Source organism: Catenuloplanes japonicus, assembly GCF_000717135.1.
In the GTDB taxonomy this organism is placed as follows: domain Bacteria; phylum Actinomycetota; class Actinomycetes; order Mycobacteriales; family Micromonosporaceae; genus Catenuloplanes; species Catenuloplanes japonicus.
On sequence record NZ_JNXY01000001.1, the window covers coordinates 1 to 56726 of the forward strand.

54 protein-coding genes and 2 pseudogenes (1 of these 56 running past the window's edge) are annotated in these 56726 nt (G+C 72.5%); 35 read left to right on the plus strand and 21 right to left on the minus strand.

Annotated elements, in window-relative coordinates; all coding sequences use genetic code 11:
- The 6 genes and pseudogenes from OP04_RS00005 to OP04_RS48280 all read left to right on the plus strand — a co-directional run.
- Window positions 1-385 (plus strand): annotated as a pseudogene (locus OP04_RS00005) (hypothetical protein); the annotation flags it as partial.
- 348 nt (window positions 386-733) lie between these two features.
- Window positions 734-1231, plus strand: coding sequence for a hypothetical protein (locus OP04_RS00010; RefSeq protein ID WP_033337357.1), 498 nt, complete (start codon window positions 734-736; stop codon window positions 1229-1231).
- Between the two features lie 37 nt (window positions 1232-1268).
- Window positions 1269-3233 carry a sensor histidine kinase gene (locus OP04_RS00015; protein WP_085066102.1) on the plus strand — a complete coding sequence of 655 codons (1965 nt, stop codon included), beginning with the start codon at window positions 1269-1271 and terminating at the stop codon, window positions 3231-3233.
- A 409-nt stretch (window positions 3234-3642) separates the two neighbouring features.
- The gene (locus tag OP04_RS00020; protein WP_232323407.1) at window positions 3643-4284 is read left to right on the plus strand and encodes a response regulator; all 642 of its coding nucleotides are present in this window, start codon (window positions 3643-3645) and stop codon (window positions 4282-4284) included.
- A gap of 24 nt (window positions 4285-4308) precedes the next feature.
- A complete protein-coding gene (locus OP04_RS00025) occupies window positions 4309-5874 on the plus strand; it encodes a Na+/H+ antiporter (RefSeq protein ID WP_033337359.1) in 1566 nt (521 codons plus the stop codon).
- Between the two features lie 77 nt (window positions 5875-5951).
- Window positions 5952-7006 (plus strand): annotated as a pseudogene (locus tag OP04_RS48280) (lytic polysaccharide monooxygenase).
- Between the two features lie 98 nt (window positions 7007-7104).
- Here OP04_RS48280 and OP04_RS00035 read toward each other — a convergent pair.
- The 5 genes from OP04_RS00035 to OP04_RS00055 all read right to left on the minus strand — a co-directional run bounded on the left by OP04_RS00035 (window position 7105) and on the right by OP04_RS00055 (window position 11514).
- Window positions 7105-7290 carry a hypothetical protein gene (locus OP04_RS00035; RefSeq protein WP_033337360.1) on the minus strand — a complete coding sequence of 62 codons (186 nt, stop codon included), beginning with the start codon at window positions 7288-7290 and terminating at the stop codon, window positions 7105-7107.
- Between the two features lie 97 nt (window positions 7291-7387).
- Window positions 7388-8515, minus strand: a complete 1128-nt coding sequence (locus OP04_RS52830) for a hypothetical protein (protein ID WP_033337361.1) — start codon at window positions 8513-8515, stop codon at window positions 7388-7390.
- Between the two features lie 200 nt (window positions 8516-8715).
- Window positions 8716-9657, minus strand: coding sequence for a hypothetical protein (locus tag OP04_RS00045; RefSeq protein ID WP_033337362.1), 942 nt, complete (start codon window positions 9655-9657; stop codon window positions 8716-8718).
- Between the two features lie 121 nt (window positions 9658-9778).
- Window positions 9779-10858, minus strand: coding sequence for a sensor histidine kinase (locus OP04_RS00050; RefSeq protein ID WP_033337363.1), 1080 nt, complete (start codon window positions 10856-10858; stop codon window positions 9779-9781).
- The gene (locus tag OP04_RS00055) at window positions 10855-11514 is read right to left on the minus strand and encodes a response regulator transcription factor (RefSeq protein WP_033337364.1); all 660 of its coding nucleotides are present in this window, start codon (window positions 11512-11514) and stop codon (window positions 10855-10857) included. The genes OP04_RS00050 and OP04_RS00055 overlap by 4 nt, the downstream gene beginning before the upstream one ends.
- Before the next feature lie 99 nt (window positions 11515-11613).
- On the opposite strand from OP04_RS00055, the gene OP04_RS00060 reads away from it, so the two are divergent.
- Both OP04_RS00060 and OP04_RS00065 read left to right on the plus strand, forming a co-directional pair.
- Entirely contained in the window at window positions 11614-12522 is a 909-nt protein-coding gene (locus OP04_RS00060) for a hypothetical protein (RefSeq protein ID WP_157239052.1), read from the plus strand.
- Between the two features lie 449 nt (window positions 12523-12971).
- The gene (locus OP04_RS00065) at window positions 12972-15647 is read left to right on the plus strand and encodes a terpene synthase family protein (protein ID WP_063746507.1); all 2676 of its coding nucleotides are present in this window, start codon (window positions 12972-12974) and stop codon (window positions 15645-15647) included.
- A gap of 185 nt (window positions 15648-15832) precedes the next feature.
- Here the strand turns inward: OP04_RS00065 and OP04_RS00070 are convergent, their stop codons facing one another.
- The 9 genes from OP04_RS00070 to OP04_RS00110 form a co-directional block, all read right to left on the minus strand.
- A complete protein-coding gene (locus tag OP04_RS00070; protein ID WP_157239054.1) occupies window positions 15833-16519 on the minus strand; it encodes a hypothetical protein in 687 nt (228 codons plus the stop codon).
- Window positions 16520-16614: 95 nt separating this feature from the next.
- Entirely contained in the window at window positions 16615-17253 is a 639-nt protein-coding gene (locus OP04_RS00075) for a maleylpyruvate isomerase family mycothiol-dependent enzyme (RefSeq protein ID WP_033337367.1), read from the minus strand.
- Between the two features lie 51 nt (window positions 17254-17304).
- The gene (locus OP04_RS00080; RefSeq protein WP_033337368.1) at window positions 17305-18348 is read right to left on the minus strand and encodes a family 2 encapsulin nanocompartment cargo protein polyprenyl transferase; all 1044 of its coding nucleotides are present in this window, start codon (window positions 18346-18348) and stop codon (window positions 17305-17307) included.
- On the minus strand, window positions 18345-19760 hold the full coding sequence (locus OP04_RS00085; RefSeq protein WP_033337369.1) for a family 2B encapsulin nanocompartment shell protein: 1416 nt from the start codon (window positions 19758-19760) through the stop codon (window positions 18345-18347). Before OP04_RS00085 ends, OP04_RS00080 begins: the two co-directional genes overlap by 4 nt.
- Window positions 19760-21184, minus strand: coding sequence for a family 2B encapsulin nanocompartment shell protein (locus OP04_RS00090; RefSeq protein WP_332309653.1), 1425 nt, complete (start codon window positions 21182-21184; stop codon window positions 19760-19762). The genes OP04_RS00085 and OP04_RS00090 overlap by 1 nt, the downstream gene beginning before the upstream one ends.
- 535 nt (window positions 21185-21719) lie before the next feature.
- The gene (locus OP04_RS56345; protein ID WP_035085777.1) at window positions 21720-23546 is read right to left on the minus strand and encodes a glycosyltransferase family 39 protein; all 1827 of its coding nucleotides are present in this window, start codon (window positions 23544-23546) and stop codon (window positions 21720-21722) included.
- Between the two features lie 10 nt (window positions 23547-23556).
- Window positions 23557-24510, minus strand: coding sequence for a GNAT family N-acetyltransferase (locus tag OP04_RS56350; RefSeq protein WP_033337370.1), 954 nt, complete (start codon window positions 24508-24510; stop codon window positions 23557-23559).
- 16 nt (window positions 24511-24526) lie between these two features.
- Window positions 24527-24739: a hypothetical protein gene (locus tag OP04_RS00105; RefSeq protein ID WP_033337371.1), complete on the minus strand. Its 213-nt coding sequence runs from the start codon at window positions 24737-24739 to the stop codon at window positions 24527-24529.
- Between the two features lies 1 nt (window position 24740).
- Window positions 24741-25808 carry a LacI family DNA-binding transcriptional regulator gene (locus OP04_RS00110; protein WP_085066104.1) on the minus strand — a complete coding sequence of 356 codons (1068 nt, stop codon included), beginning with the start codon at window positions 25806-25808 and terminating at the stop codon, window positions 24741-24743.
- Between the two features lie 149 nt (window positions 25809-25957).
- On the opposite strand from OP04_RS00110, the gene OP04_RS00115 reads away from it, so the two are divergent.
- From OP04_RS00115 to OP04_RS00125, 3 genes are all read left to right on the plus strand, one after another.
- Window positions 25958-26560, plus strand: a complete 603-nt coding sequence (locus OP04_RS00115) for a hypothetical protein (protein WP_051796866.1) — start codon at window positions 25958-25960, stop codon at window positions 26558-26560.
- 221 nt (window positions 26561-26781) lie between these two features.
- Window positions 26782-27969: a cellulose binding domain-containing protein gene (locus OP04_RS00120; protein ID WP_033337374.1), complete on the plus strand. Its 1188-nt coding sequence runs from the start codon at window positions 26782-26784 to the stop codon at window positions 27967-27969.
- Between the two features lie 9 nt (window positions 27970-27978).
- Window positions 27979-28698 (plus strand): alpha/beta hydrolase, encoded by a 720-nt coding sequence (locus OP04_RS00125; protein ID WP_033337375.1) that lies wholly within the window; start codon window positions 27979-27981, stop codon window positions 28696-28698.
- A gap of 70 nt (window positions 28699-28768) precedes the next feature.
- Here OP04_RS00125 and OP04_RS00130 read toward each other — a convergent pair whose 3' ends face one another.
- Both OP04_RS00130 and OP04_RS00135 read right to left on the minus strand, forming a co-directional pair.
- A complete protein-coding gene (locus OP04_RS00130) occupies window positions 28769-29731 on the minus strand; it encodes a phosphotransferase family protein (RefSeq protein ID WP_033337376.1) in 963 nt (320 codons plus the stop codon).
- 42 nt (window positions 29732-29773) lie between these two features.
- On the minus strand, window positions 29774-30172 hold the full coding sequence (locus OP04_RS00135) for a VOC family protein (protein ID WP_033337377.1): 399 nt from the start codon (window positions 30170-30172) through the stop codon (window positions 29774-29776).
- Window positions 30173-30344: 172 nt separating this feature from the next.
- Between OP04_RS00135 and OP04_RS00140 the strand changes: the two genes are divergently transcribed.
- On the plus strand, window positions 30345-31703 hold the full coding sequence (locus tag OP04_RS00140; RefSeq protein ID WP_232323408.1) for an MFS transporter: 1359 nt from the start codon (window positions 30345-30347) through the stop codon (window positions 31701-31703).
- Window positions 31704-31730: 27 nt separating this feature from the next.
- On the plus strand, window positions 31731-32483 hold the full coding sequence (locus OP04_RS00145) for an SGNH/GDSL hydrolase family protein (RefSeq protein WP_033337378.1): 753 nt from the start codon (window positions 31731-31733) through the stop codon (window positions 32481-32483).
- Between the two features lie 31 nt (window positions 32484-32514).
- On the opposite strand, the gene OP04_RS00150 is transcribed toward OP04_RS00145, so the two are convergent.
- Window positions 32515-33177, minus strand: a complete 663-nt coding sequence (locus OP04_RS00150; RefSeq protein WP_033337379.1) for an FMN-dependent NADH-azoreductase — start codon at window positions 33175-33177, stop codon at window positions 32515-32517.
- Window positions 33178-33314: 137 nt separating this feature from the next.
- Between OP04_RS00150 and OP04_RS00155 the strand changes: the two genes are divergently transcribed.
- Entirely contained in the window at window positions 33315-33887 is a 573-nt protein-coding gene (locus tag OP04_RS00155; RefSeq protein ID WP_232323409.1) for a MarR family winged helix-turn-helix transcriptional regulator, read from the plus strand.
- Between the two features lie 18 nt (window positions 33888-33905).
- On the opposite strand, the gene OP04_RS00160 is transcribed toward OP04_RS00155, so the two are convergent.
- Window positions 33906-34964, minus strand: coding sequence for a CapA family protein (locus OP04_RS00160; protein ID WP_051796869.1), 1059 nt, complete (start codon window positions 34962-34964; stop codon window positions 33906-33908).
- Window positions 34965-35196: 232 nt separating this feature from the next.
- Here OP04_RS00160 and OP04_RS00165 point away from each other — a divergent pair, with 232 nt between their 5' ends.
- The 12 genes from OP04_RS00165 to OP04_RS00230 all read left to right on the plus strand — a co-directional run bounded on the left by OP04_RS00165 (window position 35197) and on the right by OP04_RS00230 (window position 43719).
- Window positions 35197-35826, plus strand: a complete 630-nt coding sequence (locus OP04_RS00165) for a CDP-alcohol phosphatidyltransferase family protein (protein ID WP_033337380.1) — start codon at window positions 35197-35199, stop codon at window positions 35824-35826.
- Window positions 35823-36752 carry a DUF881 domain-containing protein gene (locus tag OP04_RS00170; RefSeq protein WP_033337381.1) on the plus strand — a complete coding sequence of 310 codons (930 nt, stop codon included), beginning with the start codon at window positions 35823-35825 and terminating at the stop codon, window positions 36750-36752. Before OP04_RS00165 ends, OP04_RS00170 begins: the two co-directional genes overlap by 4 nt.
- A complete protein-coding gene (locus OP04_RS00175) occupies window positions 36752-37084 on the plus strand; it encodes a small basic family protein (protein ID WP_033337382.1) in 333 nt (110 codons plus the stop codon). The genes OP04_RS00170 and OP04_RS00175 overlap by 1 nt, the downstream gene beginning before the upstream one ends.
- A gap of 638 nt (window positions 37085-37722) precedes the next feature.
- Window positions 37723-38661 (plus strand): DUF881 domain-containing protein, encoded by a 939-nt coding sequence (locus OP04_RS56740; protein WP_408606696.1) that lies wholly within the window; start codon window positions 37723-37725, stop codon window positions 38659-38661.
- 29 nt (window positions 38662-38690) lie between these two features.
- The gene (gene gcvH / locus OP04_RS00195; protein ID WP_033337386.1) at window positions 38691-39071 is read left to right on the plus strand and encodes a glycine cleavage system protein GcvH; all 381 of its coding nucleotides are present in this window, start codon (window positions 38691-38693) and stop codon (window positions 39069-39071) included.
- Between the two features lie 239 nt (window positions 39072-39310).
- Window positions 39311-39757 (plus strand): oxoglutarate dehydrogenase inhibitor Odhl, encoded by a 447-nt coding sequence (gene odhI, locus OP04_RS00200; protein ID WP_033337387.1) that lies wholly within the window; start codon window positions 39311-39313, stop codon window positions 39755-39757.
- A gap of 121 nt (window positions 39758-39878) precedes the next feature.
- Window positions 39879-40553 carry a transcriptional regulator FtsR gene (gene ftsR, locus OP04_RS00205; protein WP_033337931.1) on the plus strand — a complete coding sequence of 225 codons (675 nt, stop codon included), beginning with the start codon at window positions 39879-39881 and terminating at the stop codon, window positions 40551-40553.
- Window positions 40554-40739: 186 nt separating this feature from the next.
- Window positions 40740-41204 carry a bifunctional nuclease family protein gene (locus tag OP04_RS00210; protein ID WP_033337388.1) on the plus strand — a complete coding sequence of 155 codons (465 nt, stop codon included), beginning with the start codon at window positions 40740-40742 and terminating at the stop codon, window positions 41202-41204.
- 163 nt (window positions 41205-41367) lie between these two features.
- Window positions 41368-41949 carry a MerR family transcriptional regulator gene (locus OP04_RS00215; protein WP_051796870.1) on the plus strand — a complete coding sequence of 194 codons (582 nt, stop codon included), beginning with the start codon at window positions 41368-41370 and terminating at the stop codon, window positions 41947-41949.
- The gene (locus OP04_RS00220; protein ID WP_033337389.1) at window positions 41949-42341 is read left to right on the plus strand and encodes a DUF4259 domain-containing protein; all 393 of its coding nucleotides are present in this window, start codon (window positions 41949-41951) and stop codon (window positions 42339-42341) included. Before OP04_RS00215 ends, OP04_RS00220 begins: the two co-directional genes overlap by 1 nt.
- A 168-nt stretch (window positions 42342-42509) precedes the next feature.
- Window positions 42510-43052 (plus strand): RICIN domain-containing protein, encoded by a 543-nt coding sequence (locus OP04_RS00225; RefSeq protein WP_157239056.1) that lies wholly within the window; start codon window positions 42510-42512, stop codon window positions 43050-43052.
- Window positions 43053-43260: 208 nt separating this feature from the next.
- Window positions 43261-43719, plus strand: a complete 459-nt coding sequence (locus OP04_RS00230) for a ricin-type beta-trefoil lectin domain protein (protein WP_198153639.1) — start codon at window positions 43261-43263, stop codon at window positions 43717-43719.
- 42 nt (window positions 43720-43761) lie between these two features.
- Here the strand turns inward: OP04_RS00230 and OP04_RS00235 are convergent, their stop codons facing one another.
- Window positions 43762-44658: an LLM class flavin-dependent oxidoreductase gene (locus OP04_RS00235; protein ID WP_033337392.1), complete on the minus strand. Its 897-nt coding sequence runs from the start codon at window positions 44656-44658 to the stop codon at window positions 43762-43764.
- Complete coding sequence (locus OP04_RS00240; RefSeq protein WP_033337393.1) at window positions 44655-46907, minus strand: LLM class flavin-dependent oxidoreductase; 2253 nt, start codon at window positions 46905-46907, stop codon at window positions 44655-44657. The genes OP04_RS00235 and OP04_RS00240 overlap by 4 nt, the downstream gene beginning before the upstream one ends.
- Before the next feature lie 159 nt (window positions 46908-47066).
- Here OP04_RS00240 and glnT point away from each other — a divergent pair, with 159 nt between their 5' ends.
- The 7 genes from glnT (at window position 47067) to OP04_RS00275 (ending at window position 54381) form a co-directional block, all read left to right on the plus strand.
- Entirely contained in the window at window positions 47067-48386 is a 1320-nt protein-coding gene (gene glnT / locus OP04_RS00245) for a type III glutamate--ammonia ligase (protein WP_033337394.1), read from the plus strand.
- Window positions 48387-48415: 29 nt separating this feature from the next.
- Window positions 48416-49273 carry a class II glutamine amidotransferase domain-containing protein gene (locus OP04_RS00250; protein WP_033337395.1) on the plus strand — a complete coding sequence of 286 codons (858 nt, stop codon included), beginning with the start codon at window positions 48416-48418 and terminating at the stop codon, window positions 49271-49273.
- Window positions 49261-49938 (plus strand): GltB/FmdC/FwdC-like GXGXG domain-containing protein, encoded by a 678-nt coding sequence (locus tag OP04_RS00255; RefSeq protein WP_033337396.1) that lies wholly within the window; start codon window positions 49261-49263, stop codon window positions 49936-49938. The genes OP04_RS00250 and OP04_RS00255 overlap by 13 nt, the downstream gene beginning before the upstream one ends.
- A gap of 11 nt (window positions 49939-49949) precedes the next feature.
- Window positions 49950-51257, plus strand: a complete 1308-nt coding sequence (locus OP04_RS00260; RefSeq protein ID WP_033337397.1) for an FMN-binding glutamate synthase family protein — start codon at window positions 49950-49952, stop codon at window positions 51255-51257.
- Entirely contained in the window at window positions 51257-52348 is a 1092-nt protein-coding gene (locus OP04_RS00265) for an FAD-dependent oxidoreductase (RefSeq protein ID WP_033337398.1), read from the plus strand. The genes OP04_RS00260 and OP04_RS00265 overlap by 1 nt, the downstream gene beginning before the upstream one ends.
- Before the next feature lie 4 nt (window positions 52349-52352).
- The gene (locus tag OP04_RS00270; RefSeq protein ID WP_033337399.1) at window positions 52353-52955 is read left to right on the plus strand and encodes a helix-turn-helix domain-containing protein; all 603 of its coding nucleotides are present in this window, start codon (window positions 52353-52355) and stop codon (window positions 52953-52955) included.
- Between the two features lie 127 nt (window positions 52956-53082).
- Window positions 53083-54381 carry an ammonium transporter gene (locus tag OP04_RS00275; RefSeq protein WP_033337400.1) on the plus strand — a complete coding sequence of 433 codons (1299 nt, stop codon included), beginning with the start codon at window positions 53083-53085 and terminating at the stop codon, window positions 54379-54381.
- A 194-nt stretch (window positions 54382-54575) separates the two neighbouring features.
- Here the strand turns inward: OP04_RS00275 and OP04_RS00280 are convergent, their stop codons facing one another.
- Window positions 54576-54803 (minus strand): ferredoxin, encoded by a 228-nt coding sequence (locus OP04_RS00280; protein ID WP_033337401.1) that lies wholly within the window; start codon window positions 54801-54803, stop codon window positions 54576-54578.
- 274 nt (window positions 54804-55077) lie between these two features.
- Between OP04_RS00280 and OP04_RS00285 the strand changes: the two genes are divergently transcribed.
- Window positions 55078-55977, plus strand: a complete 900-nt coding sequence (locus OP04_RS00285) for a DUF418 domain-containing protein (protein ID WP_198153640.1) — start codon at window positions 55078-55080, stop codon at window positions 55975-55977.
- Window positions 55974-56726, plus strand: the 5' portion of a protein-coding gene (locus tag OP04_RS56360; protein ID WP_157239058.1) for a sensor histidine kinase. Its footprint extends 630 nt past the window's final position; the window shows 753 of its 1383 coding nt (coding positions 1-753); its start codon is at window positions 55974-55976; its stop codon lies beyond the right edge, outside the window. The genes OP04_RS00285 and OP04_RS56360 overlap by 4 nt, the downstream gene beginning before the upstream one ends.

Consider the following 56726-nt stretch of genomic DNA (forward strand, 5'->3'; position numbering starts at 1 on the left):
GATGAAGCAGAAGGTCAACGACGAGCTGAAGCAGCACTTCCGCCCGGAGTTCCTGAACCGCATCGACGACACCATCGTCTTCCACCAGCTCCAGCAGGAGGAGATCCTCTCGATCGTGGACATCTTCGTGTCCCGGATCGAGGGCCAGCTCAAGAACAAGGACATGGGTCTGGAGCTGACCGACAACGCGAAGAAGTACCTGGCGAAGAAGGGCTTCGACCCGGTGCTGGGTGCGCGGCCGTTGCGCCGGACGATCCAGCGCGACATCGAGCCGCAACACCCCGACGAAGGCCCCCACCCTCCCCCCGAGGGTGGGGGCCTTCGCGCACCCCCCATTAGGAAAGCCAGTTCAGCGGAGGGCCCTGATCAGCCCGGCCCGAGGTAGCGGAGATCTGTCGCATATCCGCCGCGGTCGAGGTACGAGCACGTCGTCCGGTGCAGGCTCGTCGCGTACATCGTCGGCATCCGATCTGTGTGTGGTCCCGGCCGGCGCCCCACCCGCGCCGCTGTCCTGAAGAAGACAATGGCCCCCGCGATGTCCCGCCCGATGCGGGCTCGTGTCCCGGCGTCCCGGGAGCTTCGGTCGTTTTCGCTGCCCGAGCGGCGTGTCCGGCTGACAGAACCTCCTACCCGGTCGGGACATCCGCCCCATGGATCCGGGTCGACAGCGGTGGGCAGGATGGGCGCGAACACAGCGACGCCTTCACATTCGCTATTGGATAGAGGAGATCGGATGTCCACCGAGGCCCAGAACGCGATCTTCGCGGTCGCCGCCGACAACAAGTGGGTCCACGTCTACCGCGACGTGAAGACCCTGCTCGCCGAGACCGACATGGGCGTCGGCCATGAGCAGAACGTCACGAACACCATCGAGTTCTTCAACGTGGCCGGCAAGCGGCTGCTCCCCGCGTTCGGCCGTGACTGGGCGCTGGTCGACCTGACCGAGAGCGGCGACCCGGCCGACCCGGCCGCGGTCCACAACCGCATCTCGCTGGTCATCGACAAGACCAAGGCGATGATCCTGGAGCACGCGGACGAGTTCACCCAGGCCGGCTTCAACCCGCAGACGACCATCTCCCAGCTGCCCGTCACGGCCGGCAAGTCGCTCATCGAGGTCGCGGACGAGCTCGAGCCGAACTTCGGCGCGCTCACCGAGCCGCCCGCGGTCCGGTCCCTGGTCATGATGACCCAGGGCAGCGCGCTGCACATGCTGCTCTGCCACAGCTGGTAAGAACAATCCACCACACACCATCTGCATAGGAGTCACGATGCCCAGGACCCGTGGTTGGCTCGGGACTCCGAGCGGAGCCATAGCCGCGGCCACCTTCGTCATCGCGGTGCTTGCCGTCATCGGCCAGCTGGTCAGCGACAACCCGTACATGCTGGACTTCATCGGCCTGAACGCGGCCATCGCGGTCGCGTTCACCGCCGCCGGCATGCTGGTGCTCACCGGTGCGCCGCGACACCCGGTCGGCCTGCTCATGACGGTCGGCGGGCTCAGCGCCGCGATCTCCGTGCTGGCCGGCTCCTGGAACGGCACCGTGGTCACGGTCTGGCTCAGCAAATGGCTGTGGTGGCCTCCGTTCGGCCTGGTGCTGTTCGCCCTGCTGCTCTTCCCGGACGGGAAACTGCCGTCCCGCCGCTGGCGCCCGGTCGCCTGGGCGCTCGCGGCCTCGGTCCTGATCGCCACCATCGGCCTCGCCGGCGTCGCGATCGACCGGCCGTACGCGTTCCTGATCGAGGTCAGCCCCGAGTACACGCCGCTCGGCCGGGCCGCACTGCTGGTGGCACTGCTCGGCGTCGGCATCACGCTGGCGCTGGGCATCGCGATCGTCGGATCGCTGTGGGCACGGTGGCGTGTGGCCGAGGGGGACACACGCCGCCAGCTCGCCTGTCTCATCCCGGCCTCGGTGCTGATGGTGATCGGCATCGGGCTGGACGCGCGCTTCGGCTTCCCGATCGCGTTCCCGCTGATCGCGGTCGCGGTCCCGATCGCGATGGCCGTCGCCATCCTGCGGTACCGGCTCTACGGCCTCGACCGCACCGTCAACCGCACCACGGTCTGGCTCGTCATGACGCTGCTCGTGCTGGTCACGTTCGTCGTCGTGGTGACCGCGCTGCGCACGGTGCTGGTCGGGGACGACAACTCCACGAACGCGTCGCTGGTCGCCACCGGGCTGATCGCGGTCGGCTTCGAACCGGTGCGCCGGCGCGTGCAGCAGAGCGTCGACCAGCTGCTCTACGGGGACCGCGCCAATCCGTACAAGGTGATCGGTGTGCTTCTGGATCTTCTCCGGCACACCGCGGAGTACGGCGACGTGCTGCCGCGCCTGACCAGCGCGGTCGCGGAATCGCTGCGCCTGCCCTACGTCGCGGTCGCGCTCACCGACGCGGACGGCACGCGGATCGTCGCCGAGCACGGCGAGCGCAGCAGCCACCTCGAGACGTTCGCCATGCAGACGCACGGCAAGGAGGTCGGGCGGCTGCTCGTCGGCCGTCGCAGCCCCGGCAGCCATTTCACCGCCCGCGAACGCCGCCTGCTGGCCGACGTCGCGCTCAACGCGGCGATGGCCGCCGAGGCCACCCGCCTGATCCAGGATCTCCGCCAGTCCCGCGAACGCCTGGTCATGGCGCGCGAGGAGGAACGCCGCCGCCTGCGCCGCGACCTGCACGACGGCGTCGGCCCGGCGCTGACCGGCATCGCCATGCAGATCCGTGCGGCCCGCAAGCTCTCCGGTCCGTCCAAGGTCACCGAGATCCTCGACGGACTCACCGGCGACCTGCAGATCTGCACCGCCGAGGTCCGCGCGCTGGTCACCGCGCTGCGGCCGCCGGTGCTGGACCGGGGTCTGGGCGAGGCGCTGCGCGCGGAGTGCCAGCGCTTCGACGGCGAGGACCTGGAGGTCACGTTCGAGTGCCACGGCGACCTGACCGGGCTGCCCGCCGCGGTCGAGGTCGCGGCGTACCGGATCGTCTCCGAGTCGCTCAACAACGTGGCCCGCCACGCCCGCGCCCGGCACTGCCACGTCGCCGTCACCCGCGGCACCACGCTCGACCTCGAGGTCATCGACGACGGCGTCGGCCTGCCCACCTCGGACACCGGCCGCGCGGGCGTCGGCCTGCAGTCCATGCGCGAGCGTGCCGAAGAGCTCGGCGGCGAATGCGCCATCACCTCCACGGTCCCGCACGGCGCCGCCGTCCGCGTCCACCTCCCCATCGCGGCTTCCGCCTGAAACCCCCGAAAAAGCCCAAAGCTTTAGATCTTCCCGCTTCCAGCGTGGTCACCTTCCGCATGCTCCCGCGGGCACCGGTCGTCGCCGGCGCTCCTCCCTGCCGGATCCGTGGGTGGCAAAGGGCGACCGAAACCCTTGTCTCACAACGGATTCGGGGGCTTGAGGGCTAGTGTGTCCGCAAGATTACAATAAGTAGTGAAAGGCCAGCTGAGGGCTGGTTGCCGCCAGATGTGCGGTTCGGGGGATCAAGCGGGAAAACGATGTTTTGGCCGTAAGAAGGTCGTCAGCCGAGGGGGCGGTGCCGACCGGGCTACGGTGCGCACTATCGTCTTCTGCTTGTCGGAGGCGGTTGGTGGGGGCCCGCCGCACAACGGCCCGGAGTACTGAAGGCGGCGGCACAATGGCCCAGATGAAACGCGTCCTCGTGGTGGATGACCACCCGGTGGTACGCCGCGGCCTGCGCGCGATGCTGGAGAGCGAGTCCTGGGTCTCCGAGGTGCTGGAGGCGGCCACGGTCGCGGACGCGGTCCGTGAGGCGGTGGCCGGCCAGGCCGACGTCATCGCCATGGACTTCGCGCTGCCGGACGGCGACGGCATCGAGGCCACCCGCCGCATCCTCGCCGCCCGGCCCTCCTGCCGGATCGTCATGCTGACCATGAGCGACGACCAGGACGTGGTGATCAACGCGTTGCGGGCCGGCGCCGCGGGCTTCGTGGTCAAGGACGACGACCCCGACGTGGTGATAGACGCGTTGCGTACCGCCGGGAACGGTGGGGTGGTCCTCGGACCGTCGGTCACCGCGAGCGTGCTCGACGGCGTGGGGCGCGCGAAGGAGCTGCCCGCGCCGTTCGACCGGCTCACGCCGCGCGAGCGCGAGATCGTCGGCCACCTGCTCAGCGGCGAGGCGAACGCGGAGATCGCCCGTCACCTGACCGTCAGCGAGAAGACGATTCGCAACCAGCTGACCGCGGTCTTCGCGAAGATCGGGGTGACCGACCGGACGCAGGCGGTGCTACGGGCCCGCGATGTGGGTATGCCTCCGGCGCACTGACTGATCAACACGTAGGGACGTCGGATGGCGCTTGAGATCGTCGTGGTGCTCGGCGCCATGGTGCTGTTCTGCAACGCGGTCGCCGCCCGGGTGTGGGTGGCGCCGCCGGTGCTGCTGCTCGGCGCCGGCGTGCTGCTCGGCCTGGTGCCCGCGTTCCAGGAGGTGCACCTCCCGCCGGACGTGATGCTGCTGCTGTTCCTGCCCGCGCTGCTCTACGTGGAGAGCCTCACCACGTCGCTGCGCGAGATCCGCTACATGCTGCGCGTCGTGCTGCTGATGAGCACGGTGCTGGTCGTCGCCACGGCCGGCGGCGTCGCCTGGATCGCGCACGAGATCGGCCTGGCCTGGGGGCCCGCCTGGGTGCTCGGCGCCGCGCTCGCGCCCACGGACGCGACCGCGGTCGGCGTGCTCGCCCGCGCGCTGCCCCGCCGCACCATGACCGTTCTCAGAGCGGAAAGCCTGATCAACGACGGTACGGCGCTGGTGCTCTACGGCGTCGCGGTCTCGCTCACCATCGGCGAGGAGACGCTGAGCTTCCCGCACATCGGCTTCCTGTTCGCGGTCTCCTACGTCGGCGGCGTCCTGGTCGGCCTGCTCGTCGCCGGCGCCGGCCTGCTTATCCGCGCGCGCCTGGACCGGCCGATGCACGAGAACCTGGTGTCGCTGCTGACGCCGTTCAGCGCGTTCCTGCTGGCCGAAGCCGTGGAGGCGTCCGGCGTCCTCGCGGTCGTGGTCGCCGGGCTGGTGCTGAGCCGGGTCGGGCCGCGGGTGATGCGCGCGGACACCCGGCAGCAGGCGTTCGCGTTCTGGCAGCTGTCCACGTTCGCGCTCAACGGCGCGCTGTTCGTGCTGGTCGGGCTGCAGATCACCGACTCGGTGCGGCAGTTGCCGCCGGGCGGGCTGGGCGAGGCGCTGATCGCGGTCGGCGTGATCAGCGCGGGCGTGGTCGGCGTCCGGTTCCTGTGGAGCTTCACCACGCCGTACCTGATCAGAGCGCTCGACCGCCGCCCCAGCCAGCGTGAACGCCGCGCCACGGCCCGCTCCCGGGTGGTGACGTCCTCGGCCGGGTTCCGCGGCGCGGTCTCGATGGCGGCCGCGCTCGCGGTCCCGGTCACGCTCCGCTCCGGCGAGCCGTTCCCGGACCGCGAACTGATCATCTTCGTGACGTCCGGCGTCATCGCGGTCACGATCGTGGTCGGCGGGCTGCTGCTGCCGCTGATCGTGCGCTGGGCGCGGCTGCCGGAGGACACCGAGGTCGAGGCCGAGACGCACCTGGCCGAGCTGGAGGCCACCCGCGCCGCGATCGAGGCGCTGCCCGAGGTCGCGGAACGGATGCGGATCCCGGCGCTGGTCGCGGAACGGCTGCGCCTCGAGTACGAGCAGCACCTGCGCCACATCGAGTCCACCGACGACGGCGAGTCGGACGCGCTGGACGCGCTGCGACTGGAGATGGTCCAGTACAAACGCATGATCGTGGTCGGCCTGCGCGACGAGCGCCGCATCGACGACATCGTGCTCCGCCGCCTGCAGCTCCGCCTGGACATCGAGGAGCTGCGCCTGGCAAACCGTGGCTCCAACGACGGCGATTGAACCCTGGACGTGCTCCGGCCCGTACCTCAGCCGACAACGCTTGAGGGAAAGGCCGGTCCATGCCTGCTGGACGCCGGATGCCTGCCGGACACCGCACACCGGGCGATCTCCGGACGCCACGCGCGGCGCCGGGTGACCGCCGGACGCCGGATGATCGCCCGGTGCCAGGCGGCGGCCGCCGGATCCTGGGCCAACTCTCGACCTCCGGTGATCGCCGACGTGTGCTGCGGGTCGCCGCCGCTGCGATCGTCGCCGCGGTGAGCGCGCTGGTCGCGGCGCCCGCGCCCGCGTTCGCGCACGGCGCGCCAACGAACCCGATCAGCCGGTCGGCCGCCTGCGGGCCCGAGGGTGGCGGCGCGCGCGACTCCGCGGCCTGCGACGCGGCCCGCGCGGCCGGGTTCGCCCAGTGGGACAACCTGCGCGTCGCGGGCGTGAAGGGCCGCGACCGCCAGGTGGTCCCGGACGGGGAGCTGTGCAGCGGCGGCCTGCCCGCCTACCGGGGCTGGACCTGCCGCGCGCGGACTGGCCGTCGACCACGCTGAAGCCGGGCGCGACGATCACGGCCGCCTACCGCGGGACGATCGCGCACCCGGGCGAGTTCCGGATGTTCGTGACCCGCCCCGGCTACGACCCCGACGCGCCGCTGACCTGGGACGACCTTGAGGCGGAACCGTTCTTCGCGGTGACGGACCCGCCGTTCCGCAACGGTTCCTACGCGATGAAGGTGACGCTGCCGGCCGGCCTGACCGGACACCACCTGATCTACACGATCTGGGAGAACACCGGGCCGGACACGTACTACTCCTGCTCCGACGTGATCTTCACGGCCCCGTCCCCGTCGGCGGCACCGAAGCCGGTCCCCAGCGACCCGGCGCCGAGCGAGACCGCGTCGGCCGAGGCGTCCCCGAGCGCGTCGGGCGCGGCCCCCAGCGAGGCGCCGGCCGTGGCGGAGAGCGAGTCCGCCGCGCCCGCCAACCTGGTCGCGTCGCGGTCCAGCCTCGGCACGCCGCCGATGTTCACGCTGGTCGCGGCCGTGCTGCTGGCCCTGCTCGCCGCCACCGGCATCACGCTGCTCGTCCGCCGTCGCCGCGCCGCCGGCCGGCCCACCGCCGGCGACACCGCGGTGGACTGACCGCTCAGCCGGCGGTGACCTGTCGGCGCCGCCGCGGACCGACCGGTCGGACACGAACGCCACGTGGACTGACCGGTCAGGTACGGCGGACTGACCGGTCAGGCAGGCGGGGGAGTGGCGGGGACGCCGCCGGTGAGCGCCTCGCGGAGGCTGCGGACCTCGTCCGCGATGGCCAGCAGCGCGCGGACCTGCGCCTCGGCGATCAGCCGGTCGCCGGCCGGGTTGGCGGACGCCTCCTCGATGATGCGGAGCGCTTCTTCACGGTTGTTCCGGTGATCGACCATCGAAGCTCCTCAGGAGTCATGGTGCATGCCCTGCCTCCATCCAAGCCCGCGGACCGCCGGAACGCAGCCGGTCGGCCGATCATTTTTTGCGCCCGATCTACCCCGGCAGTCCCGGCCGCCGCAGATACAGCCAGGCGTGCCCACCGGCCGTGATCCGCCGGAACGCGGCCGGGTCCGGCGGCCCGTCCCCGCCCGCCACCGTGTCCCGGAACAACGCATCCGGCACCACCAGCGCAAACGCGGCATCCTGATGCTCCGACAGTGCGGCCCGGACCGCCGCGGCCTCCAGCAACGCGCCCAGCGCCTGCTCCGCGGCACACGCCTGATCAACGGCCGGCTCCCGGTCGTGCCGTTCCCACAGCGTGCGGTGCAGCGCGAACCGCAGCCGCACACCGTCGGAGACGGACCTGCGGGCCGACCGGGCCGCCACCGCGGCCGCGAGCACCGACACCAGCCCCGGCACGTCCGTCTCCGGCGGCAGCGTGGCGAAGCGCCCCGCGCCCAGCGGGCGGCGGTCGCCGACGCCGGCCGCGGCCAGCACCTCCGCGACCGCGACGCCGTCCGGGTCCGAGGCCGGGTCGGCGGGGGCCGCGGCCAGCCAGAGGCGGGTGGCGGGGGACGGGCCGGGGGAGTCGGGGACCGGGACGGAGAACGCCAGCGGCCGGGGTGCGGAGACGCGGCGCAGCGCGGGGCCGGACAGGTCCGCCTCCGCGGTCAGGAAGCCGAGCAGCGTGGACACGCCGGGCGCGATCTCCAGCAGCGCGTGGCCGGACAGGTCGCGCGGCAGGTTCGGCGCGGCCCGCCGGTCCGTGAACCGCCAGCCGAACCGGGACGTCCCGGCGCCGTCCACGGTGGCGGCCGGTGTCCCGGACCGGAGGAACCCGGCCGCGGCCCGCAGCGCCCGCCAGGCCAGCGGCGTCGAGCAGCCGCCGTCCGGGGAGATGCCGAACTCGCCCGCGTCCGCGTGCACCGCGAGCGCGACGACGCGGCACGGGTCCGGGTGGCGCAGGTCGACGCGGAGCGCGGCCGCGGCGTACCGTTCACCGCGCCGCACCGGGGGCAGCCCCAGCGGGAAGACCGCGCCGGCGAACCGTGCGCCGGGCGTGGCGGTGGCGCGCAGCGGGGCCGGCAGGTCGGCCACGGCCACGGGATAGAGCAGCGGACGGCCGCAGGCGAAGCGGACCAGACTCGCCGGAATGTGCCGGGCAGTGGATCTCGCCGCCATCGGTGCGCCTCCGCGTGAGCTTTCGGCTGCCGGAGCCCCCGTCCGGCTCCTCACTCTGGCATCGGCCGCCGGGCCGGGACAACGACCGAACGTCGCACCCATTCCGGCTCATCTGCACGTCACGCACCATCCACGAACACAAGAAGCATGCGGGGGTACGGGACGCGCGTCCCGTACCCCCGCATGCTTCTTGAAGATCGTCAGCGTCGCAGCGTCGGCGCGAGCAGCGGTCCTCGACGGCCCCGGCCGCGCGTCGGCGGGCCGAAACCGTCGTCGTCCTCCTCCGAGGCCGCGGGATCGATCCGGGAGCGGCGCATGACCGTCACCAGCAGCACGCCGCCGATCGCGGTCATGCCGATGCCCATCACGATGATCAGCGGCCCGAGGCCGTTGAAGAACGTGGTCTGGCCCTCCGCGGTGGTGAGGTCGACCCCGGCCGCTTGGTTTCCCTGCTCGGCGGCCGGTGCGTCGGTGTCGTCCTCCGCCGCGGTGCCGGCTTCGGGAGTTTCCTCATCATCGGGGCTGGCCTCGGATCCACCGGTGTCGTCCTCGTCTACTGTGCCGGGATTGTTCTGCGCGGCGTCGTCATCGTCGTCGTCGTTCGCGCGGTTGTTGCCGGTGCCCTGCAGCACCTGCCGGGTCTCCACCGTGCGGTCGAGCCGGTCGGCGTTGGCGCTGTTGAACGCCTCGCCGATGAAGTCGACCCGCCCGTCCGGCGCGTTGCCGGTGAACGTCACCCGGTACCGGACCTCGACGCGCTGCTCCTGGCAGAGCTGTGCGTTCGTGGGTACGACCGGCGCGCTGGACACCGCGTTCTCGGTGAGCTGCACGGTGTTGAGCGGCACCCAGGTGCCGTTCTCGTTGACCGCGATCTCGATCTCGTTGCGCTGCAGGCCGGTCATCTGCACGGTCATCAGCGTCTTCACCCGGACGCAGTTACGGTCCGTGCGGGTGACCTGCAGCCTGGCCTCACGCGGCACGTTGTCGGTGGCCAGGTCGCTGGAGACACGCAGACTGACCTGGCCGGGTTCGGCGTGGGCGGGCGAGGCCGCCAGGAAGACGCCACCGGCCAGTCCGGCGATCGTGGCACCGACCCGCAGTGACCAGCTTGGCCTCGCGGCCGCGACTGTTCTGCTCGTCACGCGAAACGCCTCCTCCCCGTCCGGGCGCGATGCCGGCCGGTGTGTCGGTCCAGAACCCATCCGTTGCGAGATACGGCCACCGGGCGAGGAAGGTTCAAGCGTTCATTCTTTGCGGCAATTCCTAGGGTTTCGGAAACATGACCGTAATGCGGAGTCCGCCGGCCGGGCCGGGCTCGGCCGTGATCACGCCGTCGTGCGCGGCCACGATCGACCGCGCGATGGCCAGACCCAGGCCGCTGCCGCCGCTGTGGTCCATCCGATCCGTGGCCAGCCGCGTGAACGGCTCGAACAGGCGGCCCACGTCCGCGGCCGGGACCGGCGGGCCGGTGTTGGTGACGATCAGCGCGGGCGAGTCGCCGACCTCCACGTGCACGGAGCCGCCGGGCGCGTTGTAGAGGATCGCGTTGTGCACCAGATTCCGGACCAGACGTTCCAGGAGCACGTCATCACCGGGTACGGTCCGCGGCCGCAGCGACCGCACCAGCGTGACCGACCGTTCCGCGGCCGGTACCGCGTGCGTGGTCACCACCTCGTCCGCGATCGCGTCCAGCCGCTGCGGGCGCCGCCCGGTCAGCCCCTGATCGGCCTGGCTGAGCACCAGCAGACCCTCGATCAGCCGCTCGTTGCGCGCGTTCGCGGCCAGCAGCTGGCTGGCCAGCAGCGTGGACTGCTCCGGCGTGAGCGGCACCGCCATGCCCACCTCGATCAGCGTGCGCTGCAGCGCCAGCGGCGTGCGCAGCTCGTGCGAGGCGTTCGCGGCGAACCGGCGCTGCGCGTCGTAGCCGGAGCCGATCCGGTCCAGCATCGTGTCCATCGCGCGGCCGAGCCGGGCCACCTCGTCACGCCGGCGGCGGCGCGGCGGCCGGACCCGGTGGCCCAGGTTCTGCGGGCCCATCTGCGCGATCACCGGCACCATGGCGCGCACCGGCAGCAGCACCCAGTAGGCCAGCAGCGGGAACAGCAGCGCGACCAGCACCAGCGTGCCGGCGAGCGGGCTGAGCCGGTCCAGCGGCAGGAACCGCTGGGCCTGCGCGCAGATCTCGGTGACGTCGCGGTACTCGAGGTCGTAGTACGACTCGGTCAGGCAGGTCCGGTCCAGGCCGGAGAGCGCGCTCGGCAGCCGCCACCAGTTCTGGTCGATGATCGCGGCCAGCAGCAGGACCCCGGCGAGGACCAGGGCAAGACGGGTACGGACGCTCACCGGCCCACACGGTACCCGGCGCGCGGCACCGTGTGCACGATCGGCGGTTCGCCGAGTTTGCGCCGCAACGTCATCACGGTCACCCGGATCACGTTGGTGAACGGGTCCGTGTGCTCGTCCCAGACCTGCTCCAGCAGATCCTCCGTGGTGACGGTCTGGCCGCGCGCCCGCATCAGCGCGTGCAGCAGGCCGAACTCCTTCGTGGTCAGCTGCAGCGGCCGCCCGTCCCGGGACGCGGCGCGCGCGGCCACGTCCACCACGATGCCGTCCTGCTCCAGCACCGGCGGCAGCGCGGGCGCGGTGCGCCTCCCCAGCGCACGCACCCGCGCCACCAGCTCCGCGAACGCGAACGGCTTCGTCAGGTAGTCGTCCGCGCCCAGTCCCAGCCCGGCCACCCGGTCGTAGACGCCGGCGGCCGCGGTCAGCAGCAGCAGGCGCGTCTCCGGGCGGTGCTGCGAGGCCCACCGGCACAGGTCGTCGCCGGTCTGGCCGGGCATGTCCCGGTCCAGCACGGCCACGTCGTAGCGGTTCACGGACAGCCGCTCGTGCGCGCCGTCGCCGTCGTAACAGACATCCACGGCCATCGCCTCGCGGCGCAGACCGAGCGCCACGGTGTCCGCGAGCAGCCGCTCGTCGTCCGCAACCAGAACCCGCACCGCAGTCACTCCCCGTCACCTGAGAACCGGCGCCTTGCATGATGGCAGATGGGTGGATAAGCCGGAGATAAAGAGCCGGTCGGGGTCTAGGGTCTGCGGGTGATGTATCGCTGGGCGGTCGCGTTGTTCACCGTGTGCTGTGTCGTGTGCGTCGGCGGCGCCGCGCTCGGCGAGGGCGGCTTCTACCCGACCGCGGCGGGCGCGCTGGCGCTGGCACTGCTGGCCGGCTACGTGATCACCGCGCCCTCCGGCGACCCGGGCGGCGTGTCCGGGCGGGCGCGGGCGCTGTTCTGCGGCGGGCTGCTCGCGGTCGCGGTGGCGGTCGTCGTGGTCTACCGGCCCCCGCGCGAACCGATGACCCTCGCCGAGATCCGGGAGGCTCTGTACGCCGGGGTGGTGTTCACCGAATCCGGACGGCCGTACCGGATCGCCGCGATCGCGCTGGCGGTGGCGCTGGCCGCGTTCCTGCTCGGCACGCTGTCGCTGCCCCGGGCCCCGCGCGGCGGATTCCTCACGGCCGGGCCGGCGATGCTCGCGGTGGTCGGCGTCGCGGCCGTGTTCCACCGCGTGGTCCCGCTGCCCACGCTGCCACTGCTGTTCGGCGGCCCGGTCCGCTTCGCACTCTCACTGGCGGCCGGGTTCGCGGGCGCGGTGCTCCTGCTGCTCCGCGCCGCGCGTCGCCGGGGATTCCCGGTCGGGGTGGCCGGCGTGCTGCTGGCGGCCGGATTCGGCGCGGTCGCGCTGCGCCTGCCCGGCCTGCTGGAGACGGCGGAGGCACTCACCCCGGCGATCCCGCAGGAGACGGTTCCACCGGACGCGTTCCTGCAGCCGGGGGTCGAGATCAGCGTCGCGGTGATGACCAGGCCACCGCAGGAGCCGGAGCCGCTGTGGGCCGGGTTCGAGGTCACGCTCCAGGCGGCGCTGCTGCTGGCCGGGCCGCTGCTGATCGTCGCGGGCGCGCTCGGCCTGCCGCGTCGCACATCGCCCGAGGAGCCGGTGGAGTCCTGAGCCTCCGCACGTTCCGGCGGAGCCTCGGCCCTGCCACCGTCAGGCCGGCACCGCGGCTCTCGCGGCCGTGGCGATGGGAGAAGCGACCCCCTTTGGCCATGCCGCTCACGCGGCAGCGACGGTCGGACCTCGGCCGTCGCTGCATGGCTCGTTCCCGTCGGCGCGCGAGCGCCCTCCGCCGCACGTGTGGCGGAGCCGGTGCCACCGCCGGCCCGACGATGCCGCCCGTCCTCCTCACGCGAGTGGCGTGCGTGAGCGCCCTCCGCCGTAAGCGCGGCGGAGCCGGTGCCACCGCCGGCCCGACGGCGCTGCCCGTCTCCCTCGCGCGGGCGGCGTGGAAGCTCCGGCCGTACCCCTAAAGAGGGAATTTTTTGGCTTTTAACGCCAAAAAGGGGACAAAAGGGTGGGATGGGAGGGTCAGCGAGGAAGTCAGGAAAGGCCGAAGCAGCGTGAGTCAGCCGTTCACCCTCCCCGAGTTCTACGTGCCGCACCCGGCCAGGCTCAATCCGCATCTCGAGGGCGCCCGCGTGCACTCGAAGGCCTGGGCCCGCGAGATGAACATGATCGAAGGCTCCGGGATCTGGGACGAGGCCGACTTCGACAACCACGACTACGCGCTGCTCTGCGCCTACACCCATCCGGACTCGGACGGGCCGGAGCTCGACCTGATCACCGACTGGTACGTGTGGGTCTTCTTCTTCGACGACCACTTCCTGGAGCTCTACAAGAAGACCCGCGACCAGGCCGGCGCCAAGGCCTACCTCGACCGGCTCCCCGCGTTCATGCCGATCGGCGACCTGAGCGCCATGCCGTCACCGACGAACGCGATCGAGGCCGGCCTCGCGGACCTGTGGCGGCGCACCGTGCCGGCCATGTCCGAGGCCTGGCAGGCGCGCTTCCGGGAGAGCACCGAGCACCTGCTGGTGGAGTGCGTCTGGGAGCTGTCCAACATCAGCGACGGGCGGCTGGCGAACCCGATCGAGTACGTCGAGATGCGCCGCAAGGTCGGCGGCGCGCCCTGGTCCGCGGACCTGGTCGAGCACGCGGTCGCCGCGGAGCTGCCGGCCCGGGTCGCGCTCACCCGGCCGCTGCGCGTCCTCAAGGACACGTTCTCCGACGCGGTGCACCTGCGCAACGACATCTTCTCCTACCAGCGCGAGACCGAGACCGAGGGTGAGGTCAACAACGGCGTCCTGGTCTTCGAGCGCTTCTTCCGGATCACCCCGCAGGATGCGGCGGACGCGGTCAACGACCTGCTCACCTCGCGCGTGCAGCAGTTCGAGAACACGGCGCTGACCGAGGTGCCGCTGATCGCGGCCGAGCACGGGCTGTCACCGTCCGAGGCGCTGGCCGTGGCCCGGTACGCGAAGGGCCTGCAGGACTGGCAGTCCGGCGGGCACGAGTGGCACCTGCGGTCCAGCCGGTACATGAACAAGGGCGCGCACCCCGGGCTCGGCCTGTCCGCGAACCGTCGGTTCACCAGCCGGCCGGGCGCGGGCACGGCCGGGGCCGGCCGGCTCAAGCAGCTCACGCACGCGCACTTCACGCCGGTGGGCGAGCTGCCGATGCCGGACTTCCACATGCCCTACGGGCTCCGGGTGAGCCCGCACCTGAACCGGGCCCGGGAGAACACGGTCACCTGGTCGCGGGACATGGGCTTCTTCCTGCCGGCCGTGGGCGTGCCCGGCCCGCCGGTGTGGAACGAGGAGCTGCTGCGCGGCTTCGACTTCGCGCTCTGCGCCGCGCACATCGCGCCGCAGTCGTCGCCGGAGCAGCTGGACCTGTCCTCGCAGTGGCTGAGCTGGGGAACCTACGCGGACGACTGGTTCCCGCTGGTCTTCAACCGCTCCCGCGACCACGGCGCCGCGAAGGCGCACGTGGCGCGGCTCGGCCAGTTCATGCCGCTGGACGACGTGACGCGCATGCCGGTGCCCGCGTGCCCGATCGAGGCCGGGCTCGCGGACCTGTGGCGGCGCACGGCCGGCCCGATGAACGGCGACCAGCGCGCACAGTTCCACCGCGCGGTCTCGGACATGCTGGACAGCTGGCTGTGGGAGCTGCGCAACCACCTGCAGCACCGCGTGCCGGACCCGGTCGACTACGTGGAGATGCGGCGCCGCACGTTCGGCTCCGAGCTGACCATGAGCCTGTGCCGGATCGCGCACGGAAACCTGCTGCCGCCGGAGATCTACCGCACCCGGACCATGCGCGGCCTGGACAACTCCGCCGCCGACTACGCCTGCCTGATGAACGACGTCTTCTCCTACCGCAAGGAGATCGAGTTCGAGGGCGAGCTCAACAACGGGGTGCTGGTCATCCAGCGCTTCCTGGAGATCACGCCGGAGCAGGCGATGCGGGTGGCGGCCGACCTGATGGCCGCGCGCCTCCAGCAGTTCGAACGCATCGCCGCGGACGAGCTCCCGGTCCTGTTCACCGATTTCGCGCTGAGCCCAGAAGCCGTGCAGATGCTCCGCGGGTACGTCGAGGAGCTGCGCGACTGGATGTCCGGCATTCTCGCCTGGCACCGCGGCACACAGCGCTACGAGGACGCGGACCTGCGCAAACTCCCGCACTCCCCGCGGAACGTGGCTCCGGCGCCCGCACCGCGGACGTCCCGGCTGCCGGGGCCGGTGGGTGTGCCGGGACGGCCGGTCACGGGCTCACATCTGCCGGTGCCGGCCGGGATGGCGTCGTCTTCCGGGGTGGCCGGTCGGCCGGGTGGGGCCGGCGTGCCGGTGTCCGTGGGCGGGCGCAGGCTGCCCGGCGCTCCCGGGGCGGCGGCAGCCCGCTTCCGGCCACGTGCGGCGGCTGCGCCGGCTGCAGCCGGGCCGAGCGAGGTGTCCGCGGCTCGCGGGGCCTCCGGTCCGCCGTCGCCGGGTACGGCGGTGCCGACCGGCGCGCCCGGTCTCCCGTCGCCGAGCGTGGCCGCACCGTCCGGTGCGTCCGCTCTCGTCGGTGCCTCCAGAGTGTCGACTGACGCGGTCGGATCCGTGCCCTCGGTCGTTCCCGCGGTCGGCGGCGTTCCCGCGCCGACCGCTCCTGCGCTGACCATGACGCTGCCCGGACCGTCCGGATTCGGTACCAGCGCGGCGCGCGCGTTCGCCCGCACGCCGGCCTCTCACTAGGCACGATCGCCGCTTCGGGCGCCACACTCCGATGTGGCGCCCGTTCGGCGTCGTCACGCCGATCAGCCGTCGGCGCCGGCGGCACAGTCGATGCTCCGGCCAGGCGGGCGACGCTCCGGGTGGCGAGACCGGGCAAGCCGCCGATCCGGCCGCGCGGCCGCCAACCCGGCCAGGCAGGCCACGGCCTAGCCGGACCGCCCCGCGGGCACGCGACGCGCACGAGCCTGCCGCACCGCCACCGCGTTCAGCCCCACGCCCCAGATCAGCGCCACCACCAGAAAGCGCGCCCAGTCCACCGCGCCCACCTCGCCGGACAGCAGCGTGCCCGCGACCGGGAACGGCGTGATCCACTCCCGCACGACCGCGAACGGCCCGGCGAGCCCGAGCAGCGCCCACACCCCCAGCGGAATCACGATCGTGGCGAGGCAGGCCACCCAGGCCGGCCTGATCAGCACGCCCAGCCCGGTGCCGGTCAGGTTCGCCACCGGCTGCACGAGCAGCCCGCCGAGCAGGACGAGCGCGGCGTGGTCCCACGCGCCCGCCACCTCCGGCCCGGTCGCTGCCAGGGCGGCCACGATCACCAGGTCCGTGAGGACGGCCACCCCGGCCGCGACGCCGACCGCGGAACCGAGCACGGGCGCGGCCCGCGCTGACGGATCAGCGACCAGGTCACGCCCGAGCAGCACGCCCAGGAACGGCAGCACCACGGACACGATCATGTGCGTCGGGAACGCGATGATCGCCAGCGTGCGCTCGCCGGCCGGCAGCGCGGTCGCCACCGCCACCGCGATCAGCACGCCCAGCAGCAGCGTGACCGCGAGAATCCATTGCCTGGCGCGGGTGGCGAGCACCCGCCCGAACGTTGACTGCATGAACATCGACCCCCGTATGCCTGTTCAGGCCATGATGCGGGGTCGGCACACAGCGCCGCCAGACCTGCCGGCACGATCGGTCACGCGGGAAGATCTCAGGACACGAGCGGGAACAGCGTCCCGGTGCCGCGACCGGTGGCGGCCTCGATGAACGCGACCGGATGCGGGATCGCGGCCAGGATCTCCGCCGTCTGCGCCAGCCCGGACGCGGGCACCGACGGCTCCCGCCCCAGCGCCCGCTGCAGGTCCAGCAGGTGCACCGTGGACTCGACCACGCCGATCCCGGCCGCCTCCGCGAGCGCCAGCCGCGCGATCCCGAAGTACTCGACCACGACCGGCCCGAGCCGTCGCGCCTCGGCCAGCGCGTCCGGCCCGACCGTCGCGAACGCGGCCGTGAGCTGCTCCGGGCGGTACTGCCCGGCGGCCTCGCGCGCCCCCTGCGCCACGCGCGGGGCCTGCAGCGCGGCCAGCCCGCCGGGACGGTTCAGGTCGCGCAGCAGCGAGGTGGCGGAGTCGTGCGTGGGCTCGTCCGTCCGGACCAGGCTCAGCATGTGCGCGAAGCCGTGCGGCCACGCGGCGAGGTGGGCGAAGAGGGCCTTGACGTCCCAGCCGTCGAGCCGGGTCGGGCGGGCCCAGCGGGCGGCGTCCAGATCGCGTCCGTGCGCCGCCCACACCGCCCACAGCTCGCCGAGCGCCGTCAGACGAGCGTCGAGCAACTGCTCCGCAGAGGACATGCAGCGAGGATATCGGGGGCCGGTGAATTTCCGCCCCGATGCGGGAACGGTTCAGTGATCCCGGTGGGTCGCCGCCCGTGCCAGGCCGGTCAGTTCCGCCGCCGCGTCCGCGTCCGGCCCGGCCGCGGCCAGTGCCTCGGACGCCTGGTGCAGCAGCGAGTCCCGGTGCGCGATGCACCAGGCCCGGCCGCCGGCCTCGTCGACCAGCCCGGCCACCCGGACCAGCTCCGAGTCGGTGAACGGCGACTCGCGCTCGTACAGCGTGACCAGCTCGCGTCCGGCGGGCGTGCCGGACGTGAGCGCGGCCAGCACCGGCAGCGACTTCTTCCGGCTGCGCAGGTCGGAGTGGTTCGGCTTGCCGGTGACCTCCGGGTCGCCCCAGATGCCGAGCAGGTCGTCGACCAGCTGGAACGCGAGCCCGACCAGCGCGCCGAAGCGGTCCAGGTGCGCGGCCCGCTCCGGACCGGCGCCGCCCAGCAGCGCGCCCAGCGCGCACGACGCCCCGAGCAGCGCGCCGGTCTTGTTGGAGGCCATCGCCAGCGCCTCCTCCAGGCGTACCGACGTGGTCTGCTCGAACCGCAGGTCCGCGGCCTGGCCGTCGATCAGTGCCTGGACGGCCGCGCACAGCCGCCGGATGGCCGGAACCACCGCCGGGTGCCCGGATCCGGCCAGCGCCTCGATCGCGGCGGCGAGCAGCGCGTCCCCGGCCAGGATCGCGGTGTCGATGCCGTAGACGGCCCAGACCGTGGGACGGTGCCGCCGGGTGGCGTCGCCGTCCATCACGTCGTCGTGCATGAGCGAGAAGTTGTGCACCAGTTCGACCGCGACCGCGGCGGGCACGGCCGCGGCCCGGTCCCCGCCCACCGCGGCGGCCGAGGCCAGCGCGAACGCGGGCCGCAGCGCCTTTCCGGCGAACGCGCGGGCCGGCACGCCGGCCGGGTCCCACCAGCCGAAGTGGTACCCGCTCGGCTGCGCGGCCGACGCCGGGAGCGCGTCGACCGCGGCCCGGAGCGCCGGCTCCACAAGGGAGCGTGACGGGGACTCCGCCGCGCCGGTCGGCCCGGCGGAGCCCCGTACCGTGGAAAGGGTGGTCATGACGTGGTGCCGATCTCGACGTGTTCCAGGACGCCGAGCGCGTCCGGGGTCAGCACCGCGGCCGAGAAGTAGTTGCTGACCAGGTACGACGTGATCGCGTTCGCGCCGATGCCCATGTACCGGACGTTGAGGCCCGGCTCGGTCTCGTGCGGGAGCGCCTTCGGGATCAGCCCGACCACGCCCTGGTCCTCGGCCCCGAGCCGCATCGCGATGATCGACGTGGTGCCGGCCCCGGTCACCGGGATCTTGTCGCAGGGCAGGATCGGCACGCCGCGCCAGGACGGTGCCTGCACGCCGCCGACCGTGACCGTGGGCGGTGTGAGCCCGCGCGCGCTGATCTCCCGGCCGATCGCCGCGATCGCGCGCGGGTGGGCCAGGATGACCTTGGTCCTGCGGCGGCGCGAGATCAGTTCGTCCAGGTCGTCCGGTGTGGGCGGCCCGGTACGCGACGGGATCCGCTGGGTCAGGTCCGCGTTGTGCAGCAGGCCGAAGTCGTGGTTGTTGACCAGTTCGTCCTCCTGCCGCTCGCGCAGTGCGGTGATGGTGATCCGCAGCTGCTCCTCGGCCTGGTCCATCGGCTGGTTGTAGAGGTCGGCGACGCGCGTGTGCACCCGGAGGACGGTCTGCGCGAGGCTCAGCTCGTACTCCCGCGGCTTCAGCTCGTAGTCGACGAACGTGCCCGGGATGGGCGGCTCGCCGTCGTGCCCGCTGGTCAGCGCGATGTCCGTCTCGCCGAACCTGTTGCGCGGAATCGCCTTCATCTCCGCGACCCACGTCCGCAAATATCCAATTAAATCGGAGCGAAGCGGGCCGTCCAGCGCGCTCAGCGTGTCCGCGGAGAGCGTCAGCACCGTGCAGGCGGTCTCGGCGCGGACCGTGTGCGGGTACGTCATCGGCGGCACCAGCAGCGTCGAGGTCAGCACCTCGCCGCCCACATGGTCCCCGTCCGCGATCATGCCGAGCCGCACCGGATCGCCGTATTCTCCGGCCTGCAGCCGCGACGCCTTGCCGTGCGCGATCAGCACCAGCTGGTCGACCGGCTGCCCGGCCTCCGCGATGATCGCGCCCGCGACGTACTCCCGCTGCACGAACCGGTCCGCCAGCCGGGCCAGCCCGGCCAGGTCCGGAAAACCGGACAGCACCGGGATCTCCCGCAGCGAGCCCGGGACCAGGCGCACCGCCGTGCCGTCGTTGACGAACCGCAGCCGCCCGTCCCCGGCCTGGTAGCGGGCGCGCCGGTTCACCCGGTACGCGCCGCCCGCCACCGGCACCCACGGCAGCATCCGCAGCAGCCACCGCGGCGAGTCGGCCGCGTTCTGCGGCCGCGTCTTCGTGGTGGTGGCGAGGTTGCGTGCCGCGGCCGGCCCGAGCGACCGACGGGCCTCGACAACGGGATCAGCAACCGCCGTCATCAGTCCTCACGCCCGAGCTCGACGTTCTCCAGCACCGCCAGCGCGTCCGGCACCAGCACGGCCGCGGAGTAGTACGCGCTGACCAGGTACTGGATGATCGCCTGCTCCGAGATGCCCATGAACCGCACGTTCAGGCCCGGCTGGTACTCGTCCGGGATGCCGGTCTGGTGCAGGCCCACCACGCCCTGCTTGTCGTCGCCCGCGCGCATCAGCATGATCGAGCTGGTCCGCCGCTCGGAGACGCCGATCTTGTTGCACGGGAAGATGGGGATGCCGCGCCAGGCCGGCACCTGGTGCCCGGCGATGTCCACCGACGACGGGTAGACGCCCCGCTTGCTGCACTCCCGGCCGAACGCCGCGATCGTGCGCGGGTGCGCCAGGAAGAACGTCGGGTCCTTCCAGACCAGTGCCAGCAACTCGTCCATGTCGTCCGGCGTCGGCGGGCCGGAGCGGGTGTAGATGCGCTGCTTCAGGTCCGCGTTGTGCAGCAGCCCGAAGTCCGAGTTGTTGACCATCTCGAACTCCTGGCGCTCGCGCAGCGCCTCGATGGTCAGCCGCAGTTGCTGCTCGACCTGGTCCATCGGCTCGTTGTAGAGGTCCGCGACGCGGCTGTGCACGCGCAGCACGGTCTGGGCGACGCTCAGCTCGTACTCGCGCGGCGACGCCTCGTAGTCCACGTAGGTGGCCGGCAGCGCGGGCTCGCCGTCGTGGCCGGACGCCAGCTCGATCGCGGCCTCACCGTGCTTGTTCTGCGGCCGCCCGCCCTTCTGCGACATGCGCTGGATGTGCGCGCGCAGCGGCTCCGCCTGGCCGTTGAGCTGCTGCATCGCCTGCGCGGGCAGCTCCAGCACGGTGCACGAGGTGATCGTCTTGACCGTGTACTGCCAGCGGCCCGGCGTGCCGGTCAGCACCTGCTCGCCGAAGTAGTCGCCGTCCGCCATCAGGCCGAGCACGGTCTGGTCGCCGTACTCGCCCGCGCCGATCTTGTTCACCTTGCCGTGCGCGATCAGGTAGACCCGGTCCGCGGTCTGGCCCTCGGTCACGATGACCTCGCCCGGCGCGTACTCCCGCTGCTGGAACCGTTCCGCCAGCGCGGCCAGCGCGCCCGCGTCGGTGAACCCGCGCAGCGGCGGCAGCTCGGTCAGCTCCAGCGGCACCACCTTGACCTGCGAGCCGGTCGTCGTGAACGTCACGCGCCCGTCGCCGATCGCCAGGCTCAGCCGCCGGTTGACCCGGTAGACACCGCCGGAGACCTGCACCCAGGGCAGCATCTTCAGCAGCCACCGCGAGGTGATCCCCTGCATCTGGGGCGCGGTCTTGGTCGTGGTGGCCAGGTTCCGTGCCGCCGCCGGCCCCAGGCTCTGGCGCTGCGGCTGGTCGCCGTTCTCGGCGGGCCGGGTCCCTACCGTGTCCAGGAGAGTCACGCGCGTTACTCCGATCGATGCGGTTCGAATGTGAATGCTCCGCAGCCCACACCGCTTCCACGGCATGGTCGGCTGAGGGAAGACACGGGAACAGCGCCCGCCGCACCTTTCCAGCACCCGGGCGTCCCGCGATGACAAAAATATGCAAGATCCCCCAAAACGGACGCGAAGAAACGCCGAAAACCTTCGTTAGTTCCTAGAAACCCCAAAAACCTCAAAACCCTTTAAAACCTGATAAGGGGGTACGCCGGCACGCGCGCCACGAGCCGGGGGAATCCCGGGCCGTCTTCACAATTCGTGGCATCCGGTCGTCCTCCGGCCGGCTCCCGTTCACCGCCCCGGCGGTCCGGCGGCAGCGCGGCGGTCGTGCCGTCAAGCGGTCCCCGGCGCGGCGGTCGTGCCGTCAAACGGTCCCCGGCCCGGCGGCCGTGCCGCCGCCTGCCTACCGGGCCCGCCGCCCGTCCCGCCCGCGCCGCGTCCGTTCGGTGATCAGGGCGTCCCTCATGTTGTTAGAGCAACATGAGGGACGCCCTGATCACCGAGGTGTGCGGCGTCGCGGCGATCGCTGGTAGAACGCGATCGTGGCGCCGTGCACCGTGAACAGCCCCGCCCTCCGGAACTCGGCACGCAGCACCGGCGCGACCCGAGGCTTGTGGATCAGCGGATCCTCCGGCCCGGTCGAGGCCACGACCAGCCACACCCGGTCCACGCGATCCAGCCGGTCCGCCACCTCGGGAAACTCGTCCGCGGTCAGCGCCGCGACCTGCCCCGCCGTGCGGCGCAGCAGCACGTCGACCGGCCGGCCCGGATCACCCCGGTAGTAGAAGTCCACGCCGGCCCGCAGCGCCCGGTTCCCGTCCTGGTAGAGGATCGCGTCACCGGCCGAGTCCCTGTCCTGGATCATCCTGGTCAGCGCCCGGTAGTCGGACCCCTTCTTGGCCAGGTCCGCCCGCTGCTCCCGCTGCCCCGGCCACGCCACCCCCGCCAGCACGACCAGCGCCACCGAGACCTGCGCCCACGCCCGCACCCGCGCCCACGGCACGGCGCGACCGGCGGCCCTCGGGGCGGCAGTGCGGCGGCGGGCATCGGCTCCCGGCCCGGCCGTGCGGCGGCAGGCATCGGCTCCCGGCGTGCCGTGATCCGGAGATGCCGTCGGCGAGCCCGGCTCCCGCTGATGCGGGGTTCGCGCCGGAAACGGGCCGCGGACGATGCCGGCCGCGGCCAGCAGCGCCAGCGGCGGGAGCACGATGAGCAGATAGCGGGGCACCCACAGCGGGCCCACGAGCAGCGAATACGCCGCCAGTGCCGCCATCGGGACCACACAGAGCGCGCCGAGCCCGGCCGGCGCCGGCCGCACGGTGCCGGGAAGCGGATGCCGCGCGGTGCCGGGAAGCGGATGCCGTCCGGCGCGCACCGGCGGGAGCCGGGCGACGGCCGGCAGCGCCAGTCCGATCAGGAGCCAGGCCGCGGCCGCGGAGCCGATCAGGTCGGCGGGGGTGCGGCGCAGCACGGCCGGGGAGAGTGGCTTGATCCAGGCGACCTGGCCGGACTGCTGGCCGGACCCGAGCAGCGCCAGCGGCACGAGCAGCATCAGGACGAGCGCGGCCGAGACGGCCCAGGGGCGCAGCAGCGGGCGGGCGCGCCGCGTGACGATCAGCGCGTGCGCGCCCAGCACCGAGACGCCGACGATGTGGGTGAGACCGAGCAGCAGCACGGAGAGTGCGTACAGCGCCCACCGCCACCACGCCGGGCGGCGCAGCGTGCCGTGGAGCAGCAGCAACGCGAGCACGGAGAAGAGCACGCTGCACGCGTACGGCCGGGCCTCGGCCGCGTATCGGAAGCTGTTCGGCATGATCACCAGGATCAGGCCCGCGGTCAGGCCGGTGAGCGGTGTGAACAGCCGTCGTCCCAGCTCACCGGTGATCCCGGCCGCGAGTGCCATCGCGATCACCTGCGGGAGCCGCATCGCGGTCTCCGAGGCGCCGGCCAGCGCGGTCCAGGCATGCATGGCCAGGTAGTACGGCCCGAGCACCGCGTCGATGTGCCACATCAGCGCCCAGATCTCGGCCGGCGTGCGCCGCGCGATGTCCGCGGTGGCGACCTCGTCCCAGCTGAAGCCGGGCCCGGTGATGCTGATCAACGCGGTGACCAGCATCAGCACGCCGGGCAGCACGCCGGGAACGCATCTTTTCGCGAGGCCGGTCACGCGGCGCCCGTCGGCGCGGGAGGCACGGCGCCGGATGGCACCGGACGCGCGCTGCCCGATGACACCGGCGGCGCCGCGGGCGACGATGACGGAGGCGAGCCGGTGGGGGCGGCCCGAGATGCGGCGGGCGACGACACGGGAGGCGTGCTGACTCAAACCCGATCCTCTACATGACACGCCGCCAGGCGTCGATGATCACGGCGACCCGCATGCCCTCGGAGAGGTACAGGCCGAGTGCGGGCCGGCGCGGGTCCGAGTCCACGTGCAGGATCGAGCCCACGTAACCGTCCCGGGCGTCCGCCGCGAACGCGTGCCGCAGCAGCCATCGTCCCAGCCCGCGGCCCTGAAACGCGGGATGCACGCCGAGCAGGCGCACGTAGCCGCACTTCTCGTCCGGCACGAACATGGTGGAGCGCAGCACCAGGCCGGCCGGCTCGCCGGCGTCCGTGTAGAGCACGGTCAGGAACGACCAGTCGTGCACGCTGCCGGTCTCCAGGTTGGCCGCCCAGTCGCCGAACTCGCGCCGCACGTGCCCGTAGTGGTCGTGGAACGCGGCCTCGCGCACCGCATGCGCGTCCCGCCGGATCTGCTCCGACTCCGCGCCGTTGCGCGCCGTGAAGCCCGGCGGCAGGGGCGGGAACGCCACCTCGCCGGTGTGGTCGATGCGCAGTCTCTGGTAGACGGTGCCGACCTCGAACCCGTACCCGGCCAGGCGGGCCGCGGAGGCGGTGTCCTCGCGGTAGACGCCCGCGTCCACGGTGACGGACGGCCAGCCCCGCTCGCGCCCGATCTCGCCGGCCCGCTCCAGGACCGTCTCCCAGAGCCGGTCCGCGAGCGCGGGGTCGGTGGCGAACACGTCCACGTCGACGATGGTGCCGTCGCCGCCGCCCGGCCAGGCGTAGCCCCAGCCGGCCGCGTCACCGCCGGCCGCGTCCACGACCAGCCACGCGTCCGTGGCCAGGTTCCCGTCCGTGGAACGGAGATCGTCGCGCACGTCCTCCAGCGTGTAGTCGAGCCGGCCGATCGCGGCCCGCTGGTAGGCCGCGATCACCGCGTGGACGGCCTCCGCGTCCGCCGGGGTGGCGCGGCGCACGTCGTACCGTGGCGAAAGGTCCTTCATGCCCGTGACGGTAACCTCAGGCCGTCGCGCATGTCCCCGCATTTGTGCGCGGCTCGACCCGGTCGGCCACGGTGTGCAGCGCCCGTGCGATCGCGCGGCGGGCGGCGACGGTCCGGGCGGGCCGGGGCGCGCGGTCGGCGCGGACCGGTGCACCCGGCTGCGCGGAGGTGATCTCGCGCATCATCGCCTTCATCGCCATGTCCATGCCGAGGGCGTCGGTGGTCTGCATGTCAGTTCCTCCCGTCGGGTGCCGGGCCGGTGCTGGCCCGGACGATGAGCTCGGTGGGGAGCGCCACGCGGCGCCCCTCCGCGGTGGCCGGCGGGTCGAGCAGCAGCTCACCCGCGATGCGGCCCTTCTCGGTGGCGGGCTGGCGGACCGTGGTCAGGCCCGCCTCGGCCGCCTGGGGGATGTCGTCGAAGCCGATGACGGACACGTCACGTCCGGCGCGCAGGCCGCGGGCGCGCAGCGCGTCCATGGTGCCGAGCGCGATCACGTCGCTGAACGCGACCAGCGCGGTCGGCCGGTCGCGGCGGTCGAGCACCTGCGCGGCGCCCTCCACCCCGGCCTCCCGGCTGTTGCCCCGCACGTTGACGATGGTCACCTCGTCCCAGTCCAGCCCCGCTTTCCGCCAGGCCTGCTGGTAACCGCGCAGCCGTTCGCTCTCGCCCAGGTAGGACACGTCCGAGGGCTCGCGGACCACGGTGCCGAGCGGGCTGATCGCCGGGTGCAGCATGTCGGCCACGATCGCGACCCGGCGGTGGCCGAGCGCGGTCAGGTGCATGCCGGCCGCACGGGTCGCGGCCGCCTCGTCGATGCCGGCGGCCAGCATCTCCGGGTCGCCGGCCAGCAGCTCGGTGCCGACCACGGGCAGCCCGCGCTCGAAGATCGCCTGCCGTGCCGGGTGGCCCTCGGCCACGCAGAACACGCAGAACCCGTCGACCGCGGCGTTGCGCACGGCGGCGCGGGCGGCCTCGGGATCGTCCGGGACCGGGATGAGCAGCAGGCCGGTCTGGTGCCGTTCCGCCGCCAGCGACAGTCCTTGAAGGAACCGGACCGCGAACGGGTCCCGGAACGCGTAGGACAGGACGTCCGTGAAGAGCACGCCGATCGCGCCGGCGCGGCCGCGGCGCAGGGACCGGGCCGTCGGGTTCGGACCGGCGTAGCCGAGCTCGCGGGCCGCGGTGAGGATGCGCTCGCGCAGCTCGGGGGAGAGCTGGTCGGGTCGCCCGTACGCGTTCGACACGGTGCTGCGGGACACGCCCACCGCGTCCGCCACGGTCTGCAGCGTCGGCTTCACGCTGCGCCTCCTCTGTATCGATCCAGTTGCCTTCTAAATCGATACAGTAGGCGCGCTCGGGCGTACCCGCAAGAGGTTTTCTGGATCGATGCAGAAGCCGCCGCGACCCATCGCGTGCCGGGGCCGCCGCGCCTGACATGATCGGGGCCATGAACGGGGACGTCGCCGAGAAGACCACTGTGGACAAACTGGCCCGGGTGGTGACCGAGGTGTTCGCGCCGACCGTCTGGGCCGTGACCATGCCGTTCGTCTTCGCGATCGCGCAGACTCGGTCGGTCGCCGGTTTCTGGTGGGCGCTGCTGGCCTGCATACCCTGCGCGCTGATCCCCTACGGCATCGTCCGCTACGGCGTGGTCCGCGGCACGCTCACCGACCACCACATCGGACGCCGCGAGCAGCGCCGCACCCCGCTGCTGCTGGCCATCGGCTCCGTCCTGGCCGGCCTGGTGCTGCTCATCGTGCTCGAGGCGCCGTCCCACCTGATCGGCGTCATCGTGCTCATGCTCGGCGTCCTGGTGCTGGTCATGCTCAGCAACCTGGTCTGGAAGCTCAGCGTGCACACCGCCGTCGCCGCCTCCTCCAGCACCGGCCTGATCTGGCTGTTCGGCCCCGCGCTGCTCGTCCTGGTCCCGGTGGTCGCCGCGGTCGCCTGGTCCCGTGTCCGGCTCGCGGACCACACCTGGCTGCAGGTCGCGGCCGGCACGGCGGGCGGCGCCGCGGTCGCCATGCTGCTCGGCCCGCTCTTTTTCTGAGGAGATTCTGTCGCACCCGGTCGGCATGACACCGTTACGCGAGATCCGGGGCGACGCGACCGGCCCGCAGGCCAAAGGCCCCAAGATCGGCGCGCACATCTGCGACGACCTCGGCGGGGAGCGTGAGGTGAGCGTCACGGTGTGTAGGACTACGCATCGTGATCGATTGACAGCGCGTGCCCGTTGCGCGCGGATATGAGCGGGCTTCTACAGTGCTTCACGTGACGACGGAGAGCGCCGCGAGTGTCGAGATCGAGATCGAGGTGGAGGTCGAGCACCCCGCCGAGCGGGTCTGGCGTGCCCTGACCGAGGAACGGCTGCTCCGGCAGTGGTTCGCCGACACCGATCTGAAGCCGCGCGTCGGCGCGTTCTTCCAGTTCTCCGGCACCGACCTGCCCGGTCTGCAGCCCGACCCGGCCGCCGAGCTGCCGGACGAGGGCTCGGTCGTCGAGGGCGAGGTCGTCGGCGTCGAGACCGGCGAGCGGATCGTGCTGTTCCTGCACGGCCCCGGCCTGGTCTCCCGCTTCCGCTGGGAGATCGCCCCGGTCGACGGCCACCGCACGCGCGTGGTGCTGCACCAGTCCTGGCGCGAGGGCGCGGGCTCGGACGCCGAGCTGGCCGAGAAGCGCGCGGCGTACGAGACCGCGCTCGGCACACCGCTCGCCGCCGTGCTGGACTGGCTCGCGTTCGGCGAGGTCGACCTGGAGAGCATGCGCGGCCGGCGCGGCCCGGAGACCGTGATCATCCCCCGGCTCAGCGTGGCCGGCCTGCGCAGCGCCCGCACGCCGCTGATCATCGCGGGCGTCGTGGTGCTGATCGGCCTGATCGCGGTCACCGGCGGCATCCTCTGGGGCCGCAACGCCGACGGCGACGACCTGGCCGCGGACCCGGGCGTCCCCACGGTCACGTCCTCGGCCTCGGCCGGCGCGACCGAGGACCCGCTCGCGTCCTCGACCAGCATGACGCTCCCGTCCGCCGGGGCTGAGGCCCCGTCCGCCGGCGCCACCACGAAGCCGCCGAGCCTGCCGCCGCCGTCCGCGAACACGCCCGCGGCACCGCCGTCGCCCGGCACGGTCGACGCGCTGACCGCCGCCTACAAGACGGATGCGGACTGGGCGTTCGGCTACCGCGGCAAGATCGATCTGGCGAACCCGGGCACGGTCGAGAACGGCGCCTGGACCGTGGTGATCACGCTCAAGAACCCGATCGCGGTCACGAAGGTGACCGGGGCAAAATTCACCCAGTCCGGTGAGACCGTCACGTTCACGCCCGAGGCCGGTGTGCTCCCGGTCGGCGCCGGCGGCGGCACCGCGTCGTTCACGTTCGAGGCCGATCTCAAGGGCTCCATCTTCAGCGACCGAGAGCCCACGGCCTGCACGATCAACGGGCGTGCCTGCAGCGGTGTCTAATGTGGGGGCATGGCTGAACCGACGTACATGAACCCGTTCGTGCTCCCGGTCGACCAGATCGTCCCGGAGAGCCGCGACCCGATCGACCTCTACCTGCCCGAGGGCGAGGGACCGCACCCCGCGATCGTCTTCGTCCACGGCGGCCCGGTGCCGGTCGAGATGCAGCCCTCGCCGCGGCACTGGCCGATGTTCCGCGGCTACGGCGCGCTGGCCGCCTCCCGTGGCGCGGTCGGCGTCGTCGTGGACCACCCGCTGCACACGCCCGCGGACTACCCGGCGTCCGCGGCCACGCTGGTCACCGCGCTCGCGACGGTCCGCGCCGACCCGCGCGTCGACCCGGACCGGATCGCGGTCTGGTTCTTCTCCGGCGGCAGCCCGCTCTCCGCGGACCTGCTCCGCGAGCCGCCGGCCTGGCTGCGGGTGCTGGCGTTGACGTACCCGCTGCTGGAGCCGTTCCCCGGCATGGACGTCGACGCGGTCTACCGGCCGGTCGAGGCGGTCGCGCTCGCGGGGGCGCTGCCGATCGTGCTGACCCGGGCCGGCCGGGAGCACCCGTTCGTGGCCGGCACGGTGGCGAACTTCGTGGCCGCGGCCGAGGCGGTCAAGGCCGACCTGCGCATCGTCGACGTGCCGAACGGCCGGCACAGCTTCGACATCCTCGACCACACGGACGAGTCCCGCGAGGCCGTGCTCGCCGCGCTGACGCTGGTCCTGGACGAGCTGAACTGACCGGTGATCGGGGCGTCCAGAACGACCTACGGGCCGCCCCGATCTCGGACGGTGCCGGGCGCGCCACGCCTCAGATCGGGTCGGGGGCGGGGAGTTCGGCGAGCCAGTCCGCCACCGAGGTCCGGAAGTCGTCCTTGACCGGCAGTGCGGCCCCGCGCAGTGCCCGGCGCCACGACATCGCGCGTGACACGCGCGTCACCCGGCAGGCCAGCGACACGGACCGGCGGAGAACGGCCCGGTCACCGGGCCACTCGGACAGGTAGGCGTCGCGCAGGCGGGCGAACTCGGGCGCGCCGGGCCGCAGGTCCAGCGCGTACCCGGCGAACGACAGCGCCACCAGCAGCGACCCGAACGGGTGCGCCACCCCGGCGTCACCCCAGTCGAAGAACCGGTGCGGCGGGCCCGCGAACACGTTCGCATCGGTCAGGTCGTCGTGCTGCACGCTCGCGGGAATCCCGGACGCGGCCAGCTCCGCACACCACTCCGCGAAGGCGGGCACCACCCCGGACACCCGCTCCAGGCGCGCCGGACCCAGGTCCGCCCGGACCGCGGGATCGTCCAGCAGCGACGCCAGCTGCTCGGGCAGCACGGACGGCCGATGATCCGGCACGCCCAGCGCCACCAGCTCGTCCGCGATCGGCGTCACCTCGCGCTGCAGCGCCGCGTACTCCCGCAGCATCGTGCACCAGCGCGCGAGCGTCCCGTCCCGATCCGACGCGGCGACCTCGTCGCGCAGCGTCGGGCCCGCGTCCGGCGTCAGCATCCAGCCGTGCGCGGCCGAGATCGCGAGCGGCGACAGCACCCGCTCCGGCCGGCCGCGGCCGAGCCGTTCCGCGAGCACGGCCTCGTACCGGCAGTCCGTGATGTTGGCCTTGAACCACCGGAATCCGGCGCCGGTCGGCACGCGGTGCGTGACCGACCACGGCCGCGCCCGCATCTGTTCGATCGGGCCGGTCGCGGGGGCGTCCAGATGCGCGGTGATCCACTCGTGGGCGGAGGCGCGCCAGTCGGGGTCGTGCCAGTCGTTGTCCATCGCGCGAAACCCTAGTGAGCTGCGCGTCCACGGCGCACGGAATTACGCGGCGCGCTCCTGCACGGTCCACGAGTTGCCGTCCGGGTCCTCGAAGAACACGAACGAGTTCCACCGCCCGCCCGGCCCGTCCACCCACCGGCCCGCGCTCAGATGCCGCACGCCGCTGACCTCCACCCCCTGCGCCAGCAGCCGTTCGCGCGCGGCCGCGAGGTCCGTCACCACCAGCCGCGTGCCGCGCAGCGACCCGGGCGGCCCGTCGCCCATCCCGGTGCCGAACACCATCGAACACGGCGATCCCGGCGGCGTGACCTGCACGATCCTGCGTTCCGGCGCCGGACGGCTGTCGTGGTCGACCCTGAAGCCCAGCTTCTCCGCATAGAACTCCCGGGCGGCGTCCACGTCCGTCACCGGCACGACGACAACTTCGAGCTTCCAGTCCATGTCCGCCGATTATGCGGTCCCCCACGCGGCCGGGCCGCCCCGATCACACGGTCGAAGGACACAATCCACCCCATCAGTGGGTACGACTCGGAACTCCGGCTTGACCCTCGACTCACTCGACCCTCCACCGTCGGACCCCGTCACGTCCCTCGCCCGGGTGGAGTCAAGAACCGTGCCTCGTCATACCCCGGTGGTCCTCTGGCTCGCCGGCACCGCCCTGAGCCTGGCCGGCACGCAGGCCATGGGATTCGCGCTGGTGTGGTCCGCCGCGGCCCGCAGCGCGCCGCTCGCCGCACTCACGCTGACCGCGATCATCGTGCCCCGCGTGCTGTTCCTGCTCCCCGGCGGCGCACTGTCCGACCGGCTCGGCGCGTGGCGGGTGCTGGTCGGCGCCGACATCGCCGCCGCGGTCGCCACGCTGACGTGCGCGCTGCTGCTGACCGTGTTCCCGTCCTCGCCGTGGCTGATCCCGCTGGTGGCGCTGTCGAGCGGCATCGCCGACGCGGTCTACCTCCCGGCCTCCGCCACCGTCCCGCGCCTGCTCACCGACGAGAGCGGGTCGCTGTCCCGCACGATGGCGGCGCGGCAGATCGCCGGCCAGTCCGCGGCGCTGGCCGGTCCCGCGCTCGGCGGCCTGCTGGTCACCGCGGTCGGCCTGGCACCGGTGGTCGCGGCGAACGGCCTCACGTTCGCCGCGATGGCGATCGTCCTGATCCGCCTGCGACCCCACCTCACGACGACCGGCCGGCCGGATCGGGTGATGTCCGCGACCGGGCACGCCGGCACGGGCCCGGCGGTGGACCCGCCTGCGGCCGGTCCGACCGCGGGCGAAAGCTCCCACGCGGATCCGCCCGGCTCCGGCGCGGGGACCGGGCGATCGCGGACGGCGCTCGCCGATGCCGTGCGGGGGACGGCCGCCGGGCTGCGGATCGTGCTGGTGGACCCGGTGCTGCGGCCGGCGCTGGCGCTGACCGCCGCGGCTGCCGCGTTCCTGCTCCCGGTCTCCAGCCTGCTGCTGCCGCTGCTGGCCCGGGAACGCCACTGGCCCGGCTCGCACACCGGCCTGCTCGCCGCCGCGCTCGCGGCCGGCACCGGCGGGATCGCGCTCATCGTGCTGCTGCGGGGTGCGCTGCCGCGGCCGGGTCTGGTCGCGGCGGCCGGCCTGCTCACGGCCGCGGCCGGAACCGCCGCGCTGGCACTCGGTGACCGGCTGCCGTTCGGCGGCCGGCCTGCCGCGGGCGCCTGCGCGCTGCTCCCGGCCGCGGCCGCCGCGCTGGTGGTCGGCGTCGGCTCCGGCGTGTTCGCCACGCATGTCGGGCCGCTGTTCCTCGGGCGGGCGCCGCGCAGCCATCTGGCGCGTACCCAGTCCGTGCTGGTCCTGGCGCAGAGCCTGCCGCTGCTCGCCACCCAGAACCTGTTCGGTGCGGCGTCCGCGCCCGTGGGCGTACCCCCGCTGCTCCTGATCTGTGGTCTGGCTCTTGCCCTCGCCTCCGGGCTGGCGTGGCGGTCGCGCCCGCTCAGGGACGCGTGAGGCGGCCAAGATTGCTATCGTCGGCCGGTGCGTTTCCTGGCGATCGGCGACAGCTTCACCGAGGGAGTCGGCGACGAGCTCCCGGACGGCACCATCCGGGGCTGGGCGGACCTGGTCGCGGCCGGTCTGGCGGCCGCGTCGGACGAGCCCGTCGAGTATGCGAACCTGGCGGTCCGCGGCCGCCTCCTCGAGCCGATCATCAACGATCAGCTGGAGGCCGCGCTGGCCATGTCGCCGCTGCCCACGCTGATCTCGCTGAACGGTGGCGGCAACGACATGCTGCGGCGCGGCATGGAGGTCTCGCACCTGATGCGCCTCACCGAGCACGCGGTCACGCGCTGTGCGGACAGCGGCGTGCAGTTGCTGCTGATCAGCGGGCCGGACCCGTCGACGCGCCTGCCGTTCGGCAGGACGATCCACCAGCGCGGTGCCGAGCTGACCGTGGCCGTGGCGGAGCTGGCCGGGAAGCACGGGCTGCCGTTCGCGAACTCGTTCGACGACGTGGAGATCCGCCGTCCGGAGTACTGGTCGGCGGACCGCCTGCACCTCAACGCGGCCGGTCACCGGCGCGTCGCCGGGATCGTGCTGACCGCGCTCGGCCACGCGGCCGGCGACCACCGGCTCGACCCGGCGCCCGCGTCGTCCCGCCGGCTGCTGGCCGAGGCGCGCTACTACCGCGAGCACGTGGTGCCGTGGCTGCAACGGAGGCTGCGGGGACGCTCGTCCGGCGACGGCCGGTCCGCGAAATATCCTGCCTGGACACCGGTCCCGGCGGCCTGAGCCTCCGCCGGGACCGGTCCGGGGATCGAGCTCAGGCCGCCGCGAGCGCGGAGACCCGGGCCGCGATGGTGCGGCCGTGCGACTCGGCCGCGGTGTGCGCGTCCGTCAGCGACTTGTCGGCCAGGCCGCGCAGCGCCTCCATCGCGGGCGTGACCGCGGCCAGCGTCAGCTCGGCCTCGGCGATGTGCACGTCCAGGCCGAGCACGTCGGTGAACATGCGCCGGAAGTACGGCGTGCCGTGGTCCCAGCCCTCGCGCGGCGTGCCCGGCCCGTAGCCGCCGCCGCGCACCGTGACCAGCACGGCCGGGCGGCCCTCCAGGATCCGGTCGCCGCCGACGTTGAACCGCGGCTCGGTCAGCAGCAGGTCGAACCAGGACTTCACGTGGTGCGGGATGTTCCAGTTGTAGAGCGGGATGGCCAGCAGGTAGGCGTCCGCGGCCAGCAGTTCGTCCGCGAGCGAGCCGGCCAGCGCGGTGGCGTCGCGCTGCGCGGCGGAACGGTCCTCGGCCGGCGTGAACCCGGCGCCGACCGCGGTGCGCCAGGCGTCCGCGGGGAGCGGGTGCTGGCCGAGGTCGCGGCGCAGGATCGGGACACCGGGGTGCTCGGCGGCCCACGCGGCCTGCACGGTGTCGGCGACCGCGCGGCTCACCGAGCCCTCGGTGCGGATGCTGGCGTCGAGGCGGAAGAGCGTCATGGTGACTCCCAGGAACGGTATCGGTCTGTCCGTTAGATCGTCTGTGCAGAATACTATCTCGTCAACCGTAGTCTGCGTCACAGACGATCCGGAAATCACGCGGTCGGGGGACTGGTAAGGATCCGTACTATGGGATCGTGACCACTGCCGCTGAAGCCGAAGCCGCGCTCGCTGCGCACGCGCACGCGTGTGAAGTGCAGGGCCACAAACCGATCGACACCGACCTCGGCTGGGGTCTCGGTGTGGTGTTCCGCAGCTACCTCCGTGCCTCCGAGCACGTGGTGGAGGCGCTGCCGGGCGGGCCGCGCGGCTACCAGATCCTGCGCATCGCCGCGGGCGAGACGGCGCTCAGCCAGGCCCAGCTCGCGCAGCACCTCGGCATCGACCGGACCGTGATGACGTACCTGCTGGACGACCTGGAGGCCGCGACGCTGGTCGAGCGCCGGCCGGACCCGGCGGACCGCCGCACGCGCCGGATCGTGGCCACCGCGCACGGCCAGGAGCGGCTCGCGGTGCTCACCGAGGGCTTCGAGGCGGCCGAGGAGCAGGTGCTCGCGTCACTGCCGGCCGGGGACCGCGCACTGTTCCGCGTGCTGCTGCAGCGCCTCGCGACCGTGGCCGACGAGAACGACATCCAGGACGCGTGCGCGGCGGCCGAGGAGACGGCGGCGCAGGCCCAGGCCGCGCCGCGCCGCTCCCGCCGTCGCTGAGACGCCGCCAGGACGCCGCTACGACGCCGAGGGCGTCGGGGAGGCGGGGGTGGCGGAGAGGCCGGCGCAGGCGCGCAGCGCGTCGAGGCGCTTGACGGCCGCGGACGCCTCCGAGCCGGTCAGCGGCTCGGCCTGGCCGGTGGACCGCATCCGGGCCGGGGCGAACGACGCCTGCGTGACGGTGCCGCCGTGCACGGTCACCTGCAGCACGCCGGTGTCGGACGAGACGCGCGAGTCGGCGAACCAGACCAGGTCACCCAGGCCGTAGGCGACGTACGCCGTACCGAGCCAGCCGGCGCCCTGCAGCGTGTGCGCGCCGGTGCCGACGATCACGTCCGCGCCCGCGCCGGACAGCGAGGCCGCGAGCCGCTGCTGCGCCACCGAGGGGCACTGCGCGTCCTCCCGGCCCCACTGGTTGTAGACGACGACCACGTCCGCCACGCGCTTGGCGTCGATCACGGCCGCGACCGCGCGCTTGTCGTCCTCGGGCGCGGCCACGCCGGGATCCTTGCCGGAGGCCGCGAAGCTCTCCGCGAACAGCGGGCCGGTGTTGAGCGCGAGCACGGCGATCTTCACGCCCTGGGACTCGGTGATCCAGGCGCGGAACGCGGACTCCTCGTCCCTGCCCGCGCCGACGACCGGGAAGCCGGCCTTGTCCGCGGCCGCGAGCGTGTCCGTGAGGCCCTGCGGGCCGTAGTCGAGCACGTGGTCGTCCGCGATCGAGACCACGTCGAGGCCGGCCTCCTCCAGCGCGGGGAACACGCTGGCGGGTGCGCGGAAGTTGCCCTCCTTGCGGATCGGCTCGCCGCGCGTGGTGACCGCGGACTCCAGGTTGGCCACGGTCACGTCCGCGGCCGTGAGCAGCGGCACGAGCGCGCCGAACGCGTTGGACGGGTCCTTGAGCAGCGTGGCCGCGCGGCCGGCGAAGTGCACGTCGCCGGCGAGGCCGATCGTGACCGGCCGGGCCGGTGCCGGGGTCTCGTCCGTGAAGACCGGCAGGAACGGCGTGCCGGTGGCGGACACGGGCTTCGGGGCGTCGTCCGTGGCACAGGCCGTGGCCAGGCACAACACCGCCATCGGAAGAGCGAGCAAGCGAAGCCGTCCCAGTGTCACGGCTGCATAGCGTAGGGACAAATGGCGCGGTTGAGGATCACAGAGGCATAACGAAGTCCTAGGACGCAGTAACCGTCACGAACGGGGCGTAATCGCAAGATCAGCGTGGGGCAGGTGATCGCGCGCGGACCGGGCGTTATAGTGGCCCGGCAGCGGACTGGCCGGCTCGGGGCCGGTCGAAGCGGGAGGGGATGTCGTGGCGCGTCGGCCTGCGCCTTGGGCGCCCGGACAGCCGCTCGACGGCATCTTCACCGAGCGCGTCGCCACCTGGCCGAACGTGATCAGTTTCGTCCGCCTGCTCGGCGTCCCGCTGTTCCTCTGGCTGCTCGTCGCGCAGGACGCCAAGCTCGCCGCGCTGATCGTGCTGGCCATCGGCGGCACCACCGACTGGGTGGACGGCTGGGTCGCCCGCCGCCTCGGCCAGGTCAGCCGCCTCGGCGAGCTGCTGGACCCGTTCGTCGACCGGCTCTACATCGTCGCCACGCTGGTCGCGTTCACGCTGACCGCGGTGGTGCCGTGGGAGTTCACGGCCGCACTGGTCGCCCGCGAGGCAGTGCTGGTGGTCTGCCTGGTCATCCTGCGCGCGCACGGTTACGGCCCGCCGCCGGTGCACTACGTCGGCAAGACCGCCACGTTCATGCTGCTCGTCGCGTTCCCGATCCTGCTGCTGTCCCAGGCCGCGGAGCCGGCCGCCGCGGCCGCGCACGCGATCGGCTGGGCCTGCGCGATCTGGGGCCTGGTGCTGTACTGGATCGCGGCGTTCTTCTACATCTACCAGGTGTCGCGGCTCATCCGCGTGGCCCAGCCGGCGGGCGACCTGACATGAGTGAGACGGGGGCCGGCCCGGAGGACGTGTCAGGGGAGGGCAGCCGGGCGAAGCGGAAGCAGTACGCGCCGGACTTCCTGACCGAGCTGTTCCGCAACCCGCTCGACCCCGGCTACGCCGACGCGGCCGCCCGCCGGGAGAAGGAGGGCCCGCGCACCGGCTGGCGCGGCGCGTCCGCCCGCGGGTTCGGGCTCGTCACGCTGGTGCTGGTCGGGTTCCTGTTCGCGATGGCCTACCGGCAGACCGTGGCCGAGCAGCCCGCGCGCGGCCAGGCCCGCACCGCGCTCGTCGACCAGATCCACACCCGCCAGGAGTCGGCCACCGAGCTGGAGCAGCGGGCCGCCGCGCTCCGCGCCGAGGTCAACGCGCTGCGCGCGGCGAACCTGGAGGGCGACACCGCGGAACGGCTCCGCAACCTGGAGGCGGTCACCGGCCTGGCCCGGGTCGAGGGCGACGGCGTCGTGGTCACGGTGGCGGACGGGCCGCGCGACATCAACGCGGTCACCGGCGGGCGCAAGGACGTCTCCAAGGTGCTCGACCGCGACCTGCAGGACATCGCGAACGCGCTGTGGTCGATCGGGGCGGAGGCGATCGCGATCAACGGCGAGCGCCTGACCGCCACGTCCACGATCCGGGCCGCGGGCGAGGCGATCCTGGTCGACTTCCACCCGATCACCGGGCCGTACGACGTGGTTGCGATCGGGCCCGACGACATGAAGGAGCGGTACGAGGACACGCGCAGCGCCGCGCTGTTCCGTACGCTGGTCGACCGCTACGGCATGAAGTTCCAGGTCTCGGCGCGCGACGACCTGGAGTTGCCGGCCGCGGGCAGCGCCGACCTGAAGCACGCCTACCCCTCGCCCGCCCCCACGCAGCCGGCCTCGGCCTCCCCGACCTCCCCGACGACCTCCCCGGAAGGCGAATGATGTACGCGGTCATCGCGTTGATAGTGGGCGTCCTGCTCGGTGTGTACCTGGACCCGACCGTGCCGCCCGCCCTGCTGCCCTACCTGCCGATCGCGGTGGTGGCGGCGCTGGACGCGGTCTTCGGCGGCGTGCGCGCGCAGCTCGACCGGAACTTCGACGACAAGCAGTTCGTCATCTCGTTCATCTCGAACGTGCTGGTCGCCGCCGTGATCGTCTATCTGGGTGACCAGCTGGGCGTGGGCGGTCAGCTCTCCACCGGCGTCGTCGTGGTCCTCGGCGTGCGGATCTTCGGCAACGTGGCGGCCATCCGGCGCCACCTGTTCAGCGCGTGACGGGTAGCTTGTAGCCGATGAGCAGCGACGAGCCGGAGAACGGCGCCGCCCGGGTGCCGTCCACGCCGCCGAAGCCCCCGATCGAGGACCAGCCCACGGTCCACCTGACCGCGGCCGATCTGCGCCACACCGAGCCGCCCGCGACGTCGGTGCCGCCGGTGGTGCTGCCGCCGGTCGCGCCCCCGTCCGGTTTCGCACCCAAAAATCCAGACAAGAACCCCGACGTGGGTACGGAAGACACCGTGCGACTGTCGGCGCGCCGGCCGAGCCCGCAGCAGTCGTCGTCCCAGGTCAGTCCGGCCTCGCCGCAGAGGCCGGTGAGTCCGGCTGCACCGCAGACGCAGGCAGGCCCGTCCGCGCCGCAGAGCCCGTCCGCGCCGCAGTCTCCGGCAGGGCCGGCCGCGCCGCGGATCCCGAGCTTGCCCAGGCCGGTGAGTCCGGGCGGGCCCAGCGTGCCGGTGAGTCCGGGGGCGCCGAGACCGCAGGCCGATCAGGTCGCCGCCGCGAGTGCGGGGCAGCCGCAGGCCGAGGCCGTGGCACCGGTCGCGCCGGTGAGCCCGGCGGCACGGACGGCTCCGGCCGGTGCGCCGGCGGACCGGCCCAGGCCCTCGCCGGGCCCGTCGGCGGAGAAGCCGGCGGTGATTCCGGCCGTCGCGGTGACGCCCGAGGCCACGGCCCGGCCCGAGGCGAGCGCACCCCCGGAGGCCCGGAAAGTCGTCGCGCCCGCGACACCGAAGGGCGCACGCGCAGCCTCGGCAGCGGCGAAGCCGTCGGAGGCGGACGCCGGGGGCTCGGCCGGGGCCGTGGACGGCCCTGGCGTACCCACTGATGGGGTTGATCCTGAGACGGCCGCGCCGGCGCGGCGGCGGATGTCCGGCACGACCGTGATGATCGCGCTGCTCCTGCTGTTGTTCGGGTTCACGCTGGTGGTGCAGCTGAAGGCGAACGACGGGGACACCACGCTGCTGACCATGCGTCAGGAGGATCTGGTGCGGATCCTGTCCGACCTCGAGTCGACGGAGCAGCGCACCCAGGCCGAGGTCGCGGAGCTGGAGGACAGCAAGCAGTCGCTCAGCTCCGGCGCCGAGGGCCGGGAGGCGGCGCTGCGGGAGGCGTCCGAGCGGGCGAACGATCTCGGCGTGCTCGCCGGTGAGCTGCCCGCGCGGGGGACCGGCCTGACCATCAAGATCAATGGTGGGGACGATCAGGTCGAGGCGGACGACCTGCTCAACATGGTGCAGGAGCTGCGCGGCTCGGGCGCGGAGGCGATGCAGATCGCGGGCGGCGACGGCACCGCGGTGCGGATCGTGGCGTCCACCTCGTTCCAGGACGCGCCGGCCGGCCAGGGCGGCGACCAGTTCGGCGTGGTCGTCGACGGGAAGCGGCTGACATCGACGTACACGATCACGGTGATCGGCGATCCGAAGACCATGGAGACGGCGCTCCGGATTCCCGGCGGGGTGATCGAATCGATCATGGACAACGGCGGTAACGTGACCCCCCAAGAACAAGGCGTGGTCGACGTGTCCGCAATCCACGACGTCAACACGCTGAGGTACGCCCGACCGGTCTCCTGACCGGGCTCTCACCGAAGGACGAACGACCCGTGATTCCTGAGCACCTGCGTTACACCGCCGAGCACGAGTGGGTCTCCGGCGACGGCCCGGCCGCGGTGCGCGTCGGCATCACCGACTTCGCGCAGGACGCGCTCGGCGACATCGTCTACGTGCAGCTGCCCGACGAGGGTGCGACCGTGCAGGCGGGCGAGTCGCTCGGCGAGGTCGAGTCGACCAAGAGCGTCTCCGAGATCTACGCGCCGATCTCCGGCACGGTCGCGGCGCGTAACACCGCGCTGGCCGACACGCCCGAGCTCATCAACACGGATCCGTACGGCGAGGGCTGGCTGCTCGAGATCGTTCCCGCCGACCCGGCCGCCGTCGCTGCGCTGCTCAGCGCCACAGCCTATGGTGAACTGATCAACAAGTAGTTTGGGTCGCACCGACAGAGTGTGATATCTGACAACCAGACGCGTTGCGCGCGTCCGGTTGCCGCACCCTACCCCGCTGGCTACTCTGCCGTAGTCACGCGAGAACTTGATATTGAAACCGCATTGTCGAACGTCCTTCATATGCCACAGACGGCAGCCGGGGGAGGCCCCGCCGGGCGCTGGCCGGCGGTTGTCCCGGTCCGGGGGACGTGCGACCGAAACAGACACGAGGTGGTCCGATGACGCGCCCAGACGACGAGTTCCCCCCACTCGACGTCACGTCGACGCTGAACCTGGGTTCGCTCGACGAAGTGCTCGATGGTCCGGATGCCGACGTGGTGCCCAGCCGGATGTCCGGCTCGCTCCCGCCCGGCATGGCGCTGCTCGTCGTCCGCCGGGGGCCGAACGCGGGCGCCCGGTTCCTGCTCGACCACGACGTGACGACCAGCGGTCGGCACCCCGACAGCGACATCTTCCTCGACGACGTCACGGTCTCCCGGCGGCACGCCGAGTTCCACCGCGACAGCGGGACCTTCACGGTCCGGGACGTGGGCAGCCTCAACGGCACCTACGTCAACCGCGAGCGGGTCGAGGCCGCGACGCTCTCCAACGGCGACGAGGTCCAGATCGGCAAGTTCCGGCTCGTCTTCATCGCCGGGCCGCGCCCGGACGAGGGTGGCCGCTGATGCTCCTGATCCTCCTGCCTAGCGAGGACATGTCATGACTGTCTCCGGGGCGGCGGCCGCCTTCCCCGGTCCGCCGCCCGGTCACCATCACCGGGCGGCGCAGCAGGACGGGCGCCGCCTGATGAGCATCGGTGAGGTGCTGTCCGAGCTGCGCCCGGATTTTCCCGACACCACGATCTCCAAGCTGCGGTTCCTCGAGTCCGAGGGCCTGGTCGAGCCGGAGCGCACCGCGTCCGGCTACCGGAAGTACAGCCGGGACGACCTGGCGCGGCTGCGGTTCGTGCTGACCGCGCAGCGGGATCAGTACCTTCCGCTGCGCGTCATCCGCGCGCAGCTGGCCGAGATGGAGGCCGCCGGTGCGACGCCGGTGGCCCTCCGCCTGGTGGGCTCCTCGCCCGAGGAGAGCGTCGCTCCGGAGCCGGTCGACACCCGGTGCAGCCGCACCGAGCTGCTGGAACGGTCCGGCCTGACCGACTCGTCACTCTCCGAGATCGAGCGGCTCGGCCTGATCGTCTGCCGTTCCCCCGGATGGTACGAGGAGGAGGCGCTCGTGATCGCGCAGGCCGTCGCCGGTCTCGCGCACTACGGGATCGAGCCGCGGCACCTGCGCGCGTTCCGGGCCTCCACCGATCGTGAGGTCGGTCTCTATGCGCAGCTGATCGCGCCGCTCGCGCGGCAGAAGGACCCCGCTGCCCGGGCTCGCGCCGCCGAGACCGCCCATGAGCTGGCCGGACTCTCCCAGTTGCTGCATGCGGCGCTGTTGCGGGCCGGTCTGCGCGACATCCTCGAGCGCTGAGTTGGGGATTTGTCCGTAACACGCGTGACGTAGGCTCGCTTGGGTACGGTGCCCGGCATCGCACGGCGCGGGTGGCACTTACGCATGGTGATCCGTGTACCGTGCAGGTGAGGGGCAGAAACGCGTCTCCCACCACCCTTCGCGGTGGTGGCGGGACGCACACACATAAGCGACACGGAGGCAGCGGTGCGCGAGCTGAGCGTGGTCGGGGTGCGGGTCGAACTGCCCAACAACCAACCGATCGTCCTGCTCCGCGAGGTCGAGGGCGACCGTTACCTGCCGATCTGGATCGGTGCGGTCGAGGCCACGGCCATCGCCTACGAGCAGCAGGGGGTCAAGCCGGCCCGGCCGCTGACCCATGATCTGCTGCGGGACATTCTGACGGCGCTGAACGCGCCGCTGCAGGCCGTCGAGATCACCGAGCTGAAGGAGAGCGTGTTCTACGCGGATCTCCTGATCGGCGACGGTGTGCGCGTGTCGGCCCGCCCGAGCGACTCCATCGCGCTGGCGCTGCGGGTCGGCGCCCCGATCCGCTGCGCCGAGCAGGTGCTCAGCGAGGCCGGCATCGTCATTCCTGATGAGCAGGAGGACGAGGTCGAGAAGTTCCGGGAGTTCCTCGAGGGCGTGCGCCCCGAGGATTTCGCGGGCTGATCAACGGGTAGGTAGGCTTCGCGTTACGGTGACGGTGCGGTTACGCTGCGCATGTTCCCCCGTACGCGGCGTGTCGCGGCAAAGCATCCGCGATCCGGCCCGATGTGCGCTATATGGTGGGGCTCGTCGAGGGACGCGGCACCGCACAGCGGGAGGTAGTCGCATGGACGAATCTGGTGGATCAGCTCCGGCTCCTGAAGCCGACGACGGCATCGGGATCGGAATCGGCGAGGACGGCACCGTGGGCTACCGCGGCGTGACCGCCTGCCACGCGGTCGGCATCAGCTACCGTCAGCTCGACTACTGGGCACGCACGCAGCTGGTCGTCCCGAGCATCCGTGACGCGTCCGGCTCCGGCACCCAGCGCCTCTACTCCTTCCGCGACCTCGTCGTGCTGAAGGTCGTCAAGAGCCTCCTGGACGCCGGCGTCTCCCTGCAGAACATCCGCAAGGCCATCGAGACGCTCCGCTCGCACGGCGTCGAGGATCTGGCCGGCATCACGCTCATCTCGGACGGCACCACCGTCTACGACTGCCGTTCCCCCGAGGAGGTCGTCGACCTGCTCCAGGGCGGCCAGGGCGTCTTCGGCATCGCGATCGGCGGCGCGTTCAAGGAGATCCAGGGATCGCTGTCCCACCTCCCGGGCGAGCCCGCCGTCTTCGCCACCCACACGCCGGTTCCCGAGCCGGAGCCGGACTTCAACGACGAGCTGGCTGCCCGGCGCGCGCGCCGGCGGGCGGGCTGATGGGGACCTGGGACACCGGTCCGTTCGACAACGACGGGGCGGGGGACTGGCTGGCCGACCTTCGCCACGCGTCGGCCGCCGACCGCCCGGGGCTGCTCCTCGACGCGCTCCGCAACGTGACGGACGAGCCGGAGTACGTGGAGGTGGACACCGCGCAGGCCGCGCTGGCCGCCGCCGCGGTCCTGGCCGGCGAGGTGCCCGACTTCCTGGCCGACAGTCCGCTCACGCTGCCGGCCGGCACCGACGCGCTGGCGGTGCGCGCGCTGGACCGGATCATGGGCCCGGACAGCGAGTGGCACGAGCTCTGGTCCGACGACTCGTCCGACCCCGACGACGCCAAGGCCGCGTTCGCGGTCGTCCAGGCCCTGCGCCTGCGCCTCACCGCTGCCTGATCCCCGTCTTCGAGCCGTGCGGGTGGCACTCTCACCCGGTCGGGGTCACTTTCGGCTGATCGGGAGCGCCGGCAGGCCGGCCGGTGACAGGATTTCCGCGGCGCGCCGGTCGGGTTCACACGCTCTCACTGTCCAACCTCCGGCCCGGCCCGCCACGGGGGAAATGTCATGAAAAACAGGGCTATGAAGGTCTCGGTGCTCGCGGGGGTGCTCGCGGCGATGGTGCTGCCGGGGGCCGCGCACGCCGGCGAGCCGGCCGGCGTGATGCAGAACGGGCCGGCGTACCTCAGGAACGTCGGGCTGGACGGGTGCCTGACCGCGGTCGACGACGCGGCCGGCACGAAGCTGGTCCGGGTCAAGCCGTGCGACGGCTCGTTCTCGCAGATCTGGTTCACCCGGGAGCTGGACGTGGACCTGGTCGGAAGGCCCAGCTTCACGGTGCGGAAGAACGCGCGTGAGTGCCTGGAGCTGATCGGCGACGAGCTGCCGTCGACCGGGCGGCTGGCGCTGCGCGAGTGTGACGAGACCGATCCCTACCAGGTGTTCCGGGCCTCGAAGGCGGACTGGTCGGTGCCGACCTGGCGCGTCTCCAATCCGCCGTCCGGTTCGTGGCTGAAGGCGTTCCAGGAGCACGAGGCGCCGTATGTCTCGTGGACGAAGGAATGGCCGGGCGCGTACGCGGAGTGGGAGCGCGTCCCGGTCGGGAAGTAGCTCGTTGACGTGCGTGGGGAGGGCCGTGGTCCTCCCTGCGCGCGGTCGTTTTCGCCGAACCTCCGCGCCGCCGGGCCGCCGGTGACAGGATCGTCCGCGGCGTGCCCGCCACCAGCACCGCCATCGGCCGGCCGCGCCGGTGCACTATGGGGGATATTTCATGAAAAAGTTAGTTAAAGCAGTTGTTATTGGGGCCGGGTTGGCCGCGATGGCGTTGCCGGGAACCGCGCAGGCCGCCTCGCCGGCCGAGGCCTGGGGACTGCTCAAGAATGCCGGCCTCGACGCCTGCCTCGACGCGGCGCCGGGGAACTCCACCGTGATGGTGGACTGCGACGGCTCCACCAGCCAGCGGTGGCTGCTGGAGAACCTGGGCGAGCAGACCGGAGAGTACGGCTCGTTCCGCCTGCGCAAGAACGACCGGGAGTGCGCGGAACTGGCCGGCACCTGGGCCGGCGCCACGCTACGGATCGGCCCGTGCGACCTGCACGCGCCGCACCAGCTCTTCCAGATCACCCAGGCCGGCGGGAACGTCGGCGACCTGCACCTCCACGGGCAGGAGAACAAGCAGCTCCTGAAGGCCTATCACCGCGGCGAGGCGCCGTTCACCTCGGCGACGCTGGAGTTGCCGGGTGACAACGCGGTCTGGACCTTCCGGCCGCGAGGCTGAGGGGAAGGGCCGCGCCGGACTCCGGTGCGGCCTTCACCACCGTCACGACCGCTCGGCCGCCACCAGCTCGCGCGTCGCCGGTGCGATCTCCTTCGCGAACAGCTCGATCGCGGCCGGGCTGTCCGCCGCGAGGATGAAGCCGGTGATGCCGTACTCCAGCGTCAGCCCGGCCAGCTCCTCCGCCCACTGGTCCGGCGGCCCGTCCAGGAATCCGCGGCTCTCCGCCGAGAACGAGCCGTTCAGGTTCAGGAACCGCCGGATGTCCGACGGGGACCGGCCCGCCGCCTCCGCGGCGCCGTCGAGGTGCGCGTTCATCTCGGTCAGGTCGGACGGCCCGCCGGGCAGGTAGCTCAGCGACGGCAGCCACCCGTCCGCCAGCCGCCCGGTCAATCGGAGCATGCGCGGCTTGTACGCGCCCACCCAGATCCCGATGTCGTGTGCCGGCGCCGGTCCGCGCTTCGCACCGTCCACGGTGTAGTATGTCCCGCGCACGTGCACGCCGCCGGGCGAGGACGTGTCCCAGACGGACCTGATCACCTCGATGCCCTCGGCCAGCGCGTCCACGGCCTGCCCGGCGGTCAGCCTGCGCCCGCCCATCGCGGCGATGCCGTCCCAGAACGCGCCGGAGCCGAGTCCGAGCTCGACGCGGCCGCCGGAGAGCAGGTCCAGCGACGCGGCGGCGCGGGCCAGCAGCGCGGGCTCGCGCAACGGCAGGTTGAGCACGTTCCCGGCGACCTTGATCCTGGTGGTACGCGACGCGACGTAGCTCATCAGCGTCCACGTGTCGTGAAAGGACGGCTGGTACGGGTGGTCCTGGAACGTCGCCAGGTCCAGCCCGTACTCGTCGGCCGCGACGGCCAGCTCGACCGCCTTCTGGACCGGCCGCGCGCTGGGCGTGATGAACGTGCCGAAGAGCAGATCCTGCCCGTAGTCGGTCATGCCGCACTCTCCGAAGGCGCGATGTTGAAGTTGTCGCGGAACAGGTTGGTCGGGTCGTAGGCCGCCTTGATCGTGCGCAGCCGGCTCAGCGTCGCCGGGGGGAACGCGTCGGTCAGCCGGTCCGGGCGCGGATCGGTCTCGAAGCTGAGGTAGAGGCCCTCCGTCACGCCGTACATCTCCCGGTCCCAGACCGCGTCCAGTCGCTGGCGGTTGCGGCCGAGCGCGGTGATCTGGAAGTTCGCGGACCGGTGCGCGTACGCCGTGTCCTCGTCCGCCACGTCGGAGATCGCGCCGCCGACCGCGCGGATCTGGAAGAACGGCGTGGCACCGCTGCCGAGCAGCCGGGCGATCGCGGCCGCGACCTCCGGCGTGAGGTGCCGGACGAACCCGGAGCGGCTGATCGGCTCGCCCTGGCCGCGGTGCGGTTCGGAGGAGGCGTTGGCGATGACGGCCGCGTACGGCGCGATCACCACGTTCTGGTCGTAGAGCGCGGACACGGACGCGATCGGCGTGAGGTCCGCGATGATCTTCTCCGGGTCGCCGGAGTCGACCATGGCCATGACCTGCGCGAAGTGCGGCTGGCCCGGCTGCGGCGCGCCCATCAGCAGGAACGGGGTGACGTCGCGCGGCGCGGCCTCGACCGCGGCACCGTACTTCACCAGCATCTGCGCGGTGTCGGACGCGTCCAGCACGAACTGCGCCCACCCGACGTCGCCGACCTCGGGGACCTGGAAGTCGAACGACGTGACCACGCCGACGTTCGCGCCCGCGCCGCGCAGCGCCCAGAACAGGTCCGGATGCTCCTCCGGCGAGGCCCGCACGATCGTGCCGTCCGCGAGCACGACCGTGGCCGCGCGGATGTGGTCGAGCGTGAGGCCGTGCTTGCGGCCCAGGAAACCGATGCCGCCCGCGGTGGCCAGCCCGCCCACGCCCACGCCGCCGTAGTCACCGGAGGTCAGCGCCCAGCCGTGCGGCTCCAGCGCGGCGGCCACCTCCATCCAGCGCATGCCGGCGCCGACCCGGACCAGGCGCTTCGCCGTGTCCAGGACCTCGAAGTCCTTGAAACGGCCCAGGTCCAGCACGATGCCACCGTCGTTGGTGGAGCGTCCGCTGACGCCGTGACCGCCGCTGCGCACGCCGAACGGCAGGTGGCGGTGCCGGGCCGCGAACGCGACCGCGTCGGCGACCTCCGCGTCCGTGGACGGGCGCAGCACCAGGCCGGGGGAGCCGCCGCGCATGTAGTTCGACCGGACCAGCGGGTATTCCACGTCGCCGGGCTCGACCGCGGCCGAGGCCAGCGACGCGGGCAGCTCGTCGTAGCCGATGCCGGGACGACGCTTGGCCCGTACCCCCGATGGCTTGAAGGTGGTCGGCGCGGGGGCGGCGGCGCGCAGGGCCGGGATGACCTCGGACGCGAACGTCTCCATGATCGCGGGGGAGTCGGTGGCCAGGATCAGCGTGCCGACGCCGTCCTCCAGGATGAGCGGCAGCAACTCGTCGACCCACTGCGACGGCGGTCCCTGCAGGAAACCGGACGAGGTGGCCGAGAACGTCCCGGAGATGTTGAGCAGGCGGCGGATGTCGGACGGCTCGCGGCCGACGGCCACCGCGGCCTCGTCGATCACCTTGTTGCCGGCGACCAGGCCGTCCCGGCCGACGTTGCGGAACGAGGGCAGCCAGCCGTCCGCCTTTTCGCCGGTCAGGCGCAGCATGCGGGGCTTGAGCGCGCCGAGCCAGATCGGGACGTGGTGCGCCGGCGCCGGGCCGGGCTGCGCGCCGACGATGCGGTGGTGCGTCCCGCCCGCGCGGGCCGGTCGGCCGCTGGAGACGTCGTGCAGCGCGCGGATGATGTCGATCGCCTCGCTGAGCGCGTCGACGGACTCGCGCGGCGGCAGCACGGTCGCGCCCATCGCGGCCGCGGCCTCCCTGTAGGCGCCGGCGCCGAGCCCCAGGTCCAGCCGCCCGCCGGAGAGCAGGTCGAGCGAGGCCGCGGCGCGGGCCAGGACCGAGGGGGTACGCATCGGCACGTTGATCACGTTCGGCGCGAGGCGGATGCGCGAGGTCTGCCCGGCGACCCAGGACAGCAGCGTCCACATCTCATGGAATGCCGGCAGGTAGGGGTGGTCCTGGAACGTGACCAGGTCGAATCCCAGCTCCTCCGACCGTTTCGCGAGCGCGACCGGATCGTGCGGTGGCGCGTTGCCGGGCGTGACGAACGTGCCGAACTCGAGGGGATGTCCGTAGTTCATGACCGCTCTCCGTCGGCTGTGGGTGAGGTTGATGCATCAACCAGTGTGCCAGATCCGCCGGGAAACGGATGTGACATCCCCCGCCCACGGCGGCGCAACAATTGCTGGGTCTACTTCCGTTCAACTATGGTTCCCCAGAGTGAACGAAGGTGAGTCCGCATGGAAGCACTGGCCGACCTGGTGAAGGAACACGGGACGCGGTTCGTCCTGGCGACGTTCGTCGACCTCGACGGCAAACCCTGCGCGAAGCTGGTGCCGGTCGAGGCCGTGGACGCGCTCGCCACCGAGGGCGTCGGCTTCGCCGGCTACGCCGCCGGCGCGCTCGGCCAGCAGCCCTGCGACCCGGACGTGATGGCGATCCCGGACCCGTCCACGTTCACGCCGCTGCCGTTCCTGCGCCCCGGCCTGGCCATGGTCCACTGCGATCCGCACGTCGAGGGCGCGCCGTGGCCGTTCGCGCCGCGCGTCATCCTGGCGTCCGTCATCACCAACCTTCGATCACGGGGGTACGCCGCGCGCGTGGGCGCCGAGGTCGAGTATTTCCTGCTCGACCGCGACGTGAGCGCCGGCCCGCGCCCGGCCGACGCGGACGACCGGGCCGCCCAGCCCTGCTACGACGCCCGCGGCGTGACCAGGATGTACGACCACCTGACCGAGGTCTCCACCGCGATGAACGCGCTCGGCTGGGGCAACTACGCGAACGACCATGAGGACGCGAACGGGCAGTTCGAGCAGAACTTCACGTTCGCGGACGCGATGGTGACGGCGGACCGGGTGGTGACCGCGCGCTACCTGATCACGATGCTGGCCGAGCGGCGCGGGATGCTGGCCACGTTCATGCCGAAGCCGTTCACGGACCGTACCGGCAATGGCCTGCACCTGCACGTGTCGTTGTGGGATGACGCTGATGCCGCGTTGTTTCCCGATAAGTCGGACACACGGAGGCTGGGGTTGTCGCCGCTGGCCTACCGGTTCGTCGGGGGAGTGCTGGCGCACGCGCCGGGGCTGCTCTCCGTGCTCGCGCCGACCGTCAACTCCTACAAGCGGCGCGGCGCGCTCTCCACCAGCTCCGGCGCGACCTGGGCGCCGAACCGCGCCGGCTACGGCGGCAACGACCGCACGCACCTGATCCGGGTACCGGACGGCAACCGCGTCGAGGTGCGCGCCGGCGACGGCTCCGCGAACCCGTACCTGGCGATCGCGGCGCTGCTCACGGCCGGTCTGGACGGCATCGACCACGGACTCGACCCCGGTGATCCGTCCGGCCCGGGGCAGCACCCTTCCGATGCGGCCGAGCTGCCGGTCACGCTGCTGCACGCGATCGACGCGCTGCGCGCGGACCCGGTGGTGCGCGGTGCGCTCGACGCGGCCGGGCCCGGCGTCGCGGACTACTTCGCCGCGCGCAAACGCGACGAGTTCCTGACCTGGCACAACACGGTCACGCCGTGGGAGACCACGCGCTATCTGACCGCGGTCTGAGTTTCCCGGTTCGTTCGAGGGAGGGTGACATGTGTGGAATCGCCGGATTGCACCTGCGCGACCCGGAGCTGTATCCGCAGCTCGGAGCGCTGTTGCAGGCCATGCTCGGGCAGGCGGCCGAGCGTGGCACGGACGCGGCCGGGGTCGGTCTCTACCGTGACCCGCCGGCCGGGCTGTCCACGGTCTGCGTGGTCGACGCGCCCGCCGGCGCGGTGGTGCCCGGTGCGGACGCGGTGACGATGGGCCAGACCACGGTGTTCACGGCCTCGGTCCCGCCGTCGGAGCTGGAGGCGCGGGTGCGCCTGGCGCTACCGGACGCGGTGCTGACCAGTCGCGGCACGCACCTGTCCGTGCTCAAGGGGACCGGGCATCCGCACGCGCTGGCGGAGACGTTCGACCTGGCGTCCGCGCGCGGCTATCAGGGCGTCGCGCACACGCGGATGGCGACGGAGTCCGCGGTCACGTCGACCGGCAGCCATCCGTACTCGGTCGGCCCGGACCAGTGCATGGTCCACAACGGATCGTTCGCGAACCACGCCACGATCCGGCGCGCACTGCGGGCCTCCGGCGTGGTCTTCGACTCGGAGAACGACACCGAGGTCGGCGCGCGGTTCGTGGCGCAGCAGCTGGCTGACGGCGCCGACGTCGAGAAGGCGTTGCGGCTGCTCTGCGAGCGTTTCGACGGCTTCTACACGCTGCTGGTGGCGACCTCGAACAGCTTCGCGGTGGTACGGGACGCGATCGCCTGCAAGCCGGCCGTGATCGCGGAGACGGACCGCTGGGTCGCGATGGCCAGCGAGTACCGCTACCTGACCGGCCTGCCCGGCATCTCGACCGCGCGCATCTTCGAGCCCGAACCCGAGGTGGTCTACGTATGGGAACGGTGATCGACCTCTCCGTCACGTCGGTGCGGTCCCTGAACGCGGATCTGCACGCGCTGCCGGCCGGCGCCACGGACAGCATCCGGGTGCTGCGGCCGGACGGCCGGCACTCGCTCGCGGCCGGGCTGGACCGGCCGGTCACCGTGGAGATCGACGGGCACGCCGGCTACTACTGCGCGGGCATGAACCAGCTGGCCACGGTCTCGGTGCACGGGAACGTGGGCGTGGGCGTCGCGGAGAACATGATGTCCGGGCGGGTCCACGTGCACGGCGACGCGTCACAGTCCGCGGGCGCGACCGCGCACGGCGGACTGCTGGTCATCGACGGGAACGCGTCCGCGCGCTGCGGCATCTCGATGAAGGGCGCGGACATCGTGGTCGGTGGCGACGCCGGGCACATGAGCGCGTTCATGGCGCAGGCCGGGCGGCTGGTGATCTGCGGCGACGCGGGCGACGCGCTCGGCGACTCGATCTACGAGGCCCGAATCTACGTGCGGGGATCGGTGGCCTCGCTCGGCGCGGACTGCGTGCAGAAGGAGATGTCTCCGTCGCACCTGGCCGAGCTTTCTTTGCTGCTGGCGGCCGCCGGGCGCGCGGAGGATCCTTCGGAATTCCGGCGGTACGGGTCGGCGCGCACGCTCTATCACTTCCACTCCGACAACGCGTACTGAGAGGCGGCTTCATGGATTCGCTGCGTGAGTCGGCCACGTTCGACCGCACCACCATCGCCGCCATCCAGCGCGCGGCCCGCACCGGCGTCTACGACATCCGTGGCGGCGGCGCCAAACGGGCCGTTCCGCACTTCGACGACCTGGTCTTCCTCGGCGCCAGCATGTCGCGCTATCCCCTGGAGGGCTATCGCGAGTCGTGCGGGACGGACGTGGTGCTCGGCGGGCGGCACGCGTCCTCGCCGCTGCACCTGGACATTCCGGTCACGATCGCGGGGATGAGCTTCGGCGCGCTCTCCGGGCCGGCCAAGGAGGCGATCGGGCGCGGGGCCAGCGAGGCCGGCACGTCCACCACCACCGGGGACGGGGGTATGACCGACGAGGAACGCGGCCACTCCTCACATCTGGTCTATCAGTACCTGCCCTCGCGGTACGGGATGAACCCCGACCACCTGCGCGCGGCCGACGCCATCGAGATCGTGCTCGGCCAGGGCGCGAAACCGGGCGGCGGCGGCATGCTGCTCGGTCAGAAGATCACCGACCGGGTGGCCGGCATGCGTACGCTCCCGCCCGGCATCGACCAGCGCTCCGCCTGCCGCCATCCGGACTGGACCGGGCCCGACGACCTCGCCATCAAGATCGGGGAGCTGCGTGAGATCACCGACTGGACGAAGCCGATCTACGTGAAGGTCGGGGCCAGCCGGCCGTTCTACGACGTGCAACTCGCGGTCAAGGCCGGCGCGGACGTGGTCGTGGTCGACGGCATGCAGGGCGGCACCGCGGCCACCCAGGACGTGTTCATCGAGCACGTCGGCATCCCCACGCTGGCCGCGCTGCCCGAGGCCGTGCGCGCGCTGCAGGAGATGGGCGTGCACCGGGAGGTCCAGCTGATCGTCTCCGGCGGCGTACGCGGCGGCGCGGACCTTGCCAAGTGCCTGGCGCTCGGCGCGGACGCGGTCGCGATCGGCACGGCCGCGCTGATCGCGCTCGGCGACAACGACCCGGGGCTGGACGCGGAGTACCGGGCGCTCGGGTCCGCGGCCGGCTACTACGACGACTGGCAGGACGGGCGCGACCCGGCCGGGATCACCACGCAGGACCCGGCGCTGGCCGCGCGGCTGGACCCGATCGAGGGCGGGCGGCGGCTGGCGAACTTCCTGCGCGTGATGACCATGGAGGCGCAGACCATCGCGCGCGCCTGCGGCAAGGCCCACGTGCAGCACCTGGAGCCGGAGGATCTCGCCGCGCTCACCATCGAGGCCGCGGCGATGGCGAGGATCCCGCTGGCCGGCACGAACTGGATCCCGGGGGTCTCCTTCTGATGATCGATGTCGCGGTGATCGGCGCCGGGCTGATGGGCTCGGCGGCCGCGTGGGCGCTCGCCCGGCGCGGCGTGGACGTGACGCTGTTCGAGGCGCGCACGGCCGGGCACACCGAGGGCAGCTCGCACGGGTCGGCGCGGATCTACCGGCGGGCGTACCCGGACCCGCTCTACGTGCGGATGACCGGCGAGGCCGGGGAGCTGTGGCGCGCCCTGGAAGCGGAATCCGGCGAGTCGCTGCTGCGGGTGACCGGCGGGCTCGACCACGGGCCGCATCGGGACCCGGAGACGATCGCGGCGCGGCTGGCCGCGGCCGGGGTGCCGCACGAGCTGCTGCCCGCGGGTGAGGCGTCGGCGCGGTGGCCGGGGATCGCGTTCGACGGGCCGGTCACGTTCCACCCGGAGGCGGGCGTGGTCGACGCCGGCCTGGCCCTGGCCACGATGGCCGCGCGAGGTGGCACGCTGCGGGAGAACACGCCGGTCACACGCGTGACGCCGCTGGCCGGGGGCGGGGTGCGGCTGGAGTTCGAGGGCGCGGACGCGGTGACGGCGCGGTGTGTGGTGGTGGCGGCCGGGGCGTGGCTGGCGCCGCTGCTCGGGGACGTGATCGCGTTGCCGCCGCTGACCGTCACGCAGCAGCAGGTTTTCCACTTCCCGCGTCTGGGCACCGGGCAGGAGTGGCCGATCTTCATCTACCAGGGGCCGGACGCGTCGATCTACGGGCTGCCGGGCGGGCGCGACGGCGGGCCGGGTGGTGCGATCAAGGTGGCGGAGCACGACGGCGGCACGACCACGACGGCGAGTACGCGCGACGGGATCGTCTCGCCCGCGTCGCGTACCCGTGTGATCGATTTTGTTCGCAGGGGTTTGCCGGGGCTGCTGGCCGAGCCGTTCGCGGAGGCGAGCTGCCTCTACACCGAGACCGCGAACGAGGACTTCATCCTCGATCGGGTCGGCGACATCGTGGTGTGTTCGCCCTGCTCGGGGCATGGGGCGAAGTTCGCGCCACTGATCGGGACCATCGCGGCGGACCTGGCGACCGGGCGTGCGACCCGTGACCCGAGGTTCCTGCTGGCGGCGCATCTATCCTGATCCGATGACCGCACCCGGCTTCGTGGACGGCGCGCTGGAGCGCACGATCGCGCTGCGCGTCCGGGAGTACCGGCAGGCCGCCGGGCTCTCGATCGCGCAGCTCGCCGCCAGGATCGAGCTGTCCAAGGCGATGCTGTCGAAGATCGAGAACGCGCAGACCTCGTGCAGCCTCACCACGCTCGGGCGGCTCGCGAGCGGGCTGGAGGTGCCGGTCACCGCGCTGTTCCGCGGCGTCGACACCGAGCGTGAGGCCGTCTTCACACCGGCCGGCAGCGGCGCGTCGATCGTGCGGCGCGGGACCCGGTCCGGGCACCACTACCTGCTGCTCGGCGGGCTGCGTGGCGTGCACAAGCGGATGGAGCCGGTGCTGGTCGAGCTGACGTCATCCAGCGAGGTGTTCCCGCTGTTCCAGCACCCGGGCACGGAGTTCCTCTACATGCTGGAGGGCGTCATGGTGTACGGGTACGGCGAGGCGCACTACACGATGCGGGCCGGGGATGCGCTGCAGTTCGACGGTGCGGGGCCGCACGGACCGGCCGAGCTGGTCGAGCTGCCGATCAGATTTCTGTCGATCACCTCCTATGGTGATCATGATCGGGACGCCTGACCGCAGGTTTTAATTCCCCGGAACCGCGGGAAACGGCCCGGCAATACCGCCGGTAACCGACCGAAACGAATCTTGGGTTCACTGCCGCTCACACCGAAAGCGCACGTGATCTCAAGGAGTACATACAGTGGACAGTGGTAGCACCGCATGGGTGCTGACCAGCACCGCGCTGGTCCTGCTCATGGTGCCCGGCCTCGCGCTGTTCTACGGCGGCATGGTCGGCGCGAAGCGCGTCATCAACATGGTCATGATGACCTTCGGCGCGGTCGCCGTGGTCTGCGTCATCTGGGTGCTCTACGGGTACCAGTTCGCCTTCGGTGACTCGCTCGGCGGCGCCGGCATCCTCGGCCTCGACACCGCGAACATCGGCCTCGGCGGCCTGATCGCGGAGGACGAGGCCGCCACGATCCCGCCGGCGCTCTTCGCGGTCTTCCAGATGCTGTTCGCGGGCCTGACCACCGCGCTCATCGCCGGTGGCGTCGCGGACCGGATGAAGTTCGGCGTGTGGCTGGCGTTCACCGCGGTCTGGGCGACCGTGGTCTACCTGCCGGTCGCGCACTGGGTGTTCGCGTTCTCCAACGACGACGCCGGCATCGTCGGCGGCTGGATCGCCAACAAGATCGAGGCGATCGACTACGCCGGTGGCACCGCGGTCCACATCAACGCCGGTGTCGCCGCGCTCGCCGTGGTCCTGGTGCTCGGCAAGCGCACCGGCTGGCCGAACTCGCCGCACAAGCCGCACAACCTGCCGCTCACCGCGCTCGGCGCCGGCCTGCTCTGGTTCGGCTGGCTCGGCTTCAACGGCGGCTCCGCGCTCGCCGCGGGCAACTCCGCCTCCGTGGTCGTGCTCAACACCATCGCGGCCGCGGCCGCCGCCGGTCTCGCCTGGATCGCGGTCGAGCGGTTCCGCGGCGGCGCGATGACCTCGCTCGGCAAGTCCTCCGGCATCGTCGCCGGCCTGGTCGCGATCACGCCCGCCTGTGGCGCGGTCAACCCGCTCGGCGCGATCATCATCGGCGTCATCGCGGGCGCGGCCTGCGCGTTCGCGGTCAACCTCAAGTACAAGCTGGGGTACGACGACTCGCTCGACGTGGTCGGCGTGCACCTGGTCGGCGGCCTGATCGGCACGCTGCTCATCGGCTTCCTCGCCACGGACGCGGCCCCGAACGGCCGCTCCGGCCTGTTCTTCGGCGGCGGCGCGGAGCTGCTGCTGGACCAGACCATCGCCGCGGTCGCGGTGCTGGCCTACAGCTTCATCCTCACCTGGATCATCGCGAAGCTGTTCGACCTGACCGTGGGCCTGCGCGTCACGGCCGAGGTCGAGCAGGAGGGCATCGACAGCGTGCACCGCGAGTCCGGCTACGACTTCCTGGGCCCGGACCCGGTCGTCGAGTCCCCGGCGGAGCCGGAGCCGGCGAAGGCGTAGCCCTCGTCGCTCACGAGACGTGGCCTCGGCGCCTCGCCCATTCCTCCCGGGTGGGTGCGCCGGGGCCCGCTCTGTTCCCGGGTTTCGGTGACCACGGCGGAACCGGCTCCGAGCCGGCGTGCGTAACGGAGGCTGGCCCGCGGGAGCATGCGGGCCGCGACCACGCCGGAAGCGGGAAATCTGCAGTGGTGGGGTCATCTGCTCCTGATCGGGGCCGGTCTGTCGTGGGCGAGAATGGCGGCGGCGGGGCAGCGGAGGACGGCCTCGTGCACCGCGAGCGCCGTATGTGCAGGTGGATGGGGGTCGAGGAGGCGGACCAGGCCGGCATCCTCATCCAGGTCGAAGACCTCGGGGGCGATCGCGCGGCACATGCCCGAGCCGATGCAGCTCTCGCCGTCGACCTCCACCCGCACTGTCGTCATGCGCCGCCTCCGATCACTCTCGGTCTAGGACATCGTTCCCGAGAGTCAAGGCCCGCGCCAGGCGTGTGGATTACGTATGACGCCAATCCAGGCATGGTCCGATAGGTGTGTTTCTGGCCTAAAGATTGACCCGTGCGCGGCCTGCCTGGCCTGATGGCCGAGGTCTCGGGGCGCGGATCCGGCCAGGCTGTGACGCATGTCGACGACTGCACGGCGAATCGGGGCGCTGGACGTCCTGCGGGGATTCGCGCTTTGCGGGATCACGGTGGCCAACGTGAAGCCCATCGCACACAACGGTTCCGTCTCCGAGGGGGCCGGGACGGTGCTGCCGCCGTCCGGTGACGGACTCGGCTGGCTGCACCTCCTGGTCGACCAGCGGTTCTATCCGATCTTCGCGGTGCTGTTCGGCGCCGGGTTCACGCTGCTGCTGCGGTCGGCCGGGTCGCGCCCGGTGCTGGTCCGGCGGCTGGCGGCGCTGCTGGCGATCGGGCTGCTGCACCTGACGCTGCTGTGGCCGGGTGACGTGCTGACCGCCTATGCGATTTTCGGCCTGCTGGTGCTGCTGCCCGCGACCTGGCTGCCGCGCGGCGTCGCAGCCGGGCTGTGCGCGCTGCTGATCGCCGGCCCGCTGGTGCTGGCCACCGGCTTCTACCTGCTGATCCCCGGCCTGCTGATGCTCGGCGCGGTCCTCACGCGATACGGGGTGGCGGACCGGCTCGACGATCTGCCACCCCGCGTGCCCGCGCTGCTGTTCACGGCGTTCGCCGCCGCGGCCGTGCCGCTCGTCTGGTGGCAGACGACGGGGATCGGGTTCCGCTGGGCCTATCCGCTGGCCGGGCTGGCGATCGCCGGGGCCTACGTGTGCGGACTGCTCGCGCTGCTGGCGACGCGGGCGCGAGGCGTGCTGGCGCCGACGTTCGCGCCGCTCGGGCGGATGGCGCTGACCAACTATCTGGGCGCGACCGTGCTGGTGCTGATCGTGTCCGCGCTCGCGCCCGGCCCGTCCGACGCGTGGGGGACCGGGACCGTGCTCGGCATCGCCGCCGCGATCCTGGCCCTACAGTGGCTGTGGTCGAGGGCCTGGCTGCTGTTCTTCCGGCAGGGGCCGCTGGAATGGGGCTGGCGCTGGGTGACCTGGTGGCGCCGTCCGCCGCTGGTCCGGGAGCACGCGTGAAGGTGATCGCCATCGGTCGGCTGACCCTCGCGGTGGTCCTCGGGCTGGGGCTGCTGCTGGAGATCGCGGTGACGATCAGCGCGCACTCTCCGCTGGGGATCTTCAGCGTCGCGGCGACCGCCGGTGTCTGTGCGGCGGCCATGCTGCGGCGGTGGGCACCGGGAATCGCGGTGGCCGTGGCGGTCGGGCTGGTCCTGGCGATGGAGTTCGTCGATGCGGGCGAGGCGCCGGCGCCGATCGCGTGCCTGGCGATGCTGATCGTGGTCGGGACGGCGGTGCGGCGGCTGAGGCTCGGCGGGGCCGTGCTGGCCTGGGCCGGTGGGGCACTGCCCGCGCTGATGGCCCAGACGTCGTACACGTCGACCGTCGCGCTGGTCATGCTGGTCGGCTGGGCGGTCGCGGTCGGCGCGGGCGCGTGGGCCCGGGTGGGTGACGCCCGCCGGCGTGACCTGCGCGAGTCGGTGCGCCGGTCGGAACGGGTGGCGCTCGCCCGCGACCTGCACGACGTGGCCGCACACCACCTCACCGCGCTGATCATTCAGGCACAGGCCGGGCAGGTCGGGCCGGGAGACTCACGGGCCGTGCTGGGCGAGATCGAGGCGGCGGGCGTGGAGGCGCTGAACTCGTTGCGGCGCCTGGCCCGGCTGCTGCGCGACGAGGAGGAGACGGAGGCGGGGCCGGGGACGGTGGCGGAGCTGGTGGCGGCGTTCGGGCGGCGCGGGCTGCTGGAGGCGGATCTGGCGGGGGAG

Excerpts from the sequence above, each read along its gene's own strand:
- OP04_RS00175 (WP_033337382.1), top strand. The coding sequence starts at position 36,752 with ATGTACGCGGTCATCGCGTTGATAGTGGGCGTCCTGCTCGGTGTGTAC.
- OP04_RS00035 (WP_033337360.1), bottom strand. The coding sequence starts at position 7,290 with ATGGTCGATCACCGGAACAACCGTGAAGAAGCGCTCCGCATCATCGAG.
- OP04_RS00075 (WP_033337367.1), bottom strand. The coding sequence starts at position 17,253 with ATGTCCTCTGCGGAGCAGTTGCTCGACGCTCGTCTGACGGCGCTCGGC.
- OP04_RS00150 (WP_033337379.1), bottom strand. The coding sequence starts at position 33,177 with ATGACGCTCTTCCGCCTCGACGCCAGCATCCGCACCGAGGGCTCGGTG.
- OP04_RS00080 (WP_033337368.1), bottom strand. The coding sequence starts at position 18,348 with ATGACCACCCTTTCCACGGTACGGGGCTCCGCCGGGCCGACCGGCGCG.
- OP04_RS00160 (WP_051796869.1), bottom strand. The coding sequence starts at position 34,964 with ATGGCGGTGTTGTGCCTGGCCACGGCCTGTGCCACGGACGACGCCCCG.
- OP04_RS00025 (WP_033337359.1), top strand. The coding sequence starts at position 4,309 with ATGGCGCTTGAGATCGTCGTGGTGCTCGGCGCCATGGTGCTGTTCTGC.
- OP04_RS00225 (WP_157239056.1), top strand. The coding sequence starts at position 42,510 with ATGAAAAACAGGGCTATGAAGGTCTCGGTGCTCGCGGGGGTGCTCGCG.
- OP04_RS00250 (WP_033337395.1), top strand. The coding sequence starts at position 48,416 with ATGTGTGGAATCGCCGGATTGCACCTGCGCGACCCGGAGCTGTATCCG.
- OP04_RS00170 (WP_033337381.1), top strand. The coding sequence starts at position 35,823 with ATGAGTGAGACGGGGGCCGGCCCGGAGGACGTGTCAGGGGAGGGCAGC.
- OP04_RS00240 (WP_033337393.1), bottom strand. The coding sequence starts at position 46,907 with ATGAACTACGGACATCCCCTCGAGTTCGGCACGTTCGTCACGCCCGGC.
- OP04_RS00255 (WP_033337396.1), top strand. The coding sequence starts at position 49,261 with ATGGGAACGGTGATCGACCTCTCCGTCACGTCGGTGCGGTCCCTGAAC.
- OP04_RS00235 (WP_033337392.1), bottom strand. The coding sequence starts at position 44,658 with ATGACCGACTACGGGCAGGATCTGCTCTTCGGCACGTTCATCACGCCC.
- OP04_RS00270 (WP_033337399.1), top strand. The coding sequence starts at position 52,353 with ATGACCGCACCCGGCTTCGTGGACGGCGCGCTGGAGCGCACGATCGCG.
- OP04_RS56350 (WP_033337370.1), bottom strand. The coding sequence starts at position 24,510 with ATGAAGGACCTTTCGCCACGGTACGACGTGCGCCGCGCCACCCCGGCG.
- odhI (WP_033337387.1), top strand. The coding sequence starts at position 39,311 with ATGACGCGCCCAGACGACGAGTTCCCCCCACTCGACGTCACGTCGACG.
- OP04_RS00105 (WP_033337371.1), bottom strand. The coding sequence starts at position 24,739 with ATGCAGACCACCGACGCCCTCGGCATGGACATGGCGATGAAGGCGATG.
- OP04_RS00265 (WP_033337398.1), top strand. The coding sequence starts at position 51,257 with ATGATCGATGTCGCGGTGATCGGCGCCGGGCTGATGGGCTCGGCGGCC.
- OP04_RS00260 (WP_033337397.1), top strand. The coding sequence starts at position 49,950 with ATGGATTCGCTGCGTGAGTCGGCCACGTTCGACCGCACCACCATCGCC.
- OP04_RS00010 (WP_033337357.1), top strand. The coding sequence starts at position 734 with ATGTCCACCGAGGCCCAGAACGCGATCTTCGCGGTCGCCGCCGACAAC.
- OP04_RS00070 (WP_157239054.1), bottom strand. The coding sequence starts at position 16,519 with ATGCAGTCAACGTTCGGGCGGGTGCTCGCCACCCGCGCCAGGCAATGG.
- OP04_RS00015 (WP_085066102.1), top strand. The coding sequence starts at position 1,269 with ATGCCCAGGACCCGTGGTTGGCTCGGGACTCCGAGCGGAGCCATAGCC.
- OP04_RS00115 (WP_051796866.1), top strand. The coding sequence starts at position 25,958 with ATGAACGGGGACGTCGCCGAGAAGACCACTGTGGACAAACTGGCCCGG.
- OP04_RS00280 (WP_033337401.1), bottom strand. The coding sequence starts at position 54,803 with ATGACGACAGTGCGGGTGGAGGTCGACGGCGAGAGCTGCATCGGCTCG.
- OP04_RS00085 (WP_033337369.1), bottom strand. The coding sequence starts at position 19,760 with ATGACGGCGGTTGCTGATCCCGTTGTCGAGGCCCGTCGGTCGCTCGGG.
- OP04_RS00220 (WP_033337389.1), top strand. The coding sequence starts at position 41,949 with ATGGGGACCTGGGACACCGGTCCGTTCGACAACGACGGGGCGGGGGAC.
- ftsR (WP_033337931.1), top strand. The coding sequence starts at position 39,879 with ATGAGCATCGGTGAGGTGCTGTCCGAGCTGCGCCCGGATTTTCCCGAC.
- glnT (WP_033337394.1), top strand. The coding sequence starts at position 47,067 with ATGGAAGCACTGGCCGACCTGGTGAAGGAACACGGGACGCGGTTCGTC.
- OP04_RS00230 (WP_198153639.1), top strand. The coding sequence starts at position 43,261 with ATGGCGTTGCCGGGAACCGCGCAGGCCGCCTCGCCGGCCGAGGCCTGG.
- OP04_RS00215 (WP_051796870.1), top strand. The coding sequence starts at position 41,368 with ATGGACGAATCTGGTGGATCAGCTCCGGCTCCTGAAGCCGACGACGGC.
- OP04_RS52830 (WP_033337361.1), bottom strand. The coding sequence starts at position 8,515 with ATGGCGGCGAGATCCACTGCCCGGCACATTCCGGCGAGTCTGGTCCGC.
- OP04_RS00020 (WP_232323407.1), top strand. The coding sequence starts at position 3,643 with ATGAAACGCGTCCTCGTGGTGGATGACCACCCGGTGGTACGCCGCGGC.
- OP04_RS00130 (WP_033337376.1), bottom strand. The coding sequence starts at position 29,731 with ATGGACAACGACTGGCACGACCCCGACTGGCGCGCCTCCGCCCACGAG.
- OP04_RS00135 (WP_033337377.1), bottom strand. The coding sequence starts at position 30,172 with ATGGACTGGAAGCTCGAAGTTGTCGTCGTGCCGGTGACGGACGTGGAC.
- OP04_RS00125 (WP_033337375.1), top strand. The coding sequence starts at position 27,979 with ATGGCTGAACCGACGTACATGAACCCGTTCGTGCTCCCGGTCGACCAG.